The organism is Bythopirellula sp. (genome assembly GCF_041737835.1).
Taxonomy (GTDB): domain Bacteria; phylum Planctomycetota; class Planctomycetia; order Pirellulales; family Lacipirellulaceae; genus Bythopirellula.
Genome location: NZ_JBGSQY010000021.1, coordinates 230,687 through 288,357, shown reverse-complemented (window position 1 = coordinate 288,357; position 57,671 = coordinate 230,687). Strand labels below are relative to the sequence as shown.

General features: G+C 55.9%; 44 protein-coding genes (2 of these 44 running past the window's edge). 19 read left to right on the top strand and 25 right to left on the bottom strand.

Annotation, left to right across the window (positions count from 1 at the left end; genetic code table 11):
* On the top strand, nucleotides 1–469 hold the 3' end of the coding sequence (gene hemG, locus AC6T8Q_RS05875; RefSeq protein ID WP_500678183.1) for a protoporphyrinogen oxidase. The gene continues 956 nt to the left of window position 1, outside the view; 469 of the gene's 1,425 nt are visible here — the last part of the coding sequence; its start codon lies off the left edge, out of view; it ends in the stop codon at nucleotides 467–469.
* A 31-nt stretch (nucleotides 470–500) separates the two neighbouring features.
* Here hemG and AC6T8Q_RS05870 read toward each other — a convergent pair whose 3' ends face one another.
* The 4 genes from AC6T8Q_RS05870 to typA form a co-directional block, all read right to left on the bottom strand.
* Nucleotides 501–1,034 (bottom strand): hypothetical protein, encoded by a 534-nt coding sequence (locus tag AC6T8Q_RS05870; RefSeq protein ID WP_500678182.1) that lies wholly within the window; start codon nucleotides 1,032–1,034, stop codon nucleotides 501–503.
* 153 nt (nucleotides 1,035–1,187) lie between these two features.
* Nucleotides 1,188–2,339: a hypothetical protein gene (locus AC6T8Q_RS05865; protein WP_500678181.1), complete on the bottom strand. Its 1,152-nt coding sequence runs from the start codon at nucleotides 2,337–2,339 to the stop codon at nucleotides 1,188–1,190.
* Nucleotides 2,340–2,383: 44 nt separating this feature from the next.
* A complete protein-coding gene (locus AC6T8Q_RS05860; RefSeq protein ID WP_500678180.1) occupies nucleotides 2,384–3,151 on the bottom strand; it encodes a hypothetical protein in 768 nt (255 codons plus the stop codon).
* A 210-nt stretch (nucleotides 3,152–3,361) separates the two neighbouring features.
* The gene (gene typA / locus AC6T8Q_RS05855; RefSeq protein WP_496919475.1) at nucleotides 3,362–5,242 is read right to left on the bottom strand and encodes a translational GTPase TypA; all 1,881 of its coding nucleotides are present in this window, start codon (nucleotides 5,240–5,242) and stop codon (nucleotides 3,362–3,364) included.
* Nucleotides 5,243–5,683: 441 nt separating this feature from the next.
* Between typA and AC6T8Q_RS05850 the strand changes: the two genes are divergently transcribed.
* Together AC6T8Q_RS05850 and AC6T8Q_RS05845 are read left to right on the top strand one after the other, a co-directional pair.
* Nucleotides 5,684–7,435, top strand: a complete 1,752-nt coding sequence (locus AC6T8Q_RS05850) for a response regulator (protein ID WP_500678179.1) — start codon at nucleotides 5,684–5,686, stop codon at nucleotides 7,433–7,435.
* Nucleotides 7,436–7,473: 38 nt separating this feature from the next.
* Nucleotides 7,474–8,649: a metallophosphoesterase gene (locus tag AC6T8Q_RS05845; RefSeq protein ID WP_500678178.1), complete on the top strand. Its 1,176-nt coding sequence runs from the start codon at nucleotides 7,474–7,476 to the stop codon at nucleotides 8,647–8,649.
* Nucleotides 8,650–9,080: 431 nt separating this feature from the next.
* Here AC6T8Q_RS05845 and AC6T8Q_RS05840 read toward each other — a convergent pair whose 3' ends face one another.
* The 4 genes from AC6T8Q_RS05840 to AC6T8Q_RS05825 all read right to left on the bottom strand — a co-directional run bounded on the left by AC6T8Q_RS05840 (nucleotide 9,081) and on the right by AC6T8Q_RS05825 (nucleotide 13,867).
* Complete coding sequence (locus AC6T8Q_RS05840; RefSeq protein WP_500678177.1) at nucleotides 9,081–9,803, bottom strand: class I SAM-dependent methyltransferase; 723 nt, start codon at nucleotides 9,801–9,803, stop codon at nucleotides 9,081–9,083.
* Between the two features lie 59 nt (nucleotides 9,804–9,862).
* Nucleotides 9,863–11,887: a VWA domain-containing protein gene (locus AC6T8Q_RS05835; RefSeq protein ID WP_500678176.1), complete on the bottom strand. Its 2,025-nt coding sequence runs from the start codon at nucleotides 11,885–11,887 to the stop codon at nucleotides 9,863–9,865.
* A gap of 6 nt (nucleotides 11,888–11,893) precedes the next feature.
* Nucleotides 11,894–12,787, bottom strand: a complete 894-nt coding sequence (locus tag AC6T8Q_RS05830; protein ID WP_500678175.1) for a DUF58 domain-containing protein — start codon at nucleotides 12,785–12,787, stop codon at nucleotides 11,894–11,896.
* 69 nt (nucleotides 12,788–12,856) lie between these two features.
* A complete protein-coding gene (locus AC6T8Q_RS05825) occupies nucleotides 12,857–13,867 on the bottom strand; it encodes an AAA family ATPase (RefSeq protein ID WP_500678174.1) in 1,011 nt (336 codons plus the stop codon).
* 355 nt (nucleotides 13,868–14,222) lie between these two features.
* On the opposite strand from AC6T8Q_RS05825, the gene AC6T8Q_RS05820 reads away from it, so the two are divergent.
* Together AC6T8Q_RS05820 and rpiB are read left to right on the top strand one after the other, a co-directional pair.
* Entirely contained in the window at nucleotides 14,223–15,347 is a 1,125-nt protein-coding gene (locus AC6T8Q_RS05820; protein ID WP_500678173.1) for an L-threonylcarbamoyladenylate synthase, read from the top strand.
* 95 nt (nucleotides 15,348–15,442) lie between these two features.
* Complete coding sequence (gene rpiB / locus AC6T8Q_RS05815) at nucleotides 15,443–15,901, top strand: ribose 5-phosphate isomerase B (protein WP_500678172.1); 459 nt, start codon at nucleotides 15,443–15,445, stop codon at nucleotides 15,899–15,901.
* On the opposite strand, the gene AC6T8Q_RS05810 is transcribed toward rpiB, so the two are convergent.
* Complete coding sequence (locus AC6T8Q_RS05810; RefSeq protein ID WP_500678171.1) at nucleotides 15,898–17,352, bottom strand: protein kinase domain-containing protein; 1,455 nt, start codon at nucleotides 17,350–17,352, stop codon at nucleotides 15,898–15,900. The two genes, rpiB and AC6T8Q_RS05810, sit on opposite strands and share 4 nt — an antisense overlap.
* Before the next feature lie 209 nt (nucleotides 17,353–17,561).
* Entirely contained in the window at nucleotides 17,562–17,849 is a 288-nt protein-coding gene (locus AC6T8Q_RS05805) for a transcriptional regulator (protein ID WP_496919487.1), read from the bottom strand.
* Nucleotides 17,850–18,305: 456 nt separating this feature from the next.
* Here AC6T8Q_RS05805 and AC6T8Q_RS05800 point away from each other — a divergent pair, with 456 nt between their 5' ends.
* Nucleotides 18,306–20,918: a hypothetical protein gene (locus AC6T8Q_RS05800; protein WP_500678170.1), complete on the top strand. Its 2,613-nt coding sequence runs from the start codon at nucleotides 18,306–18,308 to the stop codon at nucleotides 20,916–20,918.
* Here AC6T8Q_RS05800 and modA read toward each other — a convergent pair whose 3' ends face one another.
* Nucleotides 20,919–21,698, bottom strand: a complete 780-nt coding sequence (modA, locus tag AC6T8Q_RS05795) for a molybdate ABC transporter substrate-binding protein (protein ID WP_500678169.1) — start codon at nucleotides 21,696–21,698, stop codon at nucleotides 20,919–20,921.
* 61 nt (nucleotides 21,699–21,759) lie between these two features.
* The gene (locus AC6T8Q_RS05790) at nucleotides 21,760–21,996 is read right to left on the bottom strand and encodes a winged helix-turn-helix domain-containing protein (protein WP_500678168.1); all 237 of its coding nucleotides are present in this window, start codon (nucleotides 21,994–21,996) and stop codon (nucleotides 21,760–21,762) included.
* Between the two features lie 129 nt (nucleotides 21,997–22,125).
* Here AC6T8Q_RS05790 and AC6T8Q_RS05785 point away from each other — a divergent pair, with 129 nt between their 5' ends.
* The 4 genes from AC6T8Q_RS05785 to AC6T8Q_RS05770 are packed head-to-tail and all read left to right on the top strand — an operon-like array spanning nucleotide 22,126 to nucleotide 25,527.
* Nucleotides 22,126–22,869 carry a hypothetical protein gene (locus AC6T8Q_RS05785; protein WP_500678167.1) on the top strand — a complete coding sequence of 248 codons (744 nt, stop codon included), beginning with the start codon at nucleotides 22,126–22,128 and terminating at the stop codon, nucleotides 22,867–22,869.
* A gap of 8 nt (nucleotides 22,870–22,877) precedes the next feature.
* Nucleotides 22,878–23,450, top strand: coding sequence for a hypothetical protein (locus tag AC6T8Q_RS05780; protein WP_500678166.1), 573 nt, complete (start codon nucleotides 22,878–22,880; stop codon nucleotides 23,448–23,450).
* Nucleotides 23,408–24,163 carry a hypothetical protein gene (locus AC6T8Q_RS05775; protein ID WP_500678165.1) on the top strand — a complete coding sequence of 252 codons (756 nt, stop codon included), beginning with the start codon at nucleotides 23,408–23,410 and terminating at the stop codon, nucleotides 24,161–24,163. Before AC6T8Q_RS05780 ends, AC6T8Q_RS05775 begins: the two co-directional genes overlap by 43 nt.
* Nucleotides 24,160–25,527: a glycerate kinase type-2 family protein gene (locus AC6T8Q_RS05770; RefSeq protein ID WP_500678164.1), complete on the top strand. Its 1,368-nt coding sequence runs from the start codon at nucleotides 24,160–24,162 to the stop codon at nucleotides 25,525–25,527. Before AC6T8Q_RS05775 ends, AC6T8Q_RS05770 begins: the two co-directional genes overlap by 4 nt.
* Here the strand turns inward: AC6T8Q_RS05770 and AC6T8Q_RS05765 are convergent.
* On the bottom strand, nucleotides 25,524–26,981 hold the full coding sequence (locus AC6T8Q_RS05765; RefSeq protein ID WP_500678163.1) for a DUF1598 domain-containing protein: 1,458 nt from the start codon (nucleotides 26,979–26,981) through the stop codon (nucleotides 25,524–25,526). The genes AC6T8Q_RS05770 and AC6T8Q_RS05765 overlap by 4 nt on opposite strands.
* Nucleotides 26,982–27,394: 413 nt before the next feature.
* On the opposite strand from AC6T8Q_RS05765, the gene AC6T8Q_RS05760 reads away from it, so the two are divergent.
* Complete coding sequence (locus tag AC6T8Q_RS05760; RefSeq protein WP_500678162.1) at nucleotides 27,395–29,725, top strand: COG1361 family protein; 2,331 nt, start codon at nucleotides 27,395–27,397, stop codon at nucleotides 29,723–29,725.
* A 40-nt stretch (nucleotides 29,726–29,765) separates the two neighbouring features.
* Nucleotides 29,766–30,164, top strand: coding sequence for a hypothetical protein (locus AC6T8Q_RS05755; RefSeq protein ID WP_500678161.1), 399 nt, complete (start codon nucleotides 29,766–29,768; stop codon nucleotides 30,162–30,164).
* Here AC6T8Q_RS05755 and AC6T8Q_RS05750 read toward each other — a convergent pair.
* On the bottom strand, nucleotides 30,161–31,216 hold the full coding sequence (locus tag AC6T8Q_RS05750) for a substrate-binding domain-containing protein (RefSeq protein ID WP_500678160.1): 1,056 nt from the start codon (nucleotides 31,214–31,216) through the stop codon (nucleotides 30,161–30,163). The genes AC6T8Q_RS05755 and AC6T8Q_RS05750 overlap by 4 nt on opposite strands.
* A 332-nt stretch (nucleotides 31,217–31,548) precedes the next feature.
* On the opposite strand from AC6T8Q_RS05750, the gene lysS reads away from it, so the two are divergent.
* From lysS to ilvE, 4 genes are all read left to right on the top strand, one after another.
* Nucleotides 31,549–33,126 carry a lysine--tRNA ligase gene (gene lysS / locus AC6T8Q_RS05745; RefSeq protein WP_500678159.1) on the top strand — a complete coding sequence of 526 codons (1,578 nt, stop codon included), beginning with the start codon at nucleotides 31,549–31,551 and terminating at the stop codon, nucleotides 33,124–33,126.
* A gap of 237 nt (nucleotides 33,127–33,363) precedes the next feature.
* On the top strand, nucleotides 33,364–34,881 hold the full coding sequence (locus AC6T8Q_RS05740; protein WP_500678158.1) for an ABC transporter permease: 1,518 nt from the start codon (nucleotides 33,364–33,366) through the stop codon (nucleotides 34,879–34,881).
* Nucleotides 34,874–35,644: an ABC transporter ATP-binding protein gene (locus AC6T8Q_RS05735; RefSeq protein WP_500678157.1), complete on the top strand. Its 771-nt coding sequence runs from the start codon at nucleotides 34,874–34,876 to the stop codon at nucleotides 35,642–35,644. The genes AC6T8Q_RS05740 and AC6T8Q_RS05735 overlap by 8 nt, the downstream gene beginning before the upstream one ends.
* Nucleotides 35,645–35,851: 207 nt before the next feature.
* Nucleotides 35,852–36,709 (top strand): branched-chain-amino-acid transaminase, encoded by an 858-nt coding sequence (ilvE, locus tag AC6T8Q_RS05730; protein ID WP_500678156.1) that lies wholly within the window; start codon nucleotides 35,852–35,854, stop codon nucleotides 36,707–36,709.
* A 49-nt stretch (nucleotides 36,710–36,758) separates the two neighbouring features.
* Here the strand turns inward: ilvE and recJ are convergent, their stop codons facing one another.
* The 3 genes from recJ to AC6T8Q_RS05715 form a co-directional block, all read right to left on the bottom strand.
* On the bottom strand, nucleotides 36,759–38,498 hold the full coding sequence (gene recJ, locus AC6T8Q_RS05725; RefSeq protein ID WP_500678155.1) for a single-stranded-DNA-specific exonuclease RecJ: 1,740 nt from the start codon (nucleotides 38,496–38,498) through the stop codon (nucleotides 36,759–36,761).
* Nucleotides 38,499–38,595: 97 nt separating this feature from the next.
* Nucleotides 38,596–38,772, bottom strand: coding sequence for a 50S ribosomal protein L33 (gene rpmG, locus AC6T8Q_RS05720; protein ID WP_496919503.1), 177 nt, complete (start codon nucleotides 38,770–38,772; stop codon nucleotides 38,596–38,598).
* Nucleotides 38,773–39,004: 232 nt separating this feature from the next.
* Nucleotides 39,005–40,162 carry a hypothetical protein gene (locus AC6T8Q_RS05715; protein ID WP_500678154.1) on the bottom strand — a complete coding sequence of 386 codons (1,158 nt, stop codon included), beginning with the start codon at nucleotides 40,160–40,162 and terminating at the stop codon, nucleotides 39,005–39,007.
* 556 nt (nucleotides 40,163–40,718) lie between these two features.
* Between AC6T8Q_RS05715 and AC6T8Q_RS05710 the strand changes: the two genes are divergently transcribed.
* Nucleotides 40,719–42,218 carry a GGDEF domain-containing protein gene (locus AC6T8Q_RS05710; RefSeq protein WP_500678153.1) on the top strand — a complete coding sequence of 500 codons (1,500 nt, stop codon included), beginning with the start codon at nucleotides 40,719–40,721 and terminating at the stop codon, nucleotides 42,216–42,218.
* Between the two features lie 9 nt (nucleotides 42,219–42,227).
* Here AC6T8Q_RS05710 and AC6T8Q_RS05705 read toward each other — a convergent pair whose 3' ends face one another.
* Nucleotides 42,228–43,163, bottom strand: coding sequence for a hypothetical protein (locus AC6T8Q_RS05705; RefSeq protein WP_500678152.1), 936 nt, complete (start codon nucleotides 43,161–43,163; stop codon nucleotides 42,228–42,230).
* Nucleotides 43,164–43,361: 198 nt separating this feature from the next.
* Here AC6T8Q_RS05705 and AC6T8Q_RS05700 point away from each other — a divergent pair, with 198 nt between their 5' ends.
* Nucleotides 43,362–44,810, top strand: a complete 1,449-nt coding sequence (locus tag AC6T8Q_RS05700; RefSeq protein WP_500678151.1) for an ATPase, T2SS/T4P/T4SS family — start codon at nucleotides 43,362–43,364, stop codon at nucleotides 44,808–44,810.
* Between the two features lie 6 nt (nucleotides 44,811–44,816).
* On the opposite strand, the gene AC6T8Q_RS05695 is transcribed toward AC6T8Q_RS05700, so the two are convergent.
* The 3 genes from AC6T8Q_RS05695 to AC6T8Q_RS05685 are packed head-to-tail and all read right to left on the bottom strand — an operon-like array spanning nucleotide 44,817 to nucleotide 48,331.
* Nucleotides 44,817–46,886 carry a helix-hairpin-helix domain-containing protein gene (locus tag AC6T8Q_RS05695; RefSeq protein ID WP_500678150.1) on the bottom strand — a complete coding sequence of 690 codons (2,070 nt, stop codon included), beginning with the start codon at nucleotides 46,884–46,886 and terminating at the stop codon, nucleotides 44,817–44,819.
* Nucleotides 46,879–47,595: a PP2C family serine/threonine-protein phosphatase gene (locus AC6T8Q_RS05690; protein ID WP_500678149.1), complete on the bottom strand. Its 717-nt coding sequence runs from the start codon at nucleotides 47,593–47,595 to the stop codon at nucleotides 46,879–46,881. Before AC6T8Q_RS05690 ends, AC6T8Q_RS05695 begins: the two co-directional genes overlap by 8 nt.
* Before the next feature lie 52 nt (nucleotides 47,596–47,647).
* A complete protein-coding gene (locus AC6T8Q_RS05685; RefSeq protein ID WP_496919511.1) occupies nucleotides 47,648–48,331 on the bottom strand; it encodes a vWA domain-containing protein in 684 nt (227 codons plus the stop codon).
* A 278-nt stretch (nucleotides 48,332–48,609) separates the two neighbouring features.
* Between AC6T8Q_RS05685 and AC6T8Q_RS05680 the strand changes: the two genes are divergently transcribed.
* On the top strand, nucleotides 48,610–49,422 hold the full coding sequence (locus AC6T8Q_RS05680) for a hypothetical protein (protein WP_500678148.1): 813 nt from the start codon (nucleotides 48,610–48,612) through the stop codon (nucleotides 49,420–49,422).
* A gap of 1 nt (nucleotide 49,423) precedes the next feature.
* Here AC6T8Q_RS05680 and AC6T8Q_RS05675 read toward each other — a convergent pair whose 3' ends face one another.
* The 4 genes from AC6T8Q_RS05675 to AC6T8Q_RS05660 all read right to left on the bottom strand — a co-directional run.
* Nucleotides 49,424–50,341: a transglutaminase family protein gene (locus tag AC6T8Q_RS05675; protein ID WP_500678147.1), complete on the bottom strand. Its 918-nt coding sequence runs from the start codon at nucleotides 50,339–50,341 to the stop codon at nucleotides 49,424–49,426.
* A 3-nt stretch (nucleotides 50,342–50,344) separates the two neighbouring features.
* On the bottom strand, nucleotides 50,345–52,888 hold the full coding sequence (locus AC6T8Q_RS05670) for a circularly permuted type 2 ATP-grasp protein (RefSeq protein WP_500678146.1): 2,544 nt from the start codon (nucleotides 52,886–52,888) through the stop codon (nucleotides 50,345–50,347).
* Between the two features lie 24 nt (nucleotides 52,889–52,912).
* Complete coding sequence (locus AC6T8Q_RS05665; RefSeq protein WP_500678145.1) at nucleotides 52,913–56,389, bottom strand: transglutaminase family protein; 3,477 nt, start codon at nucleotides 56,387–56,389, stop codon at nucleotides 52,913–52,915.
* Nucleotides 56,390–56,769: 380 nt separating this feature from the next.
* Nucleotides 56,770–57,671, bottom strand: partial view of a SulP family inorganic anion transporter gene (locus AC6T8Q_RS05660; RefSeq protein ID WP_500678144.1) — the final stretch only. Its footprint extends 1,081 nt past the window's final position; only the last 902 of its 1,983 coding nucleotides appear in the window; its start codon lies beyond the right edge, outside the window — the gene reads right to left on this strand; it ends in the stop codon at nucleotides 56,770–56,772.

Genomic DNA, 57,671 nt, shown 5'->3' with positions numbered 1-57,671 from the left:
ATGTGCCGCGTTTCGTAAGGACCAAATCGCACGCGAATTGGATGGCTTTGGCTTCGTGGTCCCCGCCGCCGAGCAGCGGCAGATCATCGCGGCGAGTTTTTCGAGCATCAAATTTCCGGGACGAGCGCCGGAAGACACCGTGTTGGTGCGCATTTTCCTGGGTGGGGCTTTGCGGCCAGAACTTGTCGAGTTTCCCGATGAGGAGCTCACGCGGCTAGCGCTGGGCGAATTGCAGAAGGCCATCGGCACGCGTGGCGAGCCGTTGCACGTGGAAGTGCAGCGTTGGCGGGAGAAGATGCCGCAATATCACGTCGGTCACGTGCAGCTGGTGGATGACATCGAGCGCCGCGTGGATCAGCATCCGGGATTGGCGCTCGCGGGGAACGGCTATCGGGGCGTGGGGATTCCGTATTGTGTGCGAAGTGGAGACTTAGCAGCGAAACGGGTGGCGGAGCGATTTTTGTCTTAAATCACTTCGCCCGGACCGCGTTGCGGCCCGGCTAGGCGCCGAATAACAGAGTCGGTCCGTCTTCGCTGAGCGAGAAGATGCCGAATTGTTCTTCTTTTTGAGCGATACCTAGCGCAATGTCATCATCGGTTGTGGCTTGTTCGGCTTGCTCGGATGCGGTCACGAGTTGCTGCATGGCGAGAGCTTTGGCAAAATCGCGCGCGAATGCCGGATCGTCGGCGAGTGCGGCTTCGATCAATGCTTTTTGTTGATGATTGCCAACGACTTCCACCGTGCCATCGAGTTCAGAAACGCGAAGCTGCAAAGGCTCATCGAGTTTAATGCCCGCCGAGGAGAGTGCGTTTTGAATTCGCGCGGCGAGATTCGCTTGCAGGTTGGCGAGTTCCGACTGGAGGTCGGCGATATCGGTGATCGAGGACGTCTCGCTGTCAGCAGACTCGGAATCGGTCATCGATTCGAGAATCGCGGAGAACGGCACCGACAGGGTATCGAGGCTGCGCTCCAGCAGTGAGCCGGCCGTGCTGACGGCGGCAGGAGCTGCCAAACCTAGTAATACCGCTTCCATGAAATCCCCCTGCGAGCGCAACGATTTCGCGCTCTTTGGGAACATCGACGCCGTCGGGTTGTCGCGATGAGGAAATTCGGGCGGAGTTTGCCGGTGCTAGCGTGGAAATCAATGAATTCGCGAGTTGAACGGCTGCGGGACGCTGCCGGCTAACTAGTGGGCGGCGAGTTGGGTGGGTGCTAGCAAGTCGCGTTGGGCGAGCACTTGATTGCGAACGAAGTTGAGATCGTTATCGCTGAGGTCTGTGAAATTGATCTCGAGCATCTCGCCCGAGGCTTTCGTCACAAAAATGCCCTCGGTGGTTACGCTGACCAATTTTGCCTGGCAATGCTCGACGGCCTGACGGTCGGACCAGCTTCGTAGTTCGGCGTCGGCCAGAACAATCTCAAGCATGGGTAACTCGTTGTGACTGAACGGATCGAAGGTTTCCGACTCGGCAGGTTTTTCTTCCTTGGTTTCATCTTGCTTGGGAGCGGGTTCGTCTGTGGATTCGGCAGGACTGAACAAATCATCGAGCGGATCGGAGGCTGGTTGTTCGGGCACGGTTTCTTCGGTGACGGTTTCTTCGGCATCGAACTCAACAGATTCGTCTTGCGACGAATCTTGCGATGAATCTTGGCTGGGCTCAACGAACAATTCTTCCGTTCCTTCGGTTTCGGTCACTCCAACTTCTGCTGGGGTGGATTCGGTCGTGGCGGCGGGGGGATCGGCAAACGGAATCGAAGTGTCGTCGGGTTCGGCCACGGGAGTGACGGGTTCGTCGAACAGACCACCGGTGCCGGTGGCTGGTTTTGACACTGGTGTTTCCACGGGAGTTGTTGCCGCTGGAGACTCTGTCACCGGCGGTTGGGCAGCAGGTGTGGTGGCCGCTGGACCGGGAAACAAATCGGTCTCGGTGGTTTTGGCAGGATCAGCGGGAACCGCTATCGGTGCGGGGGGCAGCTTGTCGGTTGTTGCCGTAGCGGGTGCGGGAGTTGTCGTTGCCGCGGGTTTCTTCGTTTCGGCAGGAGCCGGCTCGCTGTCTTCAGTGATCGTGGCGTCGGTTGTTGTGGCTTCAACTTCCATGGCTTCGCAGCCGCAGGAATCGACGATCACGTCATGATTTTCTTCGACGCTCTCTTCGACGACGGTGCCTTCGCAATCCAGGCAATCCTCGCATTCTATGGCGACTGGCTCGCAGCATACAACTTCCATCGCGCAGCCGCAGGAATCGTCGGCAATCATCCAACCATCGGCCATCGCGGGGGCAACCGTTTGCAAAGCGACCAAGGCACCAAGCAGCAAGCGAAAACTGAAACGCAACATAGTCATTACCTCAAAAGCATGTGTTGGCGGGGCCAACGTGGGAGTTATTTTGTGAGAGTCTGTTGTAACGCGGGGACAAACGGGGCAGCGTCCGGATATTCGCGGTCCAAATAATTGGCGACGGCTTTGTGGCGGTCGAGAACGAGGTTCTCTTCCATCCGCAACTGCGTGGCGGCACTCTGCCAACTTTGTGCGAATGGGCCGGTCAGCTTCGCCCCGGGACCATCGCTGAGCAGCGACAAGGCATGATCGAACAACTTGACGCCCGACTGATGCCAATTGGTGACTTGCTGGCCGTGGGCGACGAGTTTTTCGTCGACGCCGACTTCATTCAACGTCGCCAAGGTTTCGAGAGCTTGCTCGTGACCTCGTTTCCGTTGGGCCAAATAGTCGTAAAGATGCCACTCTTCGGGGCTGCCTTCTTCGCGAAGTCGGCCCTGAGCTTCAGCAGCCATATATTCGGTCAACTTATTCCAGTAGGCCCGGGTTGCCGCGCGTGTTTCAGCGGAAGTGGGTGCGGGTTTGGCATTCAATTGCGGAACGGAAGTTTCGCTGCTTGAAGAACCGGCTTTTTGTGCGTCGGGAGAGTCGCTAGGAAGGTCAGTGATTACTTCTTCCGCGACGGCGAAATAACTTGGGTCAACAACTTTGGCTTGAACGAGAACACCGCTAGCCATGTGTTTGAGATCGAGACCCAAATACATCGCGCCGAGCATGACGCCGCCGATCATGGCGACAAGGCAGCCGGTGAATTCGAGAAACGACAGCCCGCGGCGGGTGCTCACTTGAGACTTGATATTGATGAACCCCATGACTATGCCCCCAAAGGATCTGCGCCCTCAAAGGATCCGCCCAAAGCTTGTTGTTTGCGGTGATCACTCTGCGCACGGACAACTCCGGCCAGAACTATTCAAGCAAGCATAGCTTTTGATGAACGCATGTTTGGCGATCAATAGGCGCTGCACAAGTCGCGGGAATACAAATGTTTTTCCGGATGTAACGGATATTCCAAAAGAACCAGATCAGCTCTCGGCACGACGGGCCGCCCGGCGGCGGTCCGATTCCATGAGCATGATCTTCCGCAGGCGAACGAGCGTGGGGGTCACTTCCACGACTTCGTCTTCTTCGATGTATTCCAGGCAGGTTTCGAGCGACATCACGCGGACGGGGCGGACTTGGCTGTTGTCGTCCTTGCCCGCGGCGCGGACGTTGGTCAGCTTCTTGCCTTTCACGACGTTGACGACGAGATCCCCCGCGCGGCAATGCTCGCCGACGATTTGACCTTCATAAACTTGATCACCGGGGCTGATGAAAAACTCCCCGCGATCGTAAAGCGCGTCGAGCGAATAAGCCGTGGCCATGCCCGTTTCATTGGCGATCAAAACGCCAAAAGGCCGGCCCGGAGTTGCACCTCGAACCGGTTCATAACCCAAGAACGTATGGTGCATAATTGCTTCGCCGGCCGTGGCGTTGAGCATCCGGCTGCGCAAACCCATAAGCGAACGCGCGGGGACGGTGAATTCCAAGTGGACAAATCCGCCGGATTGGCGATGTGTCATCTTGGTCAACGTCGCGCGGCGATCTCCCAGCAGCGACATCACGGCGCTTTGGCTGGCTTCGGGACAATCAACAACCAACTGCTCAATCGGCTCGCATTTGACGCCGTCGATGTCCTTGTAAATGACTTCGGGCTTCCCGACGCACAATTCGAAGCCTTCACGGCGCATGTTTTCGATCAGGATGCCCAAGTGCATGAGGCCACGGCCTGACACGCGAAACTGTTCCTGGCTGGGTCCTGGTCCGACACGCAAGGCCACATTCGAGCGAAGTTCGCGCTGAAGACGTTCTCCTAATTGGCGACTCGTGAGAAACTTGCCCTCGCGACCCGTAAACGGTCCATCGTTCACGCGGAACGTCATGTGGAGCGTGGGCTCGTCGATAGTCACCGGTGGCAAGGCTTCGGGGAATGTGATATCCGTAACGGTATCGCCGATTTCGATGGGTTCGAGTCCAACGAGCGCGCACAAATCACCAGCCGAAACGCTGTCGACTTCCTTACGATCCAAACCTTCGAAGCCAAGCAATTGAGAAACTTGCCGCTCGGTTTGTTTGCCTTCGCGGTCGATCACCAAAACTCGTTGCCGGCGGCGGATCGTGCCTTCGCGGACGCGGCCAATAGCGATACGCCCCACGTAGTCGGAGTAATCGAGCGTTGTCACCTGCAAGCGGCCGGGGCCGTCTTCGAGTCCCACTTCTGGGGGCGGAACGTGTTGCAAGATGGTTTCAAACAACGGCTTGAGCGAATCGCTCGGCTCGTTGAGGTCCAGCGTGGCCCAACCTTGCCGGGCCGAAGCGAACACCACCGGGAACTCCAGCACTTCATCGGGGGCATCCATTTCGACCAACAGATCGAAAACTTCGTTCACAACTTCCATCGGCCGGGAGTCGGGGCGGTCGACTTTGTTGATCACGACAATCGGTCGCAAATTGTACATTAACGATTTTTGCAGCACGAAGCGCGTTTGCGGCATGGGGCCTTCGTAGGCATCCACAAGCAGCAACGTTCCACTGGCCATGCCGAGCACGCGCTCGACCTCGCCACCGAAGTCGGCGTGGCCTGGGGTGTCAATCAAATTCACACGAAATGTCTCACCGGCGGCCGATGTGTAGCGGACAGCGCAGTTTTTGCTGAGAATCGTGATGCCGCGTTCGCGTTCGAGATCGTTGGAATCGAGAATCAGGCCGTGCTGCCCCCCCGCGAGTTTCGCGAGATCTTCGTTACGATATTGGCCCGACTGCATCATCATCTTGTCGACGAGCGTGGTTTTGCCGTGGTCGACGTGCGCGATGATGGCGACGTTGCGAATTTGCTGTGCGGTGGATGTCAGGCCGGCTGTGGACATACTGTGATCGACTCGATTTGAACGTGAGGCTGCAAAATGTCCCAGCCAACTGCAGGGGGATGCTCCGAGAACCGTCTACAACGGAGATTCCGCACCGAGATTGTCGGCGGCGGATGATTCGGTGGGTGGGACCCAAAATTGTACGAAACCGCGTGCCGCTTGGGCAGTTCATTTTTCAGCAGTTTTTTCGAGAGTTTTTGATTCGTCTGCGTACTTCGTGCAATCGTAGTGCGAAGGCGGTGTCTCTCGTGAGATTGCATCAACGGTTAGATTTCTTGTGATTAGCGTCTTAACATGCGGACACTCAAACTTGTGGTGATTTGTGACAGAAACTATACTGTGGTCTAATATTCATGAGGCAGCGGTGTCATAAGCACGATTGCGTGCGGTCCGTGGCCACTCAGTAACGGCACTTGGAAGTTTGCGGTGTCAGGACCCAGCGTGTCGCCAGAAAGTGCGTCATTCGAGAGCGAGCAGGTAGGTGAGCGCCCCAAGATTTTATTCCTGGGCGGTGCGCACGATTCTCAGGTCGACTTCAGCTCGCACTTTGGCAACGATATTGAAATCGTCCGCGTCGATTCGGCGCTGGAAGTTCTTTCGAATCTCGTGGCAGGAGAATTCGCCGCCGTCTATTGCGACACCGATCATTTCGCCAAGTCGTTGGACTTGAGCAAAATTATCTGCGGCGATCGCATTCTCGAAGGCATGCCCGACGGGGTCGTGCTGCTCGATAAAGAGAACAAAGTCCTGTGGGGCAATGGCCGGTTACGGGAATGGACCGGCTCGGAGAGCGTGATCGGTGAGAATTTTTACCGCGTCATGGGAAGCCCCGAATTGCTGGGCCCCGATTTTTGTCCACTGCATAGTGCCTTGGCCACGCGACGCGCATGTGCGTCGATCATGCGCTGTAATGACAATAAATATTATCGCCTGCACGCGGCCCCCGTCTTTGCCGCCGGCAGCGATGCGGCCCCGCAAAATTTGGTCGTGACCGTTCACGACATGAGCCAAGAAGTTTTGCAGCAACAGAAACTCGCGGCCATTCATCAAGCTGGCGTTGAACTGGCCGACCTCACGACGAGCGACGTCTCGCAACTCGCCGAAGAAGAGCGGATCGAACTGCTCAAGTCGAACATTCTGCAATGCATCCAAGACATTTTGCAGCTCGACGTGGTCGAGATTCGAATGTTGGATCAGGACACGGGCGAACTGATTCCGCTGTTGGAAGTCGGCATGGCTCCCGAAGCGGCCGCCCGTAAGCTGTATGCTCAAACCAACGGCAATGGTGTGACGGGATTTGTTGCCGCCACGGGTAAGAGTTACATCTGTGAACACACCACCGACGACCCGCTGTATTTGTCGGGGGCCGAAGGAGCGCGAAGTTCGCTGACCGTTCCGCTGATTTTGCACGAGCAGGTGATCGGTACGCTCAACGTCGAAAGCCCCGAGGGGAACGCTTTTTCGGAAAGCGACCTACAGTTTCTTGAAATTTTTGCTCGTAGCGTGGCCGTCGCCCTTAATACGCTGGAATTGTTGGCCGCGGAAAAGGCCAGCACCGCCGCGGCCAGCGTGGAAGCGATTCACAGCGCCGTCGCCTTGCCCGTGGACGTGATACTCAACGACGCGGTCAATATCATGGAACGCTACATCGGCCATGAGCCCGACGTGGTCGAGCGGTTGCATCGAATCTTGCGGAATGCCCGCGACATCAAGCAAGTGATTCAAAAAGTGGGACAAAGCATGAGTCCCACGCAGGCCCAACCGGCGACCGGTTCGACCGATTCCCGGCCCAAACTGGTGGGTAAGCGAATTCTCGTGGTCGATGCCGATGAATCAGTTCGTTCGGCGGCTCATGGCTTGCTGGAACGGTATCACTGTATTGTGGAAACGGCCCACGACGGCAACGAAGCTCGCTTGATGGTTCGGAATCTGGCCGCGGGGTCGAGTTACGACGTGATTATCGCCGATATTCGTCTACCGGACATGAACGGCTATGAATTGATGACGAAGCTCTCGGAGCTCATGGAAAAAGTGCCGATGGTGCTGATGACCGGCTTTGGTTACGATCCAGGCCATTCGATCGTCAAGGCCCGGCAAGCCGGCTTGCAGCACGTGTTGTATAAGCCGTTCCGCTTGGATCAGTTGGTGAGCGTCGTGGAAACAACCATCGACGGCCGCGAGGGTTCAGCCTAGCGGAGTGCCGGCGGCGATTGCCAAACGGATATTGGCCCATGCACCCTGCCCTGCTCACGCTCATCGCCCTGTTCGCATTGCTGGGGCACGGCTATTTCTGGATCGCGCTGGTTAACCGTCTGCATGCCTGGGCGGGCCCGCATCGGCTCATCGATTTTCTAACTTGGGCCGGCTTCACGACGTTTGCCACGTTGCCCTTGGTGGTTGCCTGGCAGTGGTGGCGCGACGGCGATTACTTCTTCAATTCGCAAAACACCGGGCCGTTGGCCAGCTTCGCCGTGACCTATTGTTTGGGCTGTGCTGTGTTTGGAATGGGGAAACTCTTAGCGCGATTTATTCGTGGTTTTCAAGACGACGATCCGCACACGGTTCGCTCCAAAGAACGCACGTTTCTCAAACCTGACCAGCCGCTACCCAAAGATACTTTGCGTGGGTTGTATTCTCAGATGGTGGGACTTGTTCCCGGCAATGAAGTTTTTAAGCTCGCTCTGGATACCAAGCGGCTGTTGATTCCTCGGCTGCCTGAGAAACTGGTGGGGCTACGGATCGCGCACATCAGCGATTTGCACGTCACTGGGCGGATTGGGCCCGAATGGTATTTGAACGTCGCCAACGAGGTTAAGCGTTTACAGGCCGACGTGATTGTGATCACCGGTGACCTTGTCGAAATCGAAGCGTATCGCGATTGGCTGTACGATAGTCTGGCTCTATTGCGAGCTAAATACGGCGTTTACTTCATCCTGGGTAACCACGATTTCTACATCGATACTCGCCGGACGGTGGATGATCTTACGGCGCGGGGATTGATCTACGTTGGCGGGAAAAGTCTGACCGCTCAGTGGAATGATTGTCCTGTTTTGATCGCGGGTAATGAAGCACCTTGGGGACCGCGGCTTCCTGAATTGCCTGCGCGCTCTAACTCAACCGAAACTCCGTTTCGGCTGCTGCTAACTCATACCCCCGATCAATTCGATTGGGCGTGTGCGAGGGATGGTGACCTGGTGGTGGCTGGCCACGCACACGGGGGGCAGGTTTGCTTTCCGATTTTGGGAGCCGTCGCTGCGCCTAGTCTGTATGGCACGCGCTTCGCTGCGGGAACGTTCCGTCGCGGCAACACGGTGATGCACGTCACGCGCGGCATCGCAGGAGAAACACCTCTCAGGTTGCTCTGTCCGCCGGAGATTGCGCTGCTGGAGTTGGCAAGCGCCAAATAGATGGCTAGCGGCGGTAGTTAGCAAACCGGAAGTGACTTCATTGCATTCTCAGCCTTTTACAGGCAGGATTCGCGCATTATGGAGCCGAGATGGCCCTCATCGGCAAACATTTAGGGATTTTGAAGCACTCCGCGCGGCAATCGAGTAGAATACGGTACTTCAAGAGCTTCGAGTTTATTCGATCGCTCAAACGGAATAGGAGACTGAATGCAGACAATTATTTGTGACAAATGCGGTGAAGATGCCAAATGCCTACGTAAAGAGCAGCTCACCAAAATGCCAGTTCTTCAAGGTCAATCGATGTCAGAGCAAACTTCGATTGGATTCCGCTTCTACATAGAGTGCCCTAAGTGCGGCAACTCGATTCAAGAAAAGCTGCACAATTCTTACTTGGATATTCCGAGCAGCAATCCGTACAACTGAGATTTGCTTTATTGCTTTTGCAGTTCAAGGCAAATGCCGCCGGCGCGCATGGCCGCGTGCATCTTGGTGTACCAAAGCTCTTGTTTGCAGGGGATGCCGACTTCCTGGCAGATCTGCATCAACTCGCGGCGATTGTGTGTGCGGCAACACCAAAGGCGGCTCGTCCAGGCTCCGGCGACGCTGTCTTCGGTCACCAACAGGAGCATTCGTCCGCCGGGCTTCATCACTCGTGCGAGTTCCGCGAGGCCCGGCCGAGGATTGGCTAGGTGCTCCAAAACATAGCCGCAGGTCACTCCGTCGAATGCATTGTCTTCAAAGGGAAGATGAACAATGTCGGCGGTCACAAAGCGTGGGCGTGAACTCTTGAGCCGCACGCGAGCTCGCTCGAGCATCGGTTGCGATAAGTCGGTGCAATAGATTTCGGATTGGGCGTCAGCGTACTTCAACAGGTGCTGGGCGATTTGACCGGCACCGCTGCCGACATCGAGAATCGAGCGCATGCCGCGAAGGTCAAATTTGCGTTTGCGAAAAAGTCGCTCGCCCAAGGGAATATGCAGCGACAACATGCTGGCCGTGGAGAGGAGCGCCCCCTGCGGACCACCATAAACCTTTCGAACCTTCTTGCGATATTCTTCGTCGCTCACCCGGCTGATGAGGTCACTTTCGATGAAGCGCTTGAGCGCTGCGTTTTGTTTCTTTTCGGCATGCCGTTCGTCAATTGTTTTTTGCATCGCTCCGCGGAGAAACTTCCGCCTTCCTGTGTTGATTCCACGCCGCCGTGATTGCCTGATTAGATGTAAACACGGCGATTATAGATATACCATTCCACCATTAGCACAACCAGTGCCAATACCAGCAGGGGCATCCATAACTCCTTACGGATATCGGCATTGGGCGCTTCGGCGGCCACGTCAACGTAGCCAATCTCCAGGCTTTTGACGACATTCAGCCCCCCCTCCCCGGCGCTGGCCGTCTGTAAAGCCACGTCACTCTCCTGCCGGTCAAACAAGTTGACGGCAAACCGCTTGACAACTTCACCATTGCGAAGCACTTGGTAGATTCCCGGCCGCTCTGTGTCTTGGAATGCCAACTGTCCCGCAACATCTGCTTCCATCGGAATGGTCGCGCCGTCGGGCAATTCCATCTCCACGCGACTTTCGCCCGGCGGTAAGTGCAACTCGACCAGTTCGTCGGGGCGATGGATTTCCTGCGTGTCGGAGTGTTGTGCAAAATGCTCAAGCACGTTGAGCCAGAAACTGGGGAAGCTATGCTTACGTGGCCAATCAGTGTTGAATGTCCGCTGGCCTGCTTCGTTCGTGCCGACGATTTCAAAACCCAGCACGACGTCTTCAAATCGATCGCGGGGGGCAATCGCCATCAAAGGCCCGGCCGTGGAATCAACGAGCACGCGGCCACCCAACGGCGGCTTCACAGTTTGCGCATCGACAATCTGCACGCCCCCCAGCTCGATCAGATTCAACAGCGGATGGCTGCGATCCCAATCGATAATCTGTGGGCCAAAGACGGTGTCGCTCGATTCACCTGCTTGCCATCTCTCGAGCGGCGGGCGGCGACCAATGAATAAGGTATTAGCGTCGGGCATCTTTTGAGGCGCGCATTGGTCGAAGATGATCAAATCGTAGTTGCCCGTGGCAACCTGACGGTTGAATTCGGGTGTCTCTAAGTCATTCGGCGAGAGCTTGTCGATCTTGGCAAAACGCTGGGAACGTTCGGTTTCCAATGCTGCTTCCAAAGCGCTGTTGCCCGGGGTGACAAGCAACACGCGGGAATCACCGCCGGTTTCTAAAACTGCATAGGCCGTGTTATCGACGGTTAGACGGTCCTGAAATCCGGCGGCGGGGTCAACCACTGCCCGCAAGGTTCCTTGGGCATCGTTAGACAACAGAAAGGTGGCGGAACCGGTTCCGCGAGCCGGCAGCTTCACCTCCGTGGCGTCGACCAATTGATCGTTCAAATGCAAGGCCACGGTGGCTGTCGTTTCATTCGCACTGGCGTTGGCCACTTGAACGAAGGCCTGCAATTGATCGGGGCGATCTTCGCCACGCCGGGTGTTGAGCGCCGTTATCGACAGATTTTCAGCCGTTTCGGTTCCCAGCGGTAAAAATTTCGGCTGGAGATTGCCCAGCGAAAAGTCGTCGACATTCCCAAAGCGGCCATCACTTAGGATGAAAAGCTCCACAGGCTGCGGTTTCGGCGCTGCATCGGTTGATTCTTCCTGCGTTTGCTCAGTCTGTGGATTGGCAAAGCCATCGGCCAGTCGCAGGGCCCCCGAGAAATCGGTTTGGGCGGCAGTCGGTTGAATGCGATTCACGGCATCCTGCAAGCGGCGACGATTGCCGGTGAATTCCTGCACAACCACCGGCTGATCGGCAAAGGCGATGACCATCGCCGACATGCTCGATTCCATTTGATCGATTAATGAAGAGGCACGGCTCTTGGCCTCATCAAGCCGCGACTGGCCGTTTTCGGCATCAGTGGCCGACATGCTGGCCGAGTTGTCGATGAGGAAGATAAACCGCTCGCCTTCGAGTGTTTCGCCCTGCCACCCCGGACGGAGCAACGCCAGGATCGCTAATGCCGCGATCAGCAATTGCAGAAACAGTAGTAAGCTTTTCCGCAGGCGTTGCCAAAAGCTGTTCACGTGCAAATCTTCAATCACGCGATGCCAGAGGTATGTGCTCGGCACTTCAAGCGGTTGGCGCTTGAGCTTGAGAAAATAGAGCGCAAAGATCGCCAACGGGATCGCCCCCATGATCATCCAAGCGGTGGGGCCCAGCGTGTTGCGAAAGAGCATGTCCATTTACCGCACGAGCCCTCGCCGGCGGAGATGCTTGGATACGAGTTCTTCCACGGGCACCTGATTGTTGGCGAGCAGATAGTGCAAGCCTCGCTTGGAGCAAAACTGTTGGGCTGCGGCGACAAAACCGTTGAGCGTTTGCTGGTATTTACGTAAGAGCGGAGCGCTCACGGTGATTTCCGCTTCGTTCTGATCCTCGCAATCAACGAGGCGGAGATCCCCTTTCACGTCGGGTTCAAGTTCTTCTTGCGATAGAACCTGAATCACAAAGCAATCCATTTCGTGCGACACAAAATACTTAAGCGCCGTTTCGTAGCCCTCTTTGTCCATGAGATCGCTGATCAGCACGACAACGCCGCGTCCCGGGTTGCGCAGGCAAAAGTTTTTCACTCCCTGTGCGAGTCGTGTTTCACCGGCGGGTTGGATGGCCTCTACTTGCTGAATCATCCGCCAGGCACTGGCACGGCCGCGAAAGGAGGGGCTGCGCTGACTTACGGCCTGATTGAGCGTTTCGATCCGCACGCGATCGGCTCTGATTAAGCCAACAAAGCCCAAGGCCGCGGCGAGTTGCTTGGCGTATTCCAGCTTCGTCGGCGAGCCAAAATTCATCGAGAGGCTCGAATCAATCAGCGCATAAAAATGCAAATCCTCCTCTTCGAGAAACAATTTGAGGATCAGCTTGTCGAGTCGGGCGTAGAGATTCCAATCGAGCTGGCGGAGATCATCACCGGCCACATAGTTGCGGAAGTCGGCAAACTCGACACTTTGCCCTTTGCGTTTGCTGCGGCGTTCCCCCTTCATGCGGCCACGAAAGATCTTGCGCGTCACCAACTCCAAGCGTTCGAGTTGGGCACACAAAGCGGGCGACAGGAGTTTGGTATCGGTGACGCCGGGCATAGGTTTGGTTCGCTCGCGCCCCGGGATTGTATTCCCCTGGCGTTAGATGTTCTGCGTAGAATGATTTGGCTACTTAGAATCTTCCGCTTTCTCGGGGACTTTCTTGACGATCTCGGTCAGCACCTGATCGGGTTCAATCCCTTCGGCGGCGGCTTCAAAATTAAGGATCACGCGGTGACGCATCGCGGGCAAGAAGACACGGCGGATGTCGTCGAAGCTGACGTTGTAACGGCCGCCGAGCAAGGCTCGCACTTTGGCAGCCAGGGTGACCGTCTGCGCGCCGCGGGGGCTGCTGCCCCAACGTAAATATTGGTTGGTGATTGGCAACGCGAAGGGTCCGTTGGGATGCGTGGCGAGTGTGAGTCGCACGATGTAATCTTGCACGTGCGGAGCAATGATGACTTCGCGGACCAATCGTTGCCAACGTAAAATTTCTTCGCCGTTCATCACCTTTTCCGGCTTCACGTTCAGGCCGCGGGTGGTGCGGTCGATGATCGTGGCCAACTCTTCGCGGTTGGAGTAACCGACCACGAGCTTGAAGAAGAACCGGTCGAGCTGTGCTTCGGGCAGCGGGTATGTGCCTTCTTGTTCCAGTGGGTTTTGCGTGGCCATCACAAAGAACGGCAACTTCATGGGAAAGACTTTGCCCGCGATGCTCACCTTTTGTTCCTGCATCGTTTCGAGCATCGCGGATTGCGTTTTGGGGGTCGCGCGGTTGATTTCGTCGGCCAGACAAATCTGCGTGAAGATGGGACCTTTCTGAAATTCAAAGACCCGTTTCCCTTCGGGCGTTTCCGACACCATGTTGGTGCCAAGGATGTCGGCGGGCATCAGATCGGGGGTGAATTGAATCCGCGAGAAGTCGAGGTCCAGTGTTTCGGCGAGGGTTCGCACGAGCAGCGTCTTACCCAACCCGGGAACGCCTTCGAGCAGACAATGGCCCCCGACGAATAAACAGGTGAGAACGCCATGGACAATGTCGGCGTGTCCGACGATGACCCGGCCCAGTTGTTCGCTGACGGCTTTGTAACGCTGGGCGAACTCGGCGGCGTCTTTTTCGATGGACTTTGCTTCACTCATGCGCGGTTCTCGGGAAGGTCTGGGTGAGAGAATAGATGCTTGGAGCCGATGAAACAGTTTAGCGAAAGTTGCAAGCGGGCGGTGGCCCAGCGACCAGCAGACGTAACTCATTATTGCATAAGGAGATCGAGTCGGCTATTGCCTACGCGGCAGCTTGACCGGGGGATGGGAGCAACTCTATATTGAGAAATCTGAAATGTGGGTGGGGTTCTGCAATCACTTTATCTGCCGCCGCGAACTTGGCCAGATGAATGGGCCAGATGAATGATCTCCTCTGCCGGCGGGCACATGGAAGCGTTTTTTAACTCGCCGAGAGTTACCTGTTCATTACGTTTTGGTTTTCGGCCTACTGCCTATGCCGCCGATTGTTATCGACCTACGCCAAACTGAAGATACTCGCGATGTCGTGCATCGCGCTGTTCAGACTTTGGCCGAAGGCAAGTTGGTGATCTTTCCCACGGAAACCGTTTACGGGCTGGGAGCCAGTGCTCGCAGCGCCGCGGGAATCGAACGAATTTACGAGGCCAAAGGGCGGTCCCTCGACGTTCCGTTGGCACTTGCAATAAAAAGTGCTGAAGAAGCGCTCGATTACGCGCCGCGGCCCGGCAAACTGGCCGAGCGATTTGCCCGGCGGTGCTGGCCGGGCCCCGTGACTTTGGTAGTGGACAACCAGAATGAAGATAGTTTGCTGAGGCGTTTGCCGGCGACAGTGCAGCAGGCGGTCTCGCCCCAGGGAACCGTGGGCTTGCGGGTGCCGGCTCACAGCATCGTTCACGACGTGCTGAGCATGCTGTCGGGCCCAATCGCGCTGACCAGTGCCAACCGCTCCGGCGAACCGGACGCGATAACCGCTGAGGACGCCGTAAAACACCTCCGCGACCATGTGGCATTGGTGCTCAACGACGGCCCTTGCCGCTATGGCCAGCCCTCGACGGTGGTTCGCGTGTCAGGAAACGAATACAATTGCCTCCGAGAAGGCGTCGTAGGAAAAAGTGCTTTGGATCGACTTTCCGCCATGATTATGTTGCTAGTTTGCACGGGCAATACCTGCCGGAGCCCGATGGGCGAGATGCTGTTGAAAAAACTCGTGGCTGACAAGCTCAACTGCTCGATCGACGAACTCGAACAGCGGGGCGTGATCGTGGCCTCGGCTGGCGTGGCGGCCGTGCCTGGGTGTACTGCGGCGATGGAAGCGGTCGAAGTCCTGCAAGAACGGGGGCTTGATATTACGAAGCATGAATCACAACCCCTGACGGACAAGTTGGTTCGTCATGCGGACATGATTTTTACGATGACCGGGGGGCACCGCCACGCGATTTTGCGTCGCTGGCCCGAAGCCACGAACCGAACGTTTACGTTGCGTGTCGATGGCGGAGATATCGACGATCCGATTGGCGGTTCCAAAGAACTTTATCGTCAATGCGCCAACGAAGTTGAACAGGCGCTGCGGCAACGACTTGAGACCGTTGATTTCACTTAAAAAAATTGGTACTAGACTTGATACTGATGTCCCCAGGACTTCAGACGACAAACAAGGCAAACTGGTTAGTTTGAAACGCTGCGAAAGGTTTTGAGATGCGCATCGCTATTGGTAGCGACCACCGGGGATACCACCTGAAAGAAAAGCTGACTTCGATCCTGCAAACCAAGGGACACGAAGTCGAAGACGTGGGCACGTCGGTCACCGAGTCGGTCGACTATCCCGACTTCGCCGCGCTGGTGGCTCGCAAGGTGAGTGAGAACAAGGCCGAACGCGGCATCTTGATCTGCGGCACGGGAATCGGCATGGCGATCACGGCCAACAAATTCCCGAACGTCCGGGCTGCCCCCATCACGGACGAAGTCACCGCCGAAATCAGCCGTCGGCACAACGACCTGAACGTGCTGTGTCTCTCTGCCGATATGCTTAGTCCACGAAGCGTTGAGCGGATGGTGGAAGTGTGGATCGACACCGAGTTTGAAGGGGGCCGGCACTCACGGCGCGTGGAGAAGATCCACGAGATTGAAAAAGGGATCAAAGCGGAAAACAGTTAACTGGTGGCCGGCATGATTTGCAATATCGCCTGGCGAAGCTCTTTCGACTTCACGGGCATTTGCAGCACCACGCGGTGTTGATCGGGTTTGGCCCGATCTTTCCACGCTGCTTGTTGATCTCCCAGCAACAAAACCACCGGCGTGCTTTTTGTAGACGGCTCTTCGCCAAAGCGGTTGAACGCTTCGACAGCACTCGAACCAATATGCCCCGAGCTGAGCAGCACCGCATCGGCTGTTTTGCTGTTCTCGTAAAACCGCTGAAACAATCGGTCGGGGTCACTGGTGAGCAGCACGCGATAGCCGTACTTTTTGAAAAGATCGCGGAGTAAATTCTGCATCTTCGTATCAGATTCGACCACCATCAACTTGCGTGGCTCGCCGTTGGCGTCGTGACCTTCGAGCGGTCCTGTATCAGCGGCCTGGGTGGGCAGATCACGGTTTTCTTTGACTCGCTTGGCGGCGAGCTTCAAATCGGCCAGCATTTCGGCCGGGGTTTGATAGCGCCGCTCGGGATCAAGTTCCATCGCCTTGTTCACAACCCGCACAAGCGCGAGCGGTAGGTTGGGATCGATTTCGCTGATGGGTTTAATGTGTTGGAAGCGTGATTTATCCAAGCGCTTCGTGCGGTCGCGATTTTCCGACATCGGAGCCTGACCGCACATCAGTTGATAGAAAATACATCCCGCGAAAAAGATATCGCTCCGCATATCGTCTTTACGAACATTGGTCGCGCGTTCGAGGCCGGCGTAGTCGATGGTACGCGGGTTGACCCCTTCGCCCTCTTCACCCCCTGCGCCAGCCAGGCCAAAGTCGACGAGTTTGGCAACGCCATCGCTCGAGACAATCACGTTCGACATCTTGAGGTCGCGGTGCGTGATCCCCTTTTGGAAGGCATAAGCGAGTCCTGCCACGATGCCTTCGGTAATACGGGCTGCTTCCAAGGGTTCAAATTTGCCACGGACTTTGAAGAAGTCACGCAAATTATGACCTTCGACAAAGTCCATTACGATGTAATGAATTTTGCCTTTGGAAGAAACTTCGTGAAGGCCCACGATGTTGGGATGTTTGAGCTGCAAACCCAATTCCCCTTCGCGGCGGAAGAGGTCCGCTTCGGAGGGGTCATCGCTTTTACTTTTGCGCAGCACCTTGAGCGCGACTAACTCGTTCGTGAATCGATGAGCCGCCCGATAGACGCGGGCAAACGTGCCGGCCCCCACGAGATACAAAATCTTATAGTCGCCGTAGACGAATCCGGTGCGATAGCCTTGCTCAAGTCGCTCGAGCTGGAAATTGGTCAGCAAACCACGGCGGACGAGAATCTGTTTGAACTGATCGTAGTCGGTGTTATGCGTGCCAACCTCACCCCACACGCCACGCATTTCCTCTTCCGTCACGATGTTGACGTCGAGGGCACGCTGCGCCAATTGTTCGGCAGTCAGATCAGTGACCATAGCGCGTGCTCGTCCACATCGAATTGAAATCAGGCCAAATAAATCCCCGCAGTTCCGCGTGCCTGGGATCCGAAACTGGCATGTTGCCCGACGCTTGAGACGCCCGGGGAAGTCCCGGAGTTCCGCACAGAGAGATGCTCTCGCCCAAGTCCACGCTGCTCGCCAATCTCCAGCTATTCTACCAGGGAAAGCGTCGGTTGGAAATCTGCTTAACTCTCGAACTCTTCAAGCTTTGTGCGATATTCGTCGCGTTCCCGGCGGGTCGCTTCGAGATCGAACATCAGATATTTCATGTCCAAGCGAAGTTGCCCGAGGGCATCTTGAACGAGTGTCAGAATCCGACGGCGACGGCGAGTGCTTTCCACGACGGCGTCGACGAGCGGGGCCAATTGAGAAGCGATCTCGGGGGACAGGGTGTGGATCGATTCGGCCAAACGTTGCAGATCAGCGGGAATGCTGTCCATGGTGGCCACAGAAGAGTTTTGCATGCTGCTCATGTCGAGTCTCCAAGATGAGTGAGGTCTGACACGCCGTAAAGCAGAGGGCGTACCAAACCGAGGGGAACTCATCGTTCTGTTCACGTAAACGATTGTAATAAAACGACTTACGAATACGCAACGGACTGGCAGCTTGCCTAACCCGGAGAGTCGAGATGTTGAATTCCCGCCATGGAGTGAACTGGCGGATGAACTGAACTCCTGATACAAGCTCGACTTACAGCGATTTCGTAACCATCTTGGTGATGTTGATTTCCCTCAACATCTGTCACCCCGCAAGAACCGGAGTTGGTCGGCAGGGGACGGCGGCCTCTCCACACGGATTCTATACGAATGCAACGAGCACGGCGACTATTTTCGCAATCTAGCGGGATTCGTCTCGCGAGATTTTTTCGTTGGACAGCGCTGCTCATCGCTTTCATATTTCTCGTCGGTCCCGCGCGTGCGATCGAGCCCGTGTTTCGTGATGAGATGGATGGCACGCAAACGATGCTCAAGTTGCTCAACGAGCGCAACTTCAAAGTGCTGGAGCAATCGATCGATCATAAGCGCGGGGGCGAACTTATTCGCCTACAAGGCCCCGCTGGGGAAAGCGCGGAGTTGGTGTTCAGTATTCCCAACGCCCCGGTGATCAATGAGTTGTTGATGTCGGCCATGATTCATTGCGATCGCCAGGGTGTGCAGATCGCGGCCAGGGCGGTATTGCCGCGGAGTCAGGATCCGCTCACAGGACGACCTTACGAATTGCTGCTCAAGGGCGGCAACATTAGTCGCGGACTTGCCAGCGAGAAGATCGTGCTCAAGGACTTGCCCAAACTTTTAGAGCGTCACGCGCGAGTCGCTCGGCTGCAGACTCCCGAGTCGGTTGATACCCGCGAGGCTTACGTTTCGCAAATTGTGTTTCTGGTTCCTGGCGGACCTGGAACAACCACCCTCGCGGTCGATCGAGTGGAGTTTTTTGGCGTTTTGAAGAACGGCATCGTCGATCCCGAAGTGCAACAGGCCACGGCCGAAACCGAGCAACTGTTTGAGGGCCCCGTGTTGCCCGGGATACCTGACGAGTCGTCTCCCACGGTGCCCCAAGCCGCTACCACTGGATCCCCACCACCTATCGACGCGGCGGCAATTCATCGAATCATCCGATGGCAGGGCGAGTCCTTCGAGTTTTTGGGTCGCCTGGGCTTCAATACGGTTTGGCTCGCTCGGCAGCCCACGGACCAAGAACTTGCTGAAGCTGTCAAAGCTGGAGTTTCACTGATCAGTCCGCCGCCAAGTTTGGAACAACTCGACCGCGAAGGGATTCCGGCCAAATGGAATTCGGTTTTGGCCTGGGATCTTGGCTCGATGTTGGCCCGCGAGGATTTGGAGCACGTGGCTCGTTTGCAGCGGCAAATCCAGCACTATGATTCGGTCGAATCGCGTTCGACCGTGATGACTTGCGAACAACTTTCCCGCGATGTGAGTCGCACGGCGGATGCCTTGTTGCTGGGCCGCGAAATCCTGGGGACGGACCTCACCTTGCGCGACTACGTGACATGGCTGGGACAACGTCAACGCATTGCCCGACCGGGCACGCCTTTGTGGGTCACAATCGAAACCGAGTTAAGTTCGGCCCGAGCCCAACAGGTCACCGCTCTGTGCGGCATCGCTGATCCATTGCCGCTGAATGCGTCGCATGAGCAACTCACAGCATTGACCGCGGCGGCGATGAGCGTCAAAAGTCGTAACTTTGTGTTCAGTTCCGAATCGTCGCTAATGGAGAAAACGCCCGCAGCCGAACAACGGGCACGGAATTTGGAACTCATCAATCTGCGTTTGCAATTGCTGAGCCCTTGGCTGGCCACTGGCAAAGTATCTGGAGTGGCTCAAAGCTCCGAGCCGGGGCTTTCGGCGATGGTGTTTCAAGCTGAGCGCAGTCATTTGCTCATGCCCGTGGCGTGGTCGCGCAACTTTCAATCGCAACAATCGCTCTATATGAATCGCCCGGTGTCGTTTGTTGTGCCTGGCGTGGCGGAATCGACCGATGTTTATTTGCTAACGCTCGCAGGGGCCAAACGCCTGCGGCACGAGCGGACCACGGGGGGACTCAAGGTATCGGCCGAATCGCTGCCGGTCGATGGTCTGATCATGCTGACGAGCGACCCCCAAGCGTTCACACGGGTTTCGCAGTATCTACGGCAAATCTCTGGGCGGGCGGCTCGATTGCATCGCGACGTGGTGGCTCATCAACTTCAGCAGCTGGAACAACTCATCGCCAACAGCCCGGAGCGAACGGAGAGCATCGATGCGTTTCGGACGCTGATTGGGCGGTCGATTCAAGAGCTCGCGGCTTGCGATCGTAACTTGGCGAGCGGTTATCACGAGCTGGCTTACGACCGGGCCGACACCATCGAACAGGTGCTCGCGCAGGCGGAATATGTGCTACGCAACCGGCCAGGGGTTCCGATCACTATGGTGACTCCTTTGGGGTTCAGCACGGCCACGTTATTTGAAGAACGCAAATTGGCGAATCTGCTGTCGACAGCCACGGCAAGTGCCGAACTGCTTGCCGGAGGGAATTTTGAAGATCTCAATGGCCTGCTGCAATCGGGCTGGAGGCATCAGCAACTTCCGCTCGCGGGGATTACTTCCGCCGTGCGATTGAGTCCCGAGATGCCCCACGAAGGGTCTTATTGCTTGGAACTGGAAGCCCGCAATCTCGACGTTAATGCTCCGACGTCGGTCGTGCCAACTGCTCCCGTTTGGATCAGCACGCAGGGCCTCGCGGTAAAAACGGGAGATTTGGTCGAGATCACCGGCGTCGCACGGGTCCCTGAGGAACTCATTGGCACGGTTGATGGCTTGCAGATTATCGATTCGCTCGGCGGGCCGGGAATGGCAACGCGCATCACGCATTCTCCTTCCTGGCGGTCGTTTCGCATTCTGCGCGGCGTTGATTCAGACACGCAATTGGTGGTGTCGATCGCGCTCTCGGGATTGGGGAAAGCTCAAGTGGACGATCTGCGGGTGCGAACCCTTACCCCGGCGGGCACGGTGGCCAACCAGCCAAGTGCCATTCCACGGCAGTGATCATTTTTTGGTGACAACAAATCCGCAGCGACGGAAACAGTTGATCGCTTTTCCCGATTGCAGGAAGTCGAGCAGGCCTTTTGTTTCTTCCTGGTTGTCGGTGCTTGAAAGTGAGACAGCTTCGTAGTTGGCGTTCACGCCCTTTGCTGGCAGTTCCAACAGCACCTTCAAACCTGTTGCGTTGCTGATGTCGCTGCTAAAGATGATGCCTACTTGAGCGGTTCCCGCGTTAAGAGCGGCGATCACGGCTCGCGAATTCCCGACCGTGCGAAGCATCGGTTTCAGCGTGTCGTTCAGTTTTTCGCTTTGCAAGAATTGATGCGTGTATCGTCCCAGAGGGCACTGTGGATCGGCTACGACAAGCGTGATGTCTTTGAGTTTCTTTAGGTCGTTGGCTTTACTGATTTTGATGGAAGAGCCGGCAGTCGTCACGATGGCCAAGCCGTTGCTGGCTACGATGCATCGTGACCCACGGCGAATGAGCCCTGCCTTGTTCACGCGATCCACAGGATCCTTGCCTGCCGATATAAAGAGATCGACTAAACCGCCGTTCTCGATTTGTTCCGCCAGTTCGTTGGAAGCACCGAAAATCGTACGCACGGAAACGGTGGGGCGCACGATCGCATATTCGCTGACGATCTGAGCCACGACTTCTTGCAAGCTGATCGCGGCTGCGAGATGCAGCACTGTTTTCTCGCTGGTGACGTTGCTCAAAACATGGGGCAACGATTGGGCCGCCGCGGTGCGCAGCTTGGCTTGGATTTGCCGATAGACGTCCAATGCCGCGTGGCCGTAATCCGTTAATTGCGATCCGCCACCACCCTCGCCGCCGATGGCCGTTTCAATGAGTGGTTCGCCCGCGTGCTCGTTGGATTAAGAGCCAAGCGTGACGGTACGAAATTGACAATGCGCGGGCGGCGGCACTGATACTGCGAGTCCGGTCGACCGCGGCCAACAGATCGGCGGTCGCCTCGTTCAGGACCGACTGGCCTTGGTTTTCGATGGAAACGCGAATACCGACGCCCCAATCCTTGTTCCATTTCCGGCAAAAATCGGCGGTTTGATGCTGTTTGGCCATACGGCTCTGTTTGACACGAAAGTGAGTTCACCTATTGACACGAAAGTGAGTTCACCTAAAATAGACCGCTATAAACAGAATAACATAACGAGTGGTTGGCTCACCGTTGAATACACCCAGGAATTCTCCATGTTAGCTCGAATCGTGTTCATTTTCACTGGCTTGCTAGTCGCCACACCAAGTTTTGCCGTGACTTTTAATGTGGGGCCGATTGAAGATGCGCTTGTGACTTCAGCCAATCCAGCTAACAACTATGGCGGTGCGGGTGCGCTCGGTGCCGCGGCGGTTGGGCTGCCCAAGGGTGAATTTCAATCGCTGTTGAAGTTCGACCTAGCGGCAGCGAAAGCGAGTTTCGATGCCACCTTCGGTAGCGGCAACTGGGCGCTCGACGGGGTGACATTGCAGCTCACTTCCACTAACCCGGGTAATCCACTCTTTAATTCCGCTGCGGCGGGGCAGGTCCTGGCGAGTTGGATGCAAAATGACACATGGGTCGAAGGGAATGGAACTCCCGCGTTATCGAGCACAGAGGGAATCACATTCGATTCGCTGCCATCTTTTCTTTCGGGAGCCGATGAAAGCCTGGGCTCGTTTGCGTTCAGCGGAGCAACTTCCGGTACAAATACCTATTCGCTATCACTCTCGGTTGGGCTCAAGAGCGACGCCCTGGCGGGAAGTTTAACGAGCGTTCGGTTGAGCGCGGGGGATAGCGGCGTGGCGGCGTTGTTCAATTCCCGCAATTTTGGCACCCCGGCGGGACGACCCGTGTTAATTCTCAGTGCCAGCGAAGTTCCTGAACCGGCTTCCGGCCTGTTGTGCGGATTTGGTATGCTATTGCTAGTTGTTCGGTCATTTCCCTCACGCCTTCGTTGATCACACGCATGGCACGCGCGACAAATTCAATCTGGGTGACAGATCGATTCACCGATATCGGCCGCGTGAGAGATTTTACCTTTCTGTTTATTGCGGGAGTGGCTGCAACGACGCTCGTTGCTTGTTTGCCGACGCCGATTCGCGTGCCGGGGCATGTGATTCTCAAGGCAGCGTTGCCCTTAGCTTGTGGGCTGGCCTTCGTGCGGCGCCCTTGGTCAGGATCCATTGCGGGCGCGAGTGCCTTGGCGACCGCCGCGTTGTTTTTAGTTCTCGGTGTCGGGCATTTGCAAACCGCTGCCCTTGTTTCGCTGTTGGCCCTCGGGCCGGCGATGGACTGGTCGCGACGCTCGGTTGCGAAGGGCCCCCACTTCATTCTGCGATTTGCATTCGCGGGCCTTGTGGCTAACATGCTCGCTTTTGTCACCCGCTGGGGAGTGGCTTGGTTGTCCGCCGATGGCTGGCATCCACTGAACTTTCAGCATGTGGCCTACGGCGCGTTTTGGTCGTTTGCCTTGTGCGGGCTCGCGGCGGGACTGTTGTGTGGCGTGTTCTGTTACCGCAGTTCCGAGAAATTGCCGTGATTACCGTCGGCATCGATGATACTGACGTTCTCGACGCCCCCGGCACGAATCAGCTTGCTCGGCACTTGGTTCAGCAACTTTACCATCGATGGCAATCCAAACTTATCACACGCCATCAATTGCTCGTCGATCCTCGTGTGCCGTGTACTCGGCGCAATGGTTGTGTGGCGATTGCCTTTGAAAGTATTGAAGCGGCAGACGCCGCTGACTTGGAAACGGCTATTGAGCGACTCATGTTGGCGTGGTGCCCCGCGGGGAGCGACCCCGGCTTGTGTTTGGTGATTGGGAACGTGCCTGGGGAAGTCGTCGACTTTGGACGACGTTGCCAGACGGAGTTAGTAACGCAAGCGGACGCCCGCGAGTTGGCCATGCGACATTCGATTTACCTCAGCGGTTTGGGCGGCACGAATGACGGAGTGATTGGGGCATTGGCCGCCACGGGATTGATGGCCACCGGCGATGATGGGCGCGTGATCTACCTGGGCAAAGCTGCCACCGATCACTTCGATATCTCGGGCGTCTATCCAGTGAATCGTCTGCAGGAGTTTGGCGTCGATGAAGTCCGCAATCTACAAAGCCAGGAACTCGTCACGAATGGCGCGGTGGCGCTTGGCAAACGGCTTCGTCCAAACTATCGTCACGGCAAGGTGGTGCTCTTTGTTTCCCCTGCGACAAGTCCAGGCACCGACTGGTTAGCGGAACGTGTGCTGTGAAACGCGACAGACAAACATTGCGGCGCGATGCACTGCAGATTTGGCGAGCCGGCGTGGAAGCGGTTCGCCCCGCCAATCTTATACCCAGTTTTGTCCATCTCGCAGGAGATGTTCTACAAATCGGCGTCGAAGAGTTCGACTTGCGCACGATTGAACGGATCGTGGTCGTCGGTGCCGGCAAGGCGGGGGCGAGCATGACCATCGCTCTCGAAAACGCACTTGGCAATCAGGTGATCGAACAAAAGCGGGTCGCGGGTTGGGTCAACGTGCCTGCCGATTGCCTGGAGGATACTCAGGCCATCCATCTGCACGTTGGAAGGCCCGCCGGGATCAATGAACCCACCGAAGAGGGAATCGCCGGGACGCAGGCAATCTTGCGCCTTGTGCAAGGCTTGGGTCCGCGCGACCTGTGCATCTGCTTGATCTCGGGGGGCGGATCGGCCTTGTTGCCAGCCCCTGTGGATGGCTTATCCCTGGGGGACAAGATTGCACTCACGCGCGAGATCGCTGCTCGGGGTGGAAACATTCAACAACTCAATATCGTCCGCCGCGAATTGAGCAAAGTGAAAGGTGGCGGCTTGGTACGGGCTTGTCGTGCGGGGTATCTCGTTTCCCTCATTCTCTCCGACGTGCTGGGGGATGACCTGTCCGTAATTGCTTCCGGTCCGACTGTCTTAAGGGCAGCGACACTGGAGTTGGCGATTCAAGTTCTGGAAGATTTAGATTTGCAGAATCACCCTGCCGGGCTAGCGGCGTTAAGATTTTTGCGAAGCCAAATGAAGTTTCGACAGCAACCATCGTTAAATGGCCTGCCGCAGGTGACAAACATCGTGATCGGCAACAACGCCACAGCGGTCGACGCGGCGGGGATTGAAGCCGAACGGCTGGGTTACAGCCATGCGATGATCTCCGCTCCCCAGCCCGAAGGTGCGGCGGAAGATGTGGCCGCTCATTTAGTTGGAATGGCCAAGTCGATGCGAACCACTGTGGGACCCGATTGCTTGATTTCGGGGGGAGAACCGACGGTTAAGTTATGTGAATCAGACAATCGAGGTTTGGGCGGGCGTAATCAGCAGCTTGCGCTCGCTGCATTAACGCAAGTGGACGACTGGCAAGGTATCGGGCTCGTGTCGGGTGGAACCGATGGCGAAGATGGCCCCACGGATGCGGCAGGGGCCATTGTCGATGAAGAGATTGCCCGACAGGCTCAAGAACTTCAAGTCGACGTAGATAGTTATCTTGCCCGCAATGACGCGTATCACTTTTTCGAGAAAGTGAACGGACTCATCAAAACGGGCCCGACGCACACGAATGTGTGCGATCTGCGCGTGGTGACAGTGAGCCAATCAGCAGCCGAGGATTAATCCCACCACCACTTGTCGGCCGGAAGATCCGCAATCGAAACCGATTTGCGAGCGGCATCGACTTCGCCCTTTTCGTCGGCGAGCAAGTTGTCGGTCTTGAGCACGTCGTTGGCACGAACTTGCACGCCGCCACCCACGGGAGTCGCCAGCCGCGAGCCCTTCCAGATGCAGTTCACCGCCGAAGCGACTTGTTTGGGGGCATTGTAGGTTTCGACGGGGTAAGTTTTCTCATCACCCAATACTGAGAGATTCCAGCCAGCCTGACCGTAGAAATCGTTCTTCTGCATCAAGGCGGCAACAACGAGCATGTCGATGCAGTTACGCAGCTGAGCATAGACCGGGTCACGATCGGCGAGTTGGCCATACTTGGCGGTGAAGTTCTGAGTGAATTTCTGGCTGGCGCGGTTCTGGCTGCCGGATACGCGGCGTGAACCATCCTTGGCGACGACTTCGTCTTCACCCACGAGCTTGACGCCATTACCCACGAATTCGGCGGCCAGTCCGTCTTCCGAAACTTTGATTCGCTGGTAATCGGGCACGAACCACCATCGCACCATCGCATTCCGGGCCATCGAGGCAAAATTCGCGAGCGAAATGTAGCTACGAATGTTCGCCGCGGGCTGCTCCAAACCAATACCGATGAGTTTCATACGATAGTCGGCTTCGACCATCACTTGTGCGAAATGCGTCGTGGCGGGAACGCCACCAACGGTGATAACTTGCAGCCCCAAACTTTCGCGTAAGCCCTCGACGATGAATTGCTCGTCGATGCCACCTTGGAAGTTCGAGCCAACTTGACTCAAAAACTGCTGCATCCGCGCGAGGCCTTCATCGGTCGCGTCGATCGAGCAGTAGACGACAGGCTTGGACTGCTTCTGGGGAGGGAACGTCCGCATAGCGACGATCAAATCTTGCAGTTCCAAAACAGGTTGTCCTGATTCGATGCCAACTGGTCGGCCCGCCAGATCTTCCATCCAGCCCTCGGCCGGACCAGCGATGACAATGTCTTTGGTTTCCGGATAATAGAACGCGTACTTGATGCGCGTGAGGCCCGCGAGGTGCTTCATCGCTTCGTCGGGACCATGGCCTTCGGCGATTGATTTTTCAATCAGCTTGGCCAAGCGAGTGAGCGAAACCTTTCGCAAGGGGCTGGGCTCGGCGATGTCGGCGTCTAATGCAGCCAGGGCTTGGGCGGCGCGCTCACGAGCAAGCACTCCCTGGGTATCGTTTTTAGTCAGGCGTCGTAATACGCCATCGGCATCCACGGCCACACCACCGGCAATGATGTTTTCGTCATCCGTGGTGTCTGTACCATCCGTCCCATCCGTCCCATCCGTGCCGTCGACTCCATCCTGCGCAAGTGCCAACGGAACACTGACAACACAGGCAAAGCAAAAAGCCAGCATCAACGAAAGAAAGGAATTGAGTCGCAAGGGACTGATCAACGACCTCATGATGACCTCAAACTGAACTGTCAAAGATTCTGTTCCGAACAAAGTGTTTAGCCAGCGATAGATCTGCTCCACCTGTGTAAAACAGGCAGGCCAGGCAAATCGGGCCAACCTTCATGGTAATTCGGCTCGCACGGGGAAGCAAGGAATTGCAGACCTTTGAGGAGCTTTTGCCTGTCGGACGGGCTTACCACCATTTCCACGGTCTCTTCCGTTGAATTCGGCACATTTCACCATACCGTTGCGTCCCGTGGAACCGCCAAAGTGGCCCTGCAATGTTGATTAAAGTCAACAGGGATGTTGCTTTCCGGCAACACGATTTCGCCCAGGCGTTAAGTTTTAACAGTGTGTCAATCTGCGCGCCGACCGGAACATCCCGGCCGGTTCGCGGTGCGTAACAAACCTAACGGCCTTTCATGTGCGGTCTGCCAACAAGACGCTCGACGATTCTCCTTGCGCTCGCTCTGTGCGCTTTGGTGAGCGGTGGCTGTATGTCTCTGCCGCGGATCGACCCTTCCGGGGAACGCTGTTTCGTCTGGCCAAACCGGCAAGCGGCCAACCCGGTGCTGGCCTCGGGCAATCAAACGGTAGCCCCGGTCCTCACCGATCCCATTTTTCCGCAGCCTGCGGTTCCTGCTGCTGGAGCACCGGGAACCCCCAGCTTGGCGGTTCCGGCTTCGCCAGTCCCGCCGGAAACGCTCACGATTACGCCCCAACGTGTACTCGCACCGGTTGGGTCGGAAGTGATTTTGAAATCGGGCATTTGCACGGATCAAAACTTCTTGGTGACGTGCCAGAAGATTGAATGGCTGTTGGCTCGCGAAAGCGCGGGGGAATTGGTTTCGCTGAGCGGGCGGGGTTTGTTCGCCACGGCGGTTCTGCCGTGGAATCAAGGGAAGAAAATCGACAATCAATACGGTATCAGCTACACGGCCAAACACGCTCACACGATTGATCGTGGCACGCCTGACACGAGCGACGATGTAAGAATCGAACCGGGACATGCCTGGGCCAGTGTCACATCGCCCGTTGAAGGAACAACCCAGGTGACAGCCGTTGCTCCGATCGTAGAAGGCTGGCCGCAACGGCGCGCGAACGCAGTGATCTATTGGGTCGACGTGCAGTGGGAATTTCCTCCCGCGGTGATTTCAAGTAGCTCCTCGCAAATCTTGAGCACCGTCGTGCGACGGCAAAGCGACGGCACGCCGCTGGCGGGCTGGATTGTGCGTTACGAGGTGGCGGATAATTCGGGTTCTCTCACCGGCGGAAATTCAGGGCAAATTTTGGAGGTGGTGACCGGCACGGATGGCCGGGCGAGCGTCGACGTCATGCCAACGGGCGGCACGGGATCGATCACTCGGATTGGCTTGCAACTAGTGCGCCCTGCGGAACTGCCCATCGGCAACATGCCACGTTTAATCGTGGCGAACAGTTCGACGACGATCAATTGGGACGGCGGAAACAGCTACCTACCACCGGCCGATAATTTGGGAACGATCCCGACTTCTCCCATTCCTGGCAGCACACAAACGCCGGCGCCCATTACCCCGGCTCCGGTCACACCCGCCCCCACTCAGCCACAACCCAGCGGACCGGCGCGACCCGTCCTTGATGTTGAAATCATCGGCAACGAGTCGGGCCAAATCGGCGGCGAAGCCCGTTTTGAAGTGATCATTCGCAACACGGGGGATGCTCCGGCCACGGGGTTAACCATCACTGACGAATTTGATGCAGGTTTCAAGCATCCCAGTGATAACCTGGGTACGCAAAAAATTGAAAAAGGCATATCGACGATCCTCGCACCCGGGCAATCCCACAAGGAGTTCATCACCTTCACAATCACCCGAGCCGGCAATCTCTGTCACGATCTGACGGTACGCAGTGCAGAAGGTGCCGAGACGGCGAAGCGGGCGTGCATCAATGTTCCCCAAGCGGAACTTGGTAAGCAGGCCGGCATGGAAGTTCGCAAAGACGGGCCGCGGCAAAGCACCGTGGGCGAAACGACACTGTTTACGTTGTCGGTCAAGAACACGGGTGAAGTGCCACTGACAAACGTCGAAGTTTTGGATGAATACGATTCCGCTTTGCTGGCCAAACCACGCACGCAAGGTTATGAAGTGATCCGTAATCCGGACAACCGGTCGCGTTTCCTCTGGCGATTGCCAGTGCTCAATGCCGGCGAGACGAAGAGGATTGAAGTGGATTGCACTTGCCAGGCTCCAAAGCAACGCGCGTGCAGCTTGGCTTCTGTGACGGCAGAAGGTGGCCCGGGCGTCGGGGTCATTCCCAGCGCGGACGAGCATTGCATCGAGATTTTGGAAAGCCGTGCGCCGGGCGTCGGCGGGCCTGCCGATGTTGTGCCCCCCGCCGGAGCAAACCCCACGGGAGTGCGACTCTCGATTTCGCCGTACAACAAAAAACCGATCGTCGGCAGTCGAGCGACTTACCAGTTTTTTCTTGAAAACGGGTCGGCAACGCCAGACGAAGCGATTCAACTCCGCGTGATCTTCCCGCCGGAATTAGTGCCCGACATGGCGACGTTACAATCAACCGTGGCAGCACAACTCGTGGGAAATGAACTGCGTTTTAATCCGGTGGCGGAGATTCGGCCCAATGAACGGCTCAGCTTCACGGTAACCACATCGGTGCTGCGGGCGGGAATTGTCAACGTGGTCGCCGAAGCCGTGAGCAGCAAGAGCCCGCAGGGGATTCAGAAAACTGAGCAAGTCGAAATTGTGGGGTTCTAACCGCTTGCGTCAGTTAAGCGAATCGCCTACGAACGAAGGCATGCCACGCTTTGTATTACTCTATCACGAATGCCCGCCCGGTTACGAGAAACCAAGCCATTGGGATTTCATGCTTGAAGCTGGTGAAGTCCTGTGGACCTGGGAGCTGCGCGAACTCCCTGCTGGGTGGAAAGCAGTTTTGCCGCAACTTAAGAGTTCACCCAATACAATAGTTTCCGCCATGCGACTCGCCGATCATCGCTTGGCCTATCTCGATTACGAAGGCCCGCTCACCAATGACCGTGGAAACGTGTCACGCGAAATGAGTGGCGACTATCAACTGCTCGAAAGCACGGCGCAACGCATCGTCGTGCGGCTGACAACAGGAAAGCTGCAAACGACGGTCGATTTGGCTGAAACGAGTCAACTGGGCCTTTGGCTGCTGACAACACGGGACTAACCAGCTTTCGCCTGCTTCTTTGACGCCTTGCGGTCGGCACTCGCTTGGCGAGCTTCTAAGCGCTTGCGATAGGAAGCAAGATTGTCTTGCTTGATCGCTTCGACGCCACTGTAAACCGAGCCGCGACCGACAATCGGCATGCTCGTTTCTTCACCGCGACAGAGATCGGCCAACATACTGACGGCTTCAAACCCATAATTGTAGGGATCCTGCGCAATCGTGGCGTAGATGTGACCCTCTTCGATTCCCTGCAAAGTTTCGTCAACCGCGTCAAAAGTGACGAGCTTGATCTGATCGAGCTTTCCCATTTCGTTTAGCACTTTGAGCAGCACGGGCGCTTGATAAGCATTGAGCGCTAAGATGCAACCCAATTCGGGTTCTTGAGCAAGGATGTCACGAGTCACTTGGGCACACGTTTCGTCGTTGCCGTTATCTTCAAAATATCCCACCACAACGAATCGCGAACTCTTATTGCCCTCTTCGGTGTCTTTCGTGAGTTGCCCGATTCGCTCCGCAAAACCGGCGCGACGTTCAATCATGTTGGCCTTGGTATTGTTAGCCATGATGACTGCGACTTTGCCTCCTTCGGGCAACGCTTCGCTCACGAGCCGAGCACAGGATCTGCCGGCCGAAAAGTTGCTGGTCCCCACGTGGTTATGCCGTTCTGACAGCGGGGCATCCGAATCGTAAGTCACAACTTTGAATTCCCGCGCGATGTCGTTGAGTTGATGCGTTTGCCGTTCGGGGTCGAGCGGGCTCAAGGCAACGCCGTCATATTTGTTGGGGTCGAGTTTGCGCAGCAACATCATTTGGGCGTCGAGATCTTCGGTCTTAGCGGGGATCTCGACCTTGAGATTGACGTTATGGGCCTGCGCGGCGGCTTTGGCACCGGCTATCGAAGCCTGCCAATACGGGCTTTCACCGCCTGAGATGAATAGAATTCGCGCCGGGGGATCGGCAGGGGTCGCGCGAAACACGGTGGCCCGGTAAGCAAGCGCCCCGACGATAGCAATGACACCCAGGACCCACAGTTTGGTTGAATCACCAGACACGGCTCACCTCCGCCCAGAAAAGGCAGCTATCACGTGGAGTATTCGCTCCGCCAGATATGCCGCAATCAATCGAAAAAATGCAGAAAAGTGCTTACCCTTCGCCTGTACCACTTCCTTATAGCGTGGCGAGATGACGTATGCAATTGGCGAGGATGCAGGTTGGTGAGATAGCAGAACTAAGGCTGAAATCAGGTAAAATAGAACCGCTATCAGTCTGAATGGGTCCTAACAAAGGGCTGGCGTTGACCAGCTTTTCCTATCCACTAGAATTTTACCTCTCTTAACGAATCCATGGATTTCCCTGCGCGCAGACCGATTTGATGACTGTATTGATGAACGAACCCGCCGAAGATCAACCCTCCTCACCCTCCACGCTCGAAGCCGTCCGCCGCGAGAAAATGGCCAAGCTTGTTGCGTTGGGGATCGATCCTTGGGGGGGCAGGTTTGACGATCGTTTGCCGATTGGCGAAATTCGCGCGCTGGCGGGCACTATTAAATACGAACTCGAAGACGGCACGAGCGTGCCGCTCCCGGACTTCGATTCGGCTGGCCCAGACTTTAATTTCCGCCAATGGAAGGCGGACCAAGGCAAAGGGAAGATCGTCGGCCCGCGGGTGCGCGCGGCGGGACGAATCGTGCTGCACCGCGACAAGGGGAAGCTGCACTTCATCGATATTCGCGACATGACCGGACAGTTGCAATTGATGGTCGGGCAGCAACAAGTGGGCGACGATTGGAAGATCGTCGAGCTGCTGGACTTGGGCGACATCATTGGCGTCGATGGCGAGCTGGTTCGTTCCAACACGGGCGAACTCTCGATCGCGGCGGAACGGGTTCACTTTCTTACCAAAAGCATCGAAACTCCCCCCGACAAGCATGGCGGACTGCAAGACGTTGAACTTCGCCAGCGGCAGCGGTATTTGGACCTCACGTACACCGAAGGCGTTCTGGAGCGATTCCTGAATCGCACCAAGATCGTGCGATCGATTCGCGAAACGCTCAATGGGCAAGGTTTTGTGGAAGTCGAAGGCCCGACGTTGCATTCGATTGCAGGCGGTGCCGCGGCACGGCCCTTTATGACGCATCACAATACACTTGATATCGATCTCACGTTACGGATCGCGTTGGAATTGCATCTCAAGCGGTTGATGGTCGGTGGCATCGAACGCGTATATGAATTGGGCCGGGTGTATCGCAACGAAGGGATCAGCCCCAAGCACAACCCTGAATTCACGATGCTCGAAGTTTATCAAGCCTACGGCGACTACCGGGCAATGATGGACCTGACCGAGCAATGCATTTGCAATGCGATCAAGGCCACCGGCCAGCCCAACAAGCTGCAATGGGGTGAGCTGGAAATTGATTTCACCCCTCCCTTCCAACGCAGGACTTATGCAGAGTTGTTTGAAGAAGCGACCGGCATTAACGCTGCCGACGAAGAGGCGATCGCGGCCTTGGCAAAGTCGTTGCAAATCGAGACTGAAGGCCGGCATCCTGATGTGATCAAGAGCGACGTGTTCGAGGAGAAAGTCGAAGACGCGCTGATTGGCCCCATCTTTGTCATGGATTATCCGGCGAGCATTTGCCCGCTCACGAAGCGAAAGCGCGACAATCCAGCGATTGCCGAGCGGTTTGAGCTGTTTATCCACGGCATGGAAGTAGCGAACGCTTACACCGAGCTCAATGATCCTGATTTGCAGGAAGAATTGTTCCGGACGCAACTGGCCGGCATGAGCGAAGAAGATTCGATGGCCAAGATGGATACGGATTTTGTGCGGGCACTACGGCACGGGATGCCCCCCGCGGGCGGTTTGGGAATTGGAATCGATCGGTTGGTGATGTTGCTCACGAACACACAAACGATCCGCGACGTGATTTTATTCCCGCTGCTGAGACCGGAAGCTAAATAACTACAAGAATTTACCACGGAGACACAGAGGACACGGAGAATATGATGTCATCCTGAAGGAGCCTAGGCGACTGAAGGATCTAGCTGGCCATACCAACACGCATAGTAAACGTGAAAGAGTTGACACTAGATTCTTCTCGTCGTGCCAGAAGTTATGCAATTCGGCCGATCAGAATGACACGGGCTTTCTCTGTGCTCTCAGTGTCTCCATGGTGAACATTTTGCCCAAGGATGGGTCATGTACAAACTAATGCTTTGCTGGCGTTATCTACGCACGCGTTACATTGCGCTCGTCTGCATTGTGAGCGTCATGCTCGGGGTGGCCACGATGATTGTGGTCAACAGCGTCATGGCGGGGTTTACTCACGAGATGCAAGCACGCATCAACGGCATGCTGGGTGATCTCATTTTTGAGAGCCACTCCATGGATGGCGTGGCCGACGCCGAAGCCCACATGCGCAAGATTCGCGAAGTGGCTGGTGACGATATCATCGGGATGTCGCCGACGGTTCATGTGCCGGCACTCATGTATATCGACATCAACCAGCAACTGCTGACTCGGCAAATCACGCTCGTTGGCATCGACGAGAAAACTTATTCCACTGTGAGTGCATTTGGACAGTATTTGCAACATCCTGAGAACCGCGAGCATCTTGAATTTGCCTTGCGGAACAATGGTTACGACATCTACGATCACCAAATTCCCGAGAAGAGCGAGCAAAAACCGCGCGTTCAAATGGAGCAAGCCGGTTGGAAATACCGGCAGCAAAAAGCGATGCTCAAAAAGCAGCGCGAGTTGGTTTCTACCAGCCCCACGACCGATCAGTCGGCGAACCCCTTTGCTCAACAAGACCCCAACGGTGAAGAGCCTCAAGGCCGTGATTTCGACATGGCCACGGAGCAACACGTGGGGGTTGTGCTGGGCATCGGCGTGTGCGGTTTCCGTGCCGCTGACGGGAGCGACCATTTTGTCGCGCTGCCCGGCGACGACGTGCGGGTGAGTTTTCCCAAGGCGTCGCTGCCTCCCGAAGCGATTAGCGAGTTTTATACGATCGTTGATTTCTACGAGAGCAAGATGAGCGAATACGACGCCAGTTTCGTGTTTGTTCCTTTGCGAGAATTGCAGCGTAGCCGGGGGATGATCGATCCCGAGACGGGCATCGGCAAATTCACCTCGATTCAGATTAAATTGCAGCCTGGGGCGAATGCTGAGGCCATCCGCGATAAGCTACGGAACGAATTTCCGGCGCAGTTGTATATGGTGAGCACCTGGCGGGATAAGCAAGGCCCGTTGTTGGCTGCAGTCAATATGGAGACGGCCGTGCTCAACGTGCTGCTGTTCATGATCATTGCCGTCGCGGGATTTGGCATTCTGGCGATCTTTTACATGATCGTCGTCGAAAAAACTCGAGACATCGGCATTCTCAAATCGCTTGGTGCCTCGGGCAGTGGTGTGATGGGAATTTTCCTCGGCTACGGACTGAGCCTGGGGATTGTCGGCTCGGGCGTGGGGATGATTCTCGGCCTGCTGTTTGTTGCCAACATCAACGAGATCGCCGATTTGTTAGGCCGCATCACTGGCCAGCCTGTTTTCGATCCGTCGGTGTATTACTTCTATAAGATTCCCACGATTGTCGAGCCGTTCACCGTCATGTGGATTTGCTTGGGAGCAATCGCGATTGCCGTTTTGGCCAGTGTGCTTCCCGCGCGGCGTGCCGCCAACCTTCATCCGGTGAGGGCCTTGCGTTATGAGTAACATTCAGAATCCCTTTGCCGGACCGCGCGTCGCAGGAAGTTCTGCGCTTGCCATGCAGCCGGAGACATCCCCCGTGCAACTCGCTACGCGTGGATTGTTCAAGAGTTACCAAAAAGGCTCGTTTGGCATTCCCGTGCTTCAGGGAATCGATCTTTCGATCTATGAAGGCGAGTTCCTGGCGATAGTGGGTTCCAGTGGCTGCGGCAAAAGCACGCTGTTGCATTTGTTGGGAACACTCGACAAACCCGACGCGGGCGAAGTTCATTTCGAAGGTCATCGCATCGATAATCTGCCGAGTGCCAGCCGCGATCTCCTTCGCAATAAGCACTTTGGCATGATCTTTCAGTTCTATCATTTGCTGCCCGAACTGACCGCACTGGAGAATGTCCTGGCACCGGCCCTGATTGCTGAGGGAGTGCTCGGCTATTGGGCGCGGCGTGGCTCGTATCGGCGGCGTGCGGAAGAATTGTTGGAGAGGGTCGGTATTAGCGCCCGGGCCAAGCATAAGCCCCGTGAACTCTCCGGTGGCGAGATGCAACGCACGGCGATTGCCCGGGCCCTGCTTTCCCATCCCAAGGTGCTGCTGGCCGACGAACCGACGGGGAATTTGGACCGCTCGACGGGCGAGCAAATCATGGAGATTCTGCGTGAGTTGAACCAACGGGAGAAGCTCACTATAGTCATGGTGACGCACGATCCTTGGATCGCCGAGCAGGCTGATCGCATCGTGCGGCTCGTCGAAGGCCGAATCCAGCGGGCTTAGCGAACTTTGGAACGTCCTGTGGGTCTATTGTCTCACGCAGAGGCGCGGAGATCGCCGAGTTGAGTGAATATTCCGTCATTCTGATGGAGCCTTAGCGACTGAAGAATCGAGCTTCGTAAAGTGGCAATCAAGATCCTTCGGTCGGCAAGCCTCTCTCAGGATGACCAGAATTCTCAGCTCTGGGTGAACATTTAATAAAGAGAAATTATGTCGCGACAAATCTATATCAATGGCAAGTACTTTGCCTCGGAAGATGCCAAGATCAGTGTGTTCGACCATGGGTTGCTCTATGGCGATGGCGTTTTTGAAGGACTGCGGAGCTACAGTGGCAAGGTCTTCCATCTGGAGCAGCACGTGCGGCGGTTGTATGAATCGGCCCACGCGATTTGCCTGGAGATCCCCCTGTCGCAAGCCGAGATGTGCGAAGCGATCAATGCCACGGTCAAGAAAAACAATCTCACTGATTGCTACATCCGTGCGGTCGTGACGCGCGGAGCAGGGACTCTGGGGCTCGATCCCAACCGTTGTAGTAACCCTCAAATCATTATCATCGCTGATGCGATCGCGCTATATCCGAAAGAGATGTACGAAAACGGTCTGGAGATTATCACGACCAGCACGATTCGCAATCATCCGGCAGCGCTCAGTCCACGGATCAAATCGCTCAACTATCTCAACAATATTCTCGCCAAGCTGGAAGGCTTGAAAGCGGGCTGCGTGGAAGCTTTGATGCTCAACCATAAAGGCGAAGTCGCCGAATGCACGGGCGATAATATTTTCCTAGTCCGTGATGGTGTGATTTACACACCTCCGTATGATGCGGGCATCCTGGGGGGTATCACGCGCGAGGCCGTGATTGAGCTTGCTATCGCCGCGGGCATCGAAGTGAAAGAAATTGCACTTACCAAGCACGATGTTTACGTGGCCGATGAGTGTTTTCTCACGGGGACTGCCGCGGAAGTGATCCCGGTCGTGAAAGTGGATGATCGATCGATTGGTACTGGCAAGCCGGGACCCGTGACGCTCGATTTGAAAGAGCGATTTCATAAGTACGCGCGGTCGTGATTTGCCCGGGGCCAAGTCCGGGCCAGGATGACCCGGCTAAATGCGGGTGTTATTCCACGCGCCAGTCGGCCAAGTGAATTTCGACCGACGAGCGACCGCGGAAATGATTAATCACGGGGCGAAACGCAATCGACATCGGTCCATCCACGCGGGCGAGTTCTTCTTCCCAGTCGCCGCCACCAAAGGCCACGGCCCGCATTTTCACTCCGTACTGATCGAACATCATCGAGAGATGCTTACCGGTGGAACCCATCCGCTTCAATCCGCCGGAAAGTCGTACGTCGCTAGCACAAAAGAGTGGCCGCGAATTGCCATGCCCGAAGGGAGCCAGATTCTCGATCTGTTCAACGATCTGCCGGGTGAGCATTTGCAGCGATGCCTCGGCGTCGACTTGCAATTCCACACAGCGCTCGGCATTGCACAGCTTTTCGGTGGCGACGCGGCAGAACTCTTGGCGGAAAGCAGCCAGATTTTGGGGCGTCACCCGGAGCCCAGCCGCCGCGGCATGGCCCCCATGGCTTTCAAGTAAGTGGCCGCATTCAGCGAGTGCTTCGTGCAGATTAAAGCCCGGAATGCTTCGAGCCGATCCTAGTCCAGGTTTAATTCCCAGCGGATCGTTAGCAATCATCACCACCGGGCAATTGAACTTCTCCGCAAGGCGACCGGCTACGATGCCGATTACGCCCGCATGCCATTCGTGGTCGGCAAGAACTAACGCCGTGGCTTGTTCGGGATCGCCAAAATCGCGAGCTTGCTTCAAGGCGGAACGCGACATGGTGCGTTCCATCGATTGGCGCTGCACGTTCATTTCTTCCATGTACTGGGCAATCGTATCGGCGCGTTGCTGGTTTTCGGTGGTTAGCAATTCGAGCGCCAATTCCGCCTGCCCAAGACGACCGGCCGCGTTTAGCCGTGGCCCAATCGTGTAGCCTAAATCATCGCATTCGAGCCGTTGTTTTTCGTCCAGTTTAGTGCAGCGCATCAAGGCGGCGATGCCAACCGTCGGCTGCGATCTCAAGCAGCCGAGACCGTAACGTACCAGAATACGATTCTCATCAACGAGCGGCACGACATCGGCCACGGTGCCAATCGCCGCGAGTCCGACGGCTTGCAGCAAAAAATTCTTCAGGCGATCGGTGACCTTTTGACCGTTGCTGGCTTGTTGGCAAATAGCCCAAGCGACTTTAAACGCCACAGCAGCGCCACAAAGGCCCGGGAATGGATACGGATCGTGCGGCAAACCAGGATGCACAATTGCCGCCGCTGGAGGCAATTCCGCGGCGAGCTGATGATGGTCCGTAATTACAAGGGTCAGCCCCAAGTCGCGAGCACGCTTCGCCTCGGCCACGCTTGCGACCCCGCAATCCACGGTGATGACCAGCTTGGTGCCTTGCGCGGCAATTTTCTCGATGGCCTCAGCGTTGAGGCTGTAGCCTTCCTCGATCCGATGCGGTATGTAGAAATCGACCTCGGCATGGAGTAGCTTCAAGCAGCGTAACAAAATGGCCGTGGCGGTCATGCCGTCGGCATCGTAATCGCCGTAGATCGTGATCCGCTGCTTAGCTTCGACGGCGGCGTAGATAATCTCGGCCGCGCGTGTGGCGCCAGGAAGTTCAGCCGGCTCGCGCAGTCCGTTGAGTTTGGGGTCGACAAATTGTCGCGCGAGCTGGGGATCGGTAATGCCACGTGTGACAAGCAGCCTGGCAACCACATTGGAGATACCCGCCGCGCGTTCCAACATCGCGACCTCGTGAGCATCATGAGTCGCTATGCGCCAGCGTTTGGGCATTCGTCCGTGAACCTGTAAGATGGAAATCTGTCGGTGATTATCGCTAAGTTAAGGCGGCTCCGCAGGATGACAAGCCTTTAACTCTAACAAACCGAGCTTATTTCTTCTTTTCGTTATGCACGGTATGCCGGCGCAGACGAGGCGAATATTTCTTGAGCTTCAACTTTTCGCCACCCAATTTGCGGCGGATCGTGTAGTTGTAATCGCCCGTTTCTTCGCAAACGAGGAAGACGGTTTCCACTTTTTTCTTGCGCTTGCCAGTTTTCTTAGCCATCTTAAATGCTCAAATAATCGTTCAGGATTGCGACCCGCCTCGTAGAGCCGAGGTGGTCGAGTCGATGCGAAACTACAGATTGTAAGATTTTTGGCCGGATTCTTCCAGTGGTGAAATCACGGGCAAAGGCGACCGGGAGACTCTGAAATGTGCGGAATTTGGGCAAAAACAAAAGGCCCTGAGAGACAGTCCCCCCAAGGCCTTTTGAATTATTTGCATCTTAAATATCAGTTCAGCTCAAAACCTCGAAACCGAGATCTAAGAGAAACCCGAGATCATTGCCACCATTGTCTTCCAAGCCGTCAGTGCCGCGGCCGCCGCTCAGAATGGACAACAAGCTCACTTCGACATCGGTGAGGGCCAAGGCATCGTTACCGGCACCCAATTCGACCGTCAGCAGATCAAAGGCCGCATCAACGAGTTCCACGCGGTCGGTGCCGCCGAAGGTGGCAATAATAGCGATACTCGTATCCACGGTGGCAAAGAGGACGAAATCATCCCCACCGCCGGTGAGCACAGTAATCGTATCTGCCTCAACACCCAAAACACTAACATTATTGGTACCACCGGCAATTACACCCACGCTGCCGCCAATGACGGCACTTTCCACTTGAGTGGTGTTGTTACCGGCACCAAGGCTCATGGCGACGTTGCCACCCACTTCGGCAACGAACACCGCACCGTAATCGTCGCCGCCACCTAGCGACATCGTCACGTCGCCGCCGATGACCATATCGACTACGCCAGCGATATCGTTTCCGGAACCAGTCGTTACGCTCACATCATCGGCAACGTAAGTCCGATCGCCTTCAAAGAACAAAAGACCATCAAGATTTTGGAAATCAATGTTCCCGCTGGTATCCACCAAGGTCAAATCGTCTCCGATGGCCATGTCGGTCGTCCAGACGATTTCATCGCCGGATCCACCATTGATGGTGAGATCGCGGCCGATGTTCACCGGGCCGGAATTGGTCATTCCAAAATCATAGTCTTCGGTAATTCCGATGAAAATCTGATCGTTATCCGCGCCCGCATTGATGATCAAATCGCGTGGTAGATTCAGATCGCGGCTGTTATCGATCTGGGGAAAGCCATAAATGCGAGCAACATCGTCGCCACCACCCAGATTGATGATCACATCGCGAGTCACGCCATTGACGAACAAAATTTGATTCGTGTCGCCGTTGATCGTGTCACCCAAAGGGCCACGATTCAAGATGCGGTATTGCCCTCCTCCATCGCCGGGTTCAAGTATGAAGGAATTGGGATTGGCATCGCCGGTGATCACAAGATCACCGTTCACGACCTCTACGGTCAAGTCCGCGGCGAGCGGGACTTTTTCTTCTAATGATTCAAAACTAAGACGCTTCTGCAGAGCATTACGAAACATTCTGTATTCCCCGGTTCGAGAAGATTGATCATTACCCACACGCGACGTTTGCCAACAGGTCGCTTCCATCAGATCGTGTCGCGGTGAGCTAGTCGGCCGCGAATTCAGTGCCGCTCATTGTATGGCGGTGGCGGACCAATCACAAAAGTAATTTCTCAAAATTCGTTTGTGGCAAATAACATCTTCATGATCAATTTGGAATCATCGCTCAGGTCTCGGTGATCATTACTTTTTACGCGTCTGGCAAGGTCTTGCTGTCGCGTAGGGTTGACCATTGGTGCACCCGCTTTTTTGCCGCTGCCAGCATCAACTTGCTCGTAGACAAGCCACCCAGTGGGATCCTAACGGTCGTGCGAAATATGCCGTTGAATTATGCCGAGGATTGCCTCACGCATTTACGGCAATTTCATGCCTCACTCGCGCATTTTCGCGATCTCTGGCAGTCAGGCGACCTAAATTTGAAACAGAGAATCCCTGCGCCCTGATGTGCCGTATTAGGGGCATTTTCTTGCACACCTATGTTGATTGCCCCATTCGCCCCGCAGATTCCCCTTGCATGTTCTCATCGCTTCACATTAACGGCAGCTGCTCGTCCCAGCGAATGTCGTTGTTGGAAAACTTCCTCGTCCTCGCCGTGTTGTGCGTCACATTCTTTATGTGGTCGTACAAGGTTGAGGACACATTGCTACTGCACTTGTTCTACGTGCCGGTGGTTCTCACGGGATTTTGCCTGGGCCGATACCGCGCACGTCTGATGGCGCTGTTTTGCATTCTCTGTGCGACGATTATCTTCTTGCCAAAATTTGGCAGTGAGGCGGTCACCCAGATTCCGCTGCGAAATTTGCTTGTTTTCATTCTGTGGTCCTCAACTTTGCTCCTGATCTCGATGATGGTGGGCCGGTTGAGTGACAATTGGCATGAGGCACTTGATACGCTCCGCCAGGCTCATAAGAAAGACGTGCTTACCGATTCCCTGACTGGGATCGCCAATCGACGCGCTTATGAGTTTGAATTGACGCGGCGTATCTCGCAGTGGGAACGCGATGGAACGCCGTTGATTCTGATGCTTATCGACATCGATTACTTCAAAAAATTCAACGACCGCTATGGCCATCCCGCAGGCGACGCAGTGCTACAAGGTGTTGCTCACACGCTGCAAATCATGGTTCGCAAGGCCGATCTTGTGGCCCGTTATGGTGGTGAGGAGTTCGCAATCATCCTGCCCGGCATCAGCTTTGAAGAAGCCAAAGACGTAGCCGAAAGAATTCGCCGATTGGTTGAAGAACAACGGTTTACGTATGAAAGCCTGACGCTGCGTGTGACCGTGAGCATTGGTTTTGCCCAATTGCAGGTGGGTGAGGATGCCATTTCCTTCACCAAGCGAACAGACGCAGCACTCTATTCTTCCAAGGAAGCTGGCCGCAATTGCGTTCACTATCACGATGGCACGACGTGCCAACAACACGGCATCGGCATCAAGACCGATTTCAGCGATCTTGCCGTCGATCAGGGGACTACAAGTTCCTCGGGTGACGAGCGATTTGCCGACGAAACTACAGGCCTGCCAACTCAGCGTGTCCTCATCGAAGAACTGCGGCGCCGCACGGCCGAGCGGAATCGCTATGGTGTGGATATCGTGGTAGCCCTTGTGAAGGTGGATCAATATGCCGCCACGCCAGAGAATCAACTGCGAACTTTGAAAAGCCTGATGGCGACGGTCGCGCGGATGATTGGTACGGAACTTCGTGAAACGGACTTGATTGTTCGTTACAGCGAAGACAGCTTTGGCATCCTGATGCCCTCGACCACGATTCAAGGAGCGGCTTTTCCACTACGTCGCCTTTGTATGCGGGCGGCCAACTATCACGACATGCAATATCCCGGATTATCTTATGCTGTCAGCATTGGCGTCAGCGAAGTCGGTCGCAGCGAACAGCCGGGAACCATTATTCACAACGTGGAAAACGCGCTGAATTCCGCCACGGCAGCTGGTGGCGGTTGTGTCGTTTTCCACGAACACGACTATTGTTCAATGCCGGGCTACAGTGCAGTTTAGATAGTTCGCCTATGGCGACGGACTGTAACCCATGTGCAGAAGCTGAGTACCGTCGTGCCGCGTGTTGTGGGTGAGTTCATCCCGATAGAATCGCGTCCCGATCCAATTTTGCATGGTATCACGCAGAGGATTGATTTCACGGATTGTTACGGGCACGCTGGCTTCGTAATTCCCCTGCCGTGGCACGCCCAGGCGAACATTCAGTATGGCACTCGGGCAGACTTCCCAATCAAAATCGGGGGACGGCCGATGGAACGGCAACGAAAGCTGGGCGATTTGGTCGTAGAAATTCTTCTCGCCAACGCGCACCGACCAGCGTTGAAACTCATCAAAACTAATTCGCCCCGTGTGGAAATTGGTGCGTTGCACGATAAGGCGAGCGTTCAAAGTGCCACGATACGGCGTGACGTTTCCATTCGTATCAAAGGCGGCCAGTGAGACAAGCAAGCCATCGAGTTCGACCGTGCGGTCGAGGTTGGCAAGCCCTGCTTCGACTTGGATGGTGGCAATTTTAGGCTTGATCGCGTAGTTAGCTTGCCGAGAAACCGATTGAGTTTCGATCGGAACGGGTTCGTATTGCGTCAAAAAAGTTCGTGGGGCACTCGTTGCGTATTTGCCAAGATCACCGACGATACCAGCCACGGGAATCGCTTGCCCATTGAGCGTTGCGCTGACAACGTCGGACCAACTGACGGCTGTTGTGAGAATGATATTGTCTTGCGACAAGCGGAGCCAAAGCGTTTCGCTGTTGCTCTGGCGGTCAACTTCACCAGACAGCACGCGGCCATCAGCCGTAGTTACTTGTAACGTCTCGCCTGCAAAAAGCGGCGAGGCGAGCGAAGCAACAAGCAAACAAACGATTTGGCGACTGTCGCGGGGAATAATGCCCATGAACTTGGCAAACACGAAGAAGAGAGGAAATGGACGAGGGGATCGTCTCTTCATTTTCCCGTGGCGAGGAGTCGATTTCCATCAAAAAATGCGGCGAACCGGCGGTTCGACCTCGATGAGTCGGCACAATCGCTACAACTGAGACTGTTTGGAAACTGAAGTATTTAGTCCCCAGCACGACTGCTACCCGTCTGAAGCGTGTTGAAATACAATGCAATTCGTGATGAGTCCTGCTTTCTTCGGGCTATACGCATGAACGACCAGTGGTACTTTGAAATCGGCGACGGCAATACCTACGGCCCCTATAGCTTGGAAAAGTTGCAGAAGTGGGCGGCTGCCGGGAATCTCATGCCGACGCACCGGGTTCGCAACGTGGACTCGCAGGAATGGGTGATCGCCGCCTATGTGCCGGGCCTGGAAGTCACGACGGTCATCCAAGAAGCCGAGAAACCTGCCGAGGAGAAGCCCACGAAAGGCAAGATCGGCAATCTTGTTCGCGGCTTACGCAAGAAGGACGAATCGGTCGTTGCTGGCGAACCGCCTGATATCGTGGGAATGTGTGACGAGGTTCTCAAAGAAGCTTTTCAGCGCGGTGCCTCGGATATCCATATCGATCCAGAGAAAAGTATCACGCTCATTCAAATTCGCGTTGACGGCGATTTGGAAACGATTCGTAAGTTACCCAAGAATTTGCATAATGCGGTCGTGAGCCGGTACAAAGTCCTCTCGAATATGGACATCGCCGAGCGGCGGCTGCCGCAGGACGGTGCTTTCATCCATCATTTCGAAGAGGATAAGCGCAAGATCAGCATTCGTGCGGCTTGTCTCCCCACGACTCATGGCGAACGGATGACGCTGCGTCTGTTGGCGTTGGAAACCGAGAATCTCACGCTCAACCGACTGGGCATGTCGAAAAAAGCGTACGACACGTTCGTTAAATTCGCGGCGCAAAAACAGGGTATGATCTTGATGACCGGCCCCACGGGAAGCGGTAAATCGACCACGCTTTACGCCGCCCTGCGACATCGGCTCGCCAATTTCCCCGGACGCATCATTACGGTCGAAGACCCTGTGGAATTCGATATCGTGGGTGTCGCGCAATCGGAAGTGGACGACGCCGATAAGCTCCAATTCACCACCGTGCTGCGCAACATTTTGCGTAGCGATCCCGATGTGATCATGATCGGCGAAATTCGCGATTTTGAATCGGCAGACATCGCCCTCAAAGCCGCCCTCACAGGGCATTTGGTCTTTAGTTCTTTGCACACAAATTCCGCGGCCGGCGTCATTACCCGCCTTATCGATATGGGAGTGAAGCCCTTCCAGGTGGCGGCTACGCTGCGACTTTCGGTCGCCCAGCGGCTTGTGAAGCGGCTTTGCTCACAATGCCGTAAACCACGCAACATCACGGCCGTGGAAGCGGCCAGTCTCGGGGCTCCCCATATTGAAGGGAGCATTATCTACGAACCGGGGAAATGCGAACTCTGCGGCGAACGCGGTTTCCGTGGCCGGGTGGGAATTTTCGAGATGCTCGCGATCGACGAGGAACTAACACGGCGCATTATCGAGAAATGCGACGAAGTCGAGGTGTCCGACTATATGCGGGAGAATAAGATTCCGCGGCTGAAAGATGATGCGGTCGATAAGCTACTCGCGGGGGCCACGAGCTTGGGCGAGATTCTCGAAGCCCTCAATTGGTAATCGCCTTTACCCGAGAATCATCCACAAGACCCAAGCTACGAGTGGGATCGTCAACGCCATGGTAGCGGTGATATAGGGGTTCGTGTTCAAGCGGCGTTCCAACGGACGACGGTTGCTTTGGAACTCTTGCAATTGCCGAGCAATGTGTTTGCCGCGTTCGGCAAGTTCATTATACTTCTTCAAATCGCGATTGGTTTCCGCGAGACCCACTTCGGCCATCGCGTCGAGCTGCGTGGCTCCCATCAGAACCTTGCGAGCTTGAGAGATCTTGAATTTCCGAAGCGCACTTTCGCCCGCTTGCTTCGTGTCCTCAAATGACACACCATGCTCAGGCTTAAACTTGAAACCGCTGGCGACCTGCTCCCGCCAAGTCATCAAATCGAGCGTTAGTCCGGGGCCGAGCATCGGGATTCCCATCAACTTGAGGGTGTCAACGTCGAGCGCCGATTCCACTCCAAATGATTGCAGCATGGAAAGCATCGAAGAATTCAAGCCGGGAATTTTCCGCATGTTGTCTTGCAGTAAATTGCTGGCGAGATAACGATTCAACTGCGAACCTCGCTGCAAAACCAACACGTCCTGCAATTGGCCTTCCTCGGCTTGATAGTGCTCGTAAGCGTTTTTCAAATCCTCGACGGAATTGTCAAACTGCTTCTTGCGTTGACGGTGTTTACCAAGGACGACTTGCGCCCCTTTGGCAAGTTGAGCTTGGATTTGCTGAAGTTGCGTGAACAAGGTATCGCTTTCCTTGCGGCGTGCCCGTCCTGCTTTGCTGAAAATCAAATACCCACCCGCAGCAACCGAGCCCAAAGCTCCCAGACCTAAGGCGATGGGCCACTTAATTCCTAAGAGGCATACGCTCGCCGCGGCGATCATGGCCGTCGCAGCCACGTCGCTTGCCGAGGCCTTTGTTTTTTCCGTCGGCTTGGTGGGTTTGAGCACCTGCGGCATCGGCAGCTTGTTCGCGGGAATATCGACAAAGCCAGGAATCTGCAGCTTTTGAATCCGGCGATCGAGTTCTTCAAGTCGTCCCTTGGAAACGGTCGACGCCCCGCCATCGGCAACGAAAAAGACGGGGCCTCCTTCGTCTTCGATGCGGCACCACGGGCACTCGCGGAGCATGCTGTAATAGACGTGGGCCGGATCAAACGAACAAACACGCCGCTGCTTGATGAGTGCTTCAAGTTGTTCGACCCACATATGCGCAGTGGGTCGGCCTTCTTCACCATCGCGACCGCGGAAGGCCCACTCGAACAGATCCGCCACGCTTTGCGGCAGATCGGTCAACAGCAGTGACGCCGGTGGAGGAGTTACCAGAGTGTCCTTGGAGTTCTTGGAAAACGCGAACCGCTTCTCGGCAATTGCTTTTTCGATAGTCAATTCGCCGGGTCCGTTGAAACGCCCCGCGAACGGATGCCGTCCTACGAACAGCAGGTGGAAGATCATAATCGCGAGTCCAAAGCGGTCGTGATCTTCCGTGCGACGGACGTCGCGCAGTTTCAGCGATTGGAGTTCCGGCGGCGTGAAGTGCGGTGTGCCCACCGGGCAGGGAAACACATGTCCATTGGCCTCGATTTGGAAGGAATCGCAATCGATAAATCGCACGCACATGTTTTGGTCGACCATCAAGTTGCCTTGATTGACGTCGCCCACGACGATGCTTGCCGCGTGCATGGATTCAAAGGCCGCAGCCACGTTGCGTGCCGCCAGCACCATGTGATGCCAACGAGCTTCCGGAAAATTACGACGGCGATTGGCCGTGCCGTACAGTTCATGGAGCGTTTTAGATTTGCTCACGTTGGGCATAAGGATGCCCAAGGCATCGCGACTGCGGGGATCAAGCAACAACTCTCGAGGCCAAGCCGAGATGGCCTCGAGCGCCGAGGTGCGTCGCGTGATCATCGCTTGCAGTTTTTCAAACGTCTCCGTCGGCAAAGGACGTTGATGATAGAGCTTGGCGACCAAACGGTCGTCGGTCTCGACGGCGTAAACGCTCCCCTCGCCCCCTTTGCCAATCGTCTCACCCAGGCGAACTTCTTCGCCGCGCGAGTCCACTAATTTGGGGGCACTAATCATTGGATCGCGAAGCCAGGATGAGGGTTTTGTCGTCGTCGGAACGGCGGCAGACAGATTCGGATTTTAGAAATTGCTCAAGATTTTCTCCCAAGCTTTGCCAATTCTCTAATGTTCCCAAGGCCTGAAATAATGGCTCAAAAAACGGAGGATGAGGCGTTTGCGTGTCGAAACGCAAGGCAATCCGTTCGATGCCATCGGTGAACAGTGCAACTTCGGAGTACGTGTTTGGTGTTACGTAAAACTGCAACTTATCGCGGTACTCTTTGGACGTGATAAATGTAGTTGTGTTGGCATATTCGCCGGAATCTGGCCAGAACACGGCTCCGCACGAAACACCGCTACGCAGGACGATGGCCCCATCGCCGATCTGAAAAAAACAGGAACCGGTCGGAGATAGAATGGCCGTGCAAATCGTGGTGGCGAAATCGTTTGTGCGGGCATCGCGAGCCGAAGCTTCTTCTTCGATGCGACTGCGCGCCAAATCACACCAGGCAATCGCCTGCTGCGCATCAATCGCAGCAATGGAACCGCCTCCTACCAGAAAGGCGTCGACGCTCTCGACCACGGCATTGCAGATCACGAGCGAACCTGTGCCGCTGTGTTTTGCGGAACCTGCACCGTCGGCCACGCAGGCCACGAGCGTCCCCGCGGCTTTGCCATCGAGTGTGCGTACCCGGCTGCTATCTTGGCACGGAGTACCATCCGCCAAGTGGGATTTACCCTGGACGCTTCGTGAGATGGTGCGCCATGCGATTGCCATATTAGATCTGGGCCCACCCGCGCGGTCCGCTCGTTGGATCTTCCAACGGCACTTCTTCCCCCGGTGAGGAACGCGAAACCGCCTGCTGGGAGTTGGATAACCAACTGAACAGTTCGCGGAATTTCATGCCCTGCAACCACAATGGCTTGCGAACGCAAATCTCGTCGAGGACCGACATGTTGGCCCCTTCGACTCCGACCGCGAAAAAGCAGAACGATTTGGATTTTTCGCCGGCATGGACTCGTGACACCACGGGCTTCCAGTGATCGTTCGGTTCACCGTCGGTGATCAGGAAAGCCCACGGTCGGTAGTAGGCAATTCCGTTTTCGCGGTAGCAAGCCTTGCGCTCTTCGATCATGTCGAGCGCGACGTTGATGGCTTCACCCATCGGAGTGCCGCCGATAACCTGCAACTTCGGTGGATCGAATTCGAGGGCCGTCGTGAATTCGACCAAGCGGGTAACCCGCCCGCCAAAGGTCACGATTGCAACTTCGACTCGCTTGGATGCTAGCGGGTCGGCCATCAACTCCTGGCGATATATTTCTAAGCCTTTATTGAGTTCCGTAATCCGTGGGCCGTGCATCGAAGTCGACGTGTCGACGATCAACACACAAGGAACCCGTGGCTCCGGATTCTCAGCGAATTCAACCGAACTGAAGGCACTTTCTGCAGAAACTTGTTCCATGCTCGACTCTACCCCTGTCATGCGGACGGGCTCGCGGCCAGTGATTTCACGCTGGCATCGCGCAAACTCCTTGATTTCAACTAGCAACCTAGTATGGCCCGAATGCCAGCATCGTTCAAGTATTTTCAGTACACCCCTCGGGCTAGTGAAAATCTGCGGGTTGAGCAATTTTTGCTAGCGATTTTGGGTCAAAAACGCTGTTTACCTGATTCCGCATTCCTCCTATTCTTCGAACCCGTTTATTTCGTGGCCGTCGGAAGCATAGGAACCCTAGCATCATGCGAACATCTTATTCTCCTTTCGCCCCATTGCTGCTGATCTTGCTGAGCCTATTTGCTACCTCGGTGGGGATCCACGCCGGCTACGCCGAAGAACTTCGCATCGAGACCAAAGTTTTTGGCGGGGATGAAGAAGAGGAAAAGCCGCTAAGCCATACGGTCACGCTGTTCGACAAGAACACGGTTTACGACTTCGTGGAGAATCCCGAACAGATCGCTATTTTCCGCGCCCCCACTCCCGGCAACGGTGGACAGTTTATTCTGCTCGACGTTGGCAGTGCCCGACGTACTGAAGTTTCGACCGAACGTATTGCCGGACTGATGGATAAACTCTCGAGCTGGGCCGCCGATCAAAAAGACCCGCTGTTGAAATTTTCAGCGAATCCGAAATTCAAAGAAACTTTCGACCGTGATACCGGCGTGCTGATGCTCACCAGCGACCTGTGGGAATACAATGTCGCCACGATTCCCGCAGACAGCGCCCCCCTGCTCTCTCGTTACCGCGAATTCACCGATTGGTATACGCGACTCAACACGATGATGAACAGCACGCCTCCACCGGGACCACGCTTAGAACTCAACAGCTCATTGGAAAAATACGGCGTAATGCCGGTGGAAATTCGTCGCACGCTCAAAGCAAATAAGTCCATGCTGCGGGCCACTCATTTGTTCTCGTGGCGACTGTCGCGCGAGGATCGGGCACGCCTGGATGAAGCACGCAAATATCTGGCGAGCTTTGAAAAGGTAGGTAACGAAGCGTTCATCGCCGCGAAATATGGCCGCGACGATGTTGTTCGTGGTCAGTCTGAGTAGTTCAACTCTGGGATTGCGACTGCGATGGTCCTTTCGGGCGTTGTTCTTGCGGAACAACATCGACACTCACTCCCATCGTGTGATCGCCACCTCCGACAAATGTCCCCTGAATCGGGCAGATGTCGCTGTAGTCGCGTCCCCAGCCGATGCAAATGTGTTCTTCGCTGGAGAACATATCGTTCGTGGGATCGATGTCGACCCAGCCCAACTTCTCACCGCAATAGACCGAAGCCCAGGCATGTGACGCATCGGCTCCCACGAGTCGGGGTTGGCCCGGCGGTGGTTCGGTGCAGATATAGCCGCTCACATATCGAGCAGCGAGTCCCATCGAACGAACACAACCGACGGCCAGATGCGCAAAATCCTGGCACACGCCCCGGCGAATTTGTAGCAATTCGTCAAGTGGTGTGTTGACGGTCGTCGCGCGGGAATCGAATTTGAAATCCGCGTGAATTCGCGTCGTCAGATCACGCAAGGCCCCGAGAATCGGGCGTTCCGCCGGGAAGCTCGACGCGGCGTAGCGAAACATGTCGGGGAACAAGCGAATCCGCGGCGAGGCGAACGTGAACTGCAAGATCTCCAGTGAATCGCGATCGTATTTGTCACGGCGCCGATGTGTGAGAGTTTCCCACGCTGGGGAGGGGAGCTTTTCATACTCAGGCGCTTCGTAGACTTCTACCTGACTCTCGGCCGTCACTTTGAGCCCCATCAACGCGCCGCGGACCGAAAAATAATCGGCCGCGTTCCCGAAATAATCATCTCGTCGGGCGAGCGTCGAAGGGGTCGGCTCGATCACCAAGCGATGCTGCCGGCAGGTTTGGCGGGTTGTATTACGCGGAGCCAAGTGCACCATGTTGTGGCAATTGGGCACCGGCTCGGTGTAGGCATACCAGGTTGTGTGCTGAACGGTGTAATGCATGGCTTAAGAGGGGCTGATTCTCGCCAGTTGAACGACGGGTCCCGAATGGAAAAAGTAGCGATGAGAAATCGCGTCGGAAAGCTTCGGCAACGTGTCTTCAATGTACTGGAGTAACGACTTGAGCGGTTTGGGATCGCCCGCATTGTAGGCGGCGGCGATTTCCTGACTGTTCGTCGTTTTCAGCAGTGTTGAAACCGAAGCCACCAACGTTTGCTCAGGCCGCACATTGGGCCCGTGAATATCGCGGGGCAATTGATTCACGTGGTTGAAGCACTGAATGACTTGATACAGCACCGAGCGCGGATTTGTGTCGTCGCATAACAGCAGGTCGAGCACCGGAGCAAGTTGCATCCGCGAGAAATAGCGGAACCGGTACGTCATCAGACCGTCACAGATTTCGAGCAACGATTCCAAGAGCGCGTGATCCGCGGAGCTCTTGGCATCGAGCACGCTGGAAAGCAGCGTCGCGGTTTGTAGGGCGTGTTCCAAGCGGCGGCCGAAATCCAAAAACCGCCAGGCATGCGTGCGGGTCATGCTGTCGGCGACATTACCACCCAAAGCCGCGAGCTGTACCAACAGTTCGTTGACCTTTTCCATCACGTCGAGCAGACCATCGCTCTTGGGAGAACTCCAAAAGTTGTCGTCCATCTGGCGAATGATCCGCCATGTGTCGAGCGACATCAAATCACGCACCGAGGAAGCCAGCACCGTCATGCGACTGACGGTGGAGCGCAACGCGTTCACGTCGTCGTTATTGAACACGGCGGCAGGCAAGAGCCTTTCGATCGTGGGAAGCTGCTCGCGGATTTCTTCGACCACGACACCGGGCTCGATCATGCCCTGGCTGGCGAGCCCACGAATCAGAATCGGCAATTCGGGCACGCTTTCGGCGTCTTCTTCGCTCGACAATCGCGAAGCCACGGCCCGCACCCATTTGCCGAGCGATTCCGTGCGAGTTGAAAGTCGTCCCAACCAGAAAAAGTGCTCGGCTGCACGGCTGGAAAGATCGACACCACCACGACGAAATTGAACCGGCTCGTCGGCGGTTTGCAGCAATGTAACTTTTTCCACAGGCCCGTCGGCAAGCACCCAAGTGTCTTTGCTGCCTTCGCCGTCGAGCAATGACAATTCCAACGGAGCCAGCGTGGCCGAGAGCCGCGTGAGACCGCCGGGCATGATCTCGTAAGAATCCTCATTAGCGACGGCAAAGGTGCGTAGTGCGACATACGCTCGTTCGCTTGTCACTTCCGACCATACGGGGGCCGTCGAGCGGGTCACCACTTCTTGCGCGACAAAATTACCGGGATCTTTTTCGATCAGCACCGAGATTTCACGCCGCGTGAGCTTGGCAAAACTTTGCGATTCACTCCGTGTGAAGCCCCGTCGGCGATAGGCCGGTTTGATGACGAGTTTGTCGAGATTCGCGAGGACATGTTGCCGGCTTTTGTCTTCGCCACACCAGTAGGTAGCAATTCCGGGCATCTTGAGGGGCTCGCCCAATAGGTGCTGACAAATTTGTGGGAAAAATGCCATGAAAATTGGCGATTCCACCAGTCCGCTGCCCAGCTTATTGGCGAGAGCCACACCTCCGCTCCGCACGGCTTGCACCAATCCTGCCACGCCGCTCGGTGAGACTATTGAAAGCTCAAGCGGATCGCAATGCTCACTGTTGGGTCGCCGCCACAAGACATCCACTCGCGTCAGCCCCGCGAGAGTTTTGAGAAATACTTGGTTGTCGCGGACGTCGAGATCGCCGGCTTCGGCGAGCGTGTATCCCAAATAGCGCGCGAGAAACGCATCTTCAAAATAGTTGGCGGTCCCCGCAGCGCGGCTCAACAACACCACGCGAGGTTCGTCGTCTTGCTGTGGAGCGAGGCTTTCCAAATGCCGCTGCACGGCTTTGAAATAGGGGGCGTGCCGTTCGATGCGGCAATGATGAATCACGTCGGGCATCATGCGCGACATGGCGATACGATTCTCGAGCGCGAAACCGGCACCCGAAGGGGCCTCGGTGCGATCCCCCATCACCCACCATTGGCCATCGGGCGAACGAGCCAAGTCTGCTGCGTAAAGATGCAGAATGCGGTCGGGTTGTTTCTCCGGCGAAGCGTATGGCAGAAGAAAGCCCGGATGTCGAAAAAGAACTTCGGGGGGCAAGATCCCTTCGCACAGTAACCGTTGCGGACCAAACAAATCGCGCAGCACCAAATCCAACACGTGAGCGCGTTGCTGTAAACCCTCGGCCATGGTGCGCCATTCGTCCGCGCCAATCGCAAGCGGGAAAGCGTCGAGCGCCCAAGGATGTTTGCGGGCGTGGGGATCAGTCGGATCGGGATAGGCAAGGCTATTTTGGCGTAATAGTCGCTGAGCTTGCAGCCAGCGGCGGCTGAATTCATCGCTTGATAAGTGCGCAGCCGCCTCGGCAAACCGCTGCCAATGGGGATGCATCTTCCCCGCAGCGGTGAAGACTTCATCGTACGACTGCGAATTGCACGTATAGTCGCCGAAGAGATTCACGTGTTGCTTTGCCGGCTCGAGAATGCTCACAACAGAACGAGCTTACCCTTTGCTTTACGCCAATAGTCCGTTTTGACGCCCACGCCGCAAATCGAGCGTCATGGGGTAGTCGGGATTCACTTCGTCACGCGGAATGGCAATTCTGCCACCGCGATGACCCATTGCCGAGAATCGAGCTCCGCGCCGACTCTCCGCTTCAAAAGCGTTAACGGGGAACGACGAGGGATTCAATCCCCCGGGATGTCCCACGTGGTAGGTGGCTCCACCGATCGAACGTTTCAGCCAAGTATCGACCACGTCGAACACCAACGGCGTATCAACGGGAATCGTTGGATGCAAACAACTCGGTGGTTGCCAAGCGCGATAACGCACGCCCGCCACATATTCTCCCTCTGTACCGGTCGGATGCAACGGCAGTTTCCGTCCGTTGCAGGTAATAATGTGTCTGGGATTGGTCATTCCCTTGACTTTAACTTGCATCCGCTCGACCGAGGAATCGACGTAACGTGCCGTTCCACCTCCGCCTGCCTCCTCACCCAAGACATACCAGGGCTCAACTGCCTTGCGGAGCTCAACATGGATATTGGCTTGGGCAAATGTGCCAATCACGGGGTAACGGAACTCGAAGTGAGGTCCAAACCACTCAAAGTCGATGTTGTAGCCCGCACGCTCGATTTCTTCGATCACGTCGGCAAAATCACATTTCGCAAAATGAGGCAATAAGAAACGATCGTGCAATGAGGTATCCCAATCCACGAGCGGGATGCCGTAGGGCTCTTCCCAGAAGTGGGCCACCAATGCCCGCAACAAAACTTGCTGCGCGAGGCTCATGCGAGCATGGGGAGGCATTTCAAAGCCGCGGAACTCGATGAGGCCTAAGCGGCCCGTGCCAGAGTCGGGCGAATAGAGCTTATCGATGCAAAATTCGGATCGATGTGTGTTGCCGGTCACGTCGACCAGCAAATTCCGGAAGACACGATCGACGATCCACGGGGCGACATTGCTTTTGCCGGTGATTTGCTCAAAGGCGATTTGCAACTCATAGCGTGCATCACGCCGGCCTTCATCCACCCGCGGGGCTTGGCTCGTCGGACCAATGAACGATCCCGAAAACATATAGGAGAGCGAAGGATGGTTGTGCCAAAAGCCTACCAAGCTCTTCAATAAATCGGGGCGACGCAAAAATGGACTGTCGTTGGGAGTCGGGCCACCCAGCACGACGTGATTACCACCCCCCGTGCCAGTGTGCGAGCCGTCCAGATCGAACTTTTCCGTGCCGAGTCGGCTGTTGCGGGCATCTTCATAGACGCCGCTCGTGATGTCGACGAGTTCCCGCCAATTGCTCGCTGGTTGCACGTTGACTTCAATGACCCCTGGATCAGGTGTCACTTTCAAATGCTGCAAACGGTGATCGTGTGGCGGTTCATAGCCTTCAATCGCAATCGGAAGTTGTAGCTCGGCCGCAGTGGCTTCAATTTTTGCGATGAGATCGAGGTAATCGACCAGATGATCCATGGGGGGCATAAAGAGATGCAGCACACCGCCCCGTGGCTCGATGCAGAGAGCCGTGCGAACCACATTTGACGGATCGTTTTGACCCGTGGCGAAGTGCATCGGCATCCCGGTGGAAGAGAAACCATTCTCGCCATGACCATGCCCAAAGCCATTTGTGGCTTCATGTTGGCCGCTCCGATTGGCGCTTTCGCTATGACCTGACCAGTCGCCGCCACTCCAATCCCCACCGAATGTTCCGCCGCCACCTCCGCCCGCATACGCCAACTTCATCATGGCCGAAGTTGCGTGCTGGGGATCGCGCAAGCTGCGATATTGCGGCAATGGACCACGTGGCGCGAGCGGATCAGCCACAAAGCCAAACTTTTCAAACGCTGGTTGCTGGTACCACATCAATGAGACAATCGGCAGGCGATAGCCCATGGCCGAATCGCCGGGGATCAAAAACATTTCCTCGCTGCGGACGATCCATTCGCCGCTTTCCCAATACGGCTCATGCGCCCACCAAACACGGCGGAGAGGCAACACGCAGCCCACGGGGGCTGTGATGCCTTGCTCAAACAAGCGTGCCATCCGAGCGCGCTCAATTTCATCTTCGAGCTTGGAATCGCGAATGTTGACGTTCATCGGCAAGCGGCGCTCTTTCCACGTGTAATAGAGCGCGTCCTCGAAGCCATCGATTACATGGCTGGGATTCACGCTCAACTTCTGGGCGAGCAATTGCCCAAAACGACGGGCATCGTCGACAGTGTGCGTTCCCGGCTTGATGGGATCGGCGATGAGCGATTCGTCCTGCCAGACGGGTTCAAAATCTTTGCGCCAATAGCACTTCAACGACCAGCGGGGAAGCGGTTCACCGGGATACCATTTCCCCTGACCAAAATGAATCAACGACCCGCTGGAAAAACGATGCTTTAACCGCCACAGCAAATCACCAGCAAGTCGGCGCTTGTTCTCGCCCATGGCGGCCGTTTTCCACTCTTCGCCTTCCATGTCGTCGATGGAGACGAACGTCGGTTCGCCACCCATCGTGAGCCGAACGTCGCCCGCTTGGAGGTGCTCGTCGATTTGCTGACCAAGAGCATTGATTTTGTCCCACTGTTCGTCGGAGTAGGGCTTTGTGACGCGCGGATCTTCGTGGACCCGTGTGAGGGTCATTTCGAACTTGAAGTCAAGCGGTGGTTCTGACGTAGTCCCCGTGATTGCCGCGGCAGAAATTGGCTCGGGCGTGCAGGCCAATGGGATATGACCTTCGCCAGTCAGCAACCCAGAAGTGGGATCGAGCCCCACCCAGCCAGCACCGGGCAGAAAGACTTCGGCCCAGGCGTGCAGATCCGTGAAATCTTCAGAAGCCCCTGACGGACCATCGAGCGATTTTTGGTCGGGTTTGAGCTGGATGAGATAGCCCGAAGTGAATCGCGCGGCGAGTCCCATGTGCCGCAGGATGTTCACCAACAGCCACGACGTATCGCGGCAGGAACCGTTGCGCTTGGAAAGCGTTTCGTCACACGACTGAACACCCGGCTCTAACCGAATGAGGTAGCCAATGTGTTCGCTGAGTTTCTGGTTGACTTCGACCAAAAAATCAATGGTGCGGCGTTTGCGACGATCCACCGTGCGGATGTACTCAGCCAACGGCGAGTTATCGAGCGCGGGCGAAACATGCAAGAACGGCATCAAATCGTGCAGCAGCGTCGGATGATAAGTGAAAGGAAACTCTTCTGCGGCTGGCTCGAGGAAAAAATCGAACGGGTTGATGACCGTCATTTCGGCGATCAGGTCAACTTCAAAGACGAGCTTCGTCGACCGCTTGGGAAACACAAAGCGGCCCACATAATTTCCATACGGATCTTGCTGCCAGTTCAGGTAGTGGTCAGCAGGCTCGACGCGCAGCGAATAGCTGTGAATCGGCGTGCGCGTGTGCGGGGCAGGTCGCAAGCGGACCAAATGAGGTCCGAATTCCGAGGGATCTTCGTACCGGTATTCGGTACGGTGGTGGAGCGCAACACGTATAGCCATGGCGGGACCCTAAGCAGGGCTAACAAAGGGCATTGTAAATAGGTGGGGTTCCGATTCGTCGCGCACCCGGTTCGTGGATCACAAGGGATCTGGATCCAGTCAACCCGCCTGGGGGGTTAGCGGCTCATCGATACCGGTTCTCTATCCTGCCTGGGAAAACTGACCGCGCCAATCAGATTCGCCCCTAGTATAACCAAAATCCGCCCAAGTCCAGCAGAATCTGCTGCCAATAACGAGTATTTCTCGTGCGGAAAATAGACTTAAGTATTGTGGAAAACAAACACATACTTGCCCGACTAGGGCAAGCTTCGAGCTGGCTTGGCATCGCGAAATACAGGGATCTGCCTTTAGATTACGTCTTCGGGAGAGGGAAGACCATCTCACACCGAGCCGGATTTGTTCATCACCGGAGAGTCGTTCATGATCATGCTTTCGTCGAGGATCGTGTCCGGTCGTACGCGGGCATGCAAGGAATCCCAATCGACTTCGAGCGTGCCGTCGGTGGATTCGTGCTGCTTGGCCCAATTCATGAGGAGCTCTAAACAGGCGTGATCGATGTAGTCGAGATGCTTGAAATCGACTCTCAAATCGGTGCCTTCAGGAATCTTCTCCAAGGCGGCGGCAAGTTTCGGAAGCCGTAAGAATGTTGCCGAACCGTAGAGCTTCAGCACGGCCACACCATGCTCTTGTTTGGGCATTTGCAACTTAATCTTCAGGTGCGTGAATGTGTAAAGAAGCTTGAGCGCCGACAGCCCGATGCCCGTCAGGACGCCGGTAAGCAGATCGGTGAACACGATCATGGAAACGGTGACGGCGTAGATACCCACCTCGCCCCACCCGAATTTTCTTAGCTCAACAAGCGCCTTGACGTTGACCAATTTGTAGCCGGTGTAAACAAGCATCGCGGCGAGGCTTGAGGTTGGAATCAGCCGCAGTAGAAAACTGAGAAAACAAACAAACACCAACAGCCACGCCCCGTGCATGATTGCCGAAAGTCGCGTTTGTCCCCCTGCCTGGATGTTGGCCGAGCTTCGCACGATGACGCCCGTCATGGGGAGCGCACCAAACAAACCGCAGGTGGCATTTCCAAAGCCTTGCGCGAACAACTCGCGGTCGTAGGCGGTGCGCTGGTCGGGCTTCATCTGATCGACGGCCGTGCAGCACAGCAATGTTTCAGCACTGGCGACCGCCGCCAGAAGCAAAGCAGCTTTAAGCAACTCAACCCAAGGTGCATTGCTCATTAATTCCCAAGAAGGAATGCGGATATCATTGGCGAGATTGT

Excerpts from the sequence above, each read along its gene's own strand:
- recJ (WP_500678155.1), bottom strand. The coding sequence starts at position 38,498 with ATGCCCAAACGCTGGCGCATAGCGACTCATGATGCTCACGAGGTCGCG.
- AC6T8Q_RS05765 (WP_500678163.1), bottom strand. The coding sequence starts at position 26,981 with ATGAGGTCGTTGATCAGTCCCTTGCGACTCAATTCCTTTCTTTCGTTG.
- rpmG (WP_496919503.1), bottom strand. The coding sequence starts at position 38,772 with ATGGCTAAGAAAACTGGCAAGCGCAAGAAAAAAGTGGAAACCGTCTTC.
- AC6T8Q_RS05715 (WP_500678154.1), bottom strand. The coding sequence starts at position 40,162 with ATGTTTCGTAATGCTCTGCAGAAGCGTCTTAGTTTTGAATCATTAGAA.
- AC6T8Q_RS05785 (WP_500678167.1), top strand. The coding sequence starts at position 22,126 with ATGTTAGCTCGAATCGTGTTCATTTTCACTGGCTTGCTAGTCGCCACA.
- AC6T8Q_RS05805 (WP_496919487.1), bottom strand. The coding sequence starts at position 17,849 with ATGAGCAGCATGCAAAACTCTTCTGTGGCCACCATGGACAGCATTCCC.
- AC6T8Q_RS05740 (WP_500678158.1), top strand. The coding sequence starts at position 33,364 with ATGTACAAACTAATGCTTTGCTGGCGTTATCTACGCACGCGTTACATT.
- AC6T8Q_RS05695 (WP_500678150.1), bottom strand. The coding sequence starts at position 46,886 with ATGATTAGTGCCCCCAAATTAGTGGACTCGCGCGGCGAAGAAGTTCGC.
- AC6T8Q_RS05835 (WP_500678176.1), bottom strand. The coding sequence starts at position 11,887 with ATGCTCTTTCGCAACACGCTGGGCCCCACCGCTTGGATGATCATGGGG.
- AC6T8Q_RS05845 (WP_500678178.1), top strand. The coding sequence starts at position 7,474 with ATGCACCCTGCCCTGCTCACGCTCATCGCCCTGTTCGCATTGCTGGGG.
- rpiB (WP_500678172.1), top strand. The coding sequence starts at position 15,443 with ATGCGCATCGCTATTGGTAGCGACCACCGGGGATACCACCTGAAAGAA.
- AC6T8Q_RS05705 (WP_500678152.1), bottom strand. The coding sequence starts at position 43,163 with ATGAAGAGACGATCCCCTCGTCCATTTCCTCTCTTCTTCGTGTTTGCC.
- AC6T8Q_RS05680 (WP_500678148.1), top strand. The coding sequence starts at position 48,610 with ATGCGAACATCTTATTCTCCTTTCGCCCCATTGCTGCTGATCTTGCTG.
- AC6T8Q_RS05755 (WP_500678161.1), top strand. The coding sequence starts at position 29,766 with ATGCCACGCTTTGTATTACTCTATCACGAATGCCCGCCCGGTTACGAG.
- AC6T8Q_RS05870 (WP_500678182.1), bottom strand. The coding sequence starts at position 1,034 with ATGGAAGCGGTATTACTAGGTTTGGCAGCTCCTGCCGCCGTCAGCACG.
- AC6T8Q_RS05710 (WP_500678153.1), top strand. The coding sequence starts at position 40,719 with ATGTTCTCATCGCTTCACATTAACGGCAGCTGCTCGTCCCAGCGAATG.
- AC6T8Q_RS05790 (WP_500678168.1), bottom strand. The coding sequence starts at position 21,996 with ATGGCCAAACAGCATCAAACCGCCGATTTTTGCCGGAAATGGAACAAG.
- AC6T8Q_RS05825 (WP_500678174.1), bottom strand. The coding sequence starts at position 13,867 with ATGAGTGAAGCAAAGTCCATCGAAAAAGACGCCGCCGAGTTCGCCCAG.
- AC6T8Q_RS05735 (WP_500678157.1), top strand. The coding sequence starts at position 34,874 with ATGAGTAACATTCAGAATCCCTTTGCCGGACCGCGCGTCGCAGGAAGT.
- AC6T8Q_RS05675 (WP_500678147.1), bottom strand. The coding sequence starts at position 50,341 with ATGCATTACACCGTTCAGCACACAACCTGGTATGCCTACACCGAGCCG.
- AC6T8Q_RS05820 (WP_500678173.1), top strand. The coding sequence starts at position 14,223 with ATGCCGCCGATTGTTATCGACCTACGCCAAACTGAAGATACTCGCGAT.
- AC6T8Q_RS05810 (WP_500678171.1), bottom strand. The coding sequence starts at position 17,352 with ATGGTCACTGATCTGACTGCCGAACAATTGGCGCAGCGTGCCCTCGAC.
- AC6T8Q_RS05840 (WP_500678177.1), bottom strand. The coding sequence starts at position 9,803 with ATGCAAAAAACAATTGACGAACGGCATGCCGAAAAGAAACAAAACGCA.
- typA (WP_496919475.1), bottom strand. The coding sequence starts at position 5,242 with ATGTCCACAGCCGGCCTGACATCCACCGCACAGCAAATTCGCAACGTC.
- AC6T8Q_RS05830 (WP_500678175.1), bottom strand. The coding sequence starts at position 12,787 with ATGCCCGGCGTCACCGATACCAAACTCCTGTCGCCCGCTTTGTGTGCC.
- AC6T8Q_RS05780 (WP_500678166.1), top strand. The coding sequence starts at position 22,878 with ATGGCACGCGCGACAAATTCAATCTGGGTGACAGATCGATTCACCGAT.
- lysS (WP_500678159.1), top strand. The coding sequence starts at position 31,549 with ATGAACGAACCCGCCGAAGATCAACCCTCCTCACCCTCCACGCTCGAA.
- AC6T8Q_RS05665 (WP_500678145.1), bottom strand. The coding sequence starts at position 56,389 with ATGGCTATACGTGTTGCGCTCCACCACCGTACCGAATACCGGTACGAA.
- AC6T8Q_RS05760 (WP_500678162.1), top strand. The coding sequence starts at position 27,395 with ATGTGCGGTCTGCCAACAAGACGCTCGACGATTCTCCTTGCGCTCGCT.
- AC6T8Q_RS05700 (WP_500678151.1), top strand. The coding sequence starts at position 43,362 with ATGAACGACCAGTGGTACTTTGAAATCGGCGACGGCAATACCTACGGC.
- AC6T8Q_RS05860 (WP_500678180.1), bottom strand. The coding sequence starts at position 3,151 with ATGGGGTTCATCAATATCAAGTCTCAAGTGAGCACCCGCCGCGGGCTG.
- ilvE (WP_500678156.1), top strand. The coding sequence starts at position 35,852 with ATGTCGCGACAAATCTATATCAATGGCAAGTACTTTGCCTCGGAAGAT.
- AC6T8Q_RS05865 (WP_500678181.1), bottom strand. The coding sequence starts at position 2,339 with ATGTTGCGTTTCAGTTTTCGCTTGCTGCTTGGTGCCTTGGTCGCTTTG.
- AC6T8Q_RS05685 (WP_496919511.1), bottom strand. The coding sequence starts at position 48,331 with ATGGAACAAGTTTCTGCAGAAAGTGCCTTCAGTTCGGTTGAATTCGCT.